We start from the raw sequence: 55273 nt of genomic DNA on the forward strand, positions 1-55273 counted from the left end.
CCCCCGACCTGCCGGCTCAGTATTCGCAGCCGCCCCGCACGTGTCAATGATCCGTTCTTACCCGTGCGGGCGCGTCTCTCATACCTTCGGTGGCGTGGTCTCCCGCTCCGGATGGCGGTGTTTACCCAGTGCGGCGATGAACGCCTTTGGATCTTCTCCGCCCAGCAGCAGGCCGCCGTCGTTCGGATCCGGATCGATGCCCGCTGCGGCGTACACCTGCACGCCATCACCGATGCCCATCAGCGTCTTGCCGTGCCGGTAGGCATCGCGCAGGAACTCCAGCGCCCGCCCGTCGGCCGCCAGACTTGCCGCGGCGTCCGCGCCGCCTGCCACCACCACCCCGTCGAAGACGCCGGACGGATGATTGTCCAGCGACGCATCCGCATCGAACGCGCCGCCCTGGGCGGTCTGGACGGGACCGATGCGCTGACCCACAAGCCGTACGACCGCGCCCGCCTGAATCAGCGCGTCAGCCACGGCGGACAGGGCCTTGCCGTCCACCCCTTCGGCCGCCAGGATCGCGACCTTGCGCGTGACCACGCTGCCATCGCCCGGCCGCGCCGTCAGCGACAGCGACGGCGATACCTGCACCTCGGGCTTGGGCGGATTCTTCGTGGCGCGCGGCAGCGGGTCCGGCAGCGCCATGCCAAGCTGATCGGCGACCCCTTGCGCCAGCTCGTCCGACACGTTGCGCAGGGACGCCACCATGCGCTGGCGGATCTGCGGCACGGTCACCTTGCTGAGCTCGAAGGCGAAGGCGTCGACGATGTGCTTGCGCTCCCAGGCGGTCTGGCTGTCGTAGAACAGCGTGGCCTGGTTGTAGTGCTCGGCAAACTTCTCGGGATGCCCGCGCAGCTCGTCGCTCGTCACCGGCTCCGGGAACGACACGAAGCCGTCCATGCCCGCCTGGAACGGACAGCCGCCGGCCAGGGAATTGGGCTCATAGGCCACCCGGCCGCGATGGATGGTCTGCCGATGCATGCCGTCGCGCTGGTTGTTGTGCACCGGCGCCAGCGGCGAGTTGATGGGAATCTCGTGGAAGTTCGGGCCGCCCAGGCGAGAGATCTGCGTGTCGACGTAGGAATGGATGCGGCCCGCCAGCAAAGGGTCATTGGTGAAGTCCACGCCGGGCACCACGTGCGCGGCGCAGAACGCCACCTGCTCGGTCTCGGCAAAGAAGTTGTCGGGGTTGCGGTCCAGCACCATGCGGCCGATGGGCACGACCGGCACCAATTCCTCGGGCACGATTTTCGTGGCGTCCAGCACGTCGAAGCTGAAGCCGTCCGCCTGATCGTCGGTGAAGACCTGCACGCCCAGTTCCCATTCGGGACCATGACCCGCGTCGATCGCTTCCCACAGGTCGCGGCGGTGATAGTCCGGATCCGCGCCCGAGACCTTGACCGCCTCGTTCCACACCTGCGAATGCGTGCCCAGGATCGGATTCCAGTGGAATTTCACTAGCCGCGATTCGCCCTGCGCGTTGACGAAGCGGAACGTATGCACGCCAAAGCCCTGCATCATGCGGTAACTGCGCGGAATGCCCCGGTCCGACATCGCCCACATCAGCATGTGCGTGGACTCGGGCATGAGCGACACGAAGTCCCAGAAGGTGTCGTGCGCGGACGCCGCCTGCGGCATGCCATGGTGCGGTTCGGGCTTGACGGCGTGGACCAGGTCGGGGAACTTCATCGCGTCCTGGATGAAGAACACCGGCATGTTGTTGCCCACCAGGTCCCAGTTGCCCTCGTCTGTATAGAACTTCACGGCAAAGCCGCGCACGTCGCGCGCCGTGTCCTTGGACCCGCGCTCACCGGCCACCGTCGAAAACCGCACGAAGACCGGGGTGCGTTTGCCGGCCTCGGCGAACAACGATGCGGCGGTCAGGTCGGTCAGGGGCTTGTAGCACTCGAAATAGCCGTGGGCCGCCGAGCCGCGCGCGTGCACGATACGCTCGGGGATGCGCTCGTGGTCGAAGTGCGTGATCTTCTCGCGAAGGATGAAATCCTTCAGCAGCGCCGGCCCGCGCAGCCCTGCCTTCAGCGAATGCTGGTTGTCGCTGACGCGCACGCCCTGGTTGGTGGTGAGTTCCTGGCCGCCGCCATCCGCGCGCACGCGCGGCAGCGTGCCGTCGACCTGGTTCACGCCCGGCGTGGCGGCGTCGCCCGTCTTGTCCGACACTTCCTTCTCGGACAGCGAGCTCGCGCCGACGGCGGGATCCACCGTGCCCACGTGCGCGCCCGCGAAGGGACAGCGTGCTGCCTGCTCGCCATACTCCGCTTCCTTGTTGGCGTTATGGGGGAAGGCGCCCGTCGTGGCGCCGACCGCGGCCGCGCGTTGCAGCGCGGGATGCGTGGGCTTGCCGGCCGGTCCGTTGGCCGGACCGCTGTCCGTATTCATGTACGCGGTGTCGAGCGCACCGCCCGAGCCGGCCTTTGCTGGCTTCTTGCTTGCCATGGTTCTTTCTCCTTAATGGGTCAGCATCGTGTCGCGCGCCTGCTCGGCGCGGGACGCACCGATGGCGGTTTCCACTTTCTTTACCTCTTCGGGCGGCGGCAGCACGGCCGGGAAGCCCAGCGATTCGATCCACAGCTCCCGCGACCAGCCCTGCGTGTGATACAGGTGATGGTCTTCGTCTGTTGCCACGGCGTCGTAGGCCTGCTTCAGAATCCTGGCTTCTTCGCCCGACTGCTGCTCGGCAACCAGCCCGATCAACGACCAGTTCGCGTGGTCTTTGGTCTCGGCCAGCACCACGCATTCGGTCGCCACCAGCTGGGCCGCGTCCGGGTCGCCGGCATTGATGGCCATCTTCATTGCGCGCACCAGCGATTCGCCCAGGTGCCGCACCACCTCACGACCCGGAGACTTGGCCTGCGGATCGAGCTTCAGCTGTTCGAACACCGTCAGCAGCACGCGGCGATGGGTGCGGGTTTCTTCCAGATAGCCCAGCCATTCCTTCTTCAGATCTTCGTTGATGGCGCAGCTGACCGCGGTCTCGTAAATGGCAAGGCCGCCGATCTCGGTTTCCAGCGCCTGGTAAAGCAGCTCCTTGATCTGGCGGGCGTTTCCGGTTTTGCGTTTCATGGTTGGGCTCCTTGTCGTAGGTCATCAACGATGCGCACGGCTGCAATCGTTTCCGATGGACGGGCGTTCACAGCAAATCGCGTTCCTGATGCCCAGGCTGCCGTTCTGGGGCTGGCGCCTGCCGCACTCTCCGGGCGGGCGGCGGAGGCGCCGTGCAGAAAATACAAAGCCCCGCGCGCCGGACGCCTTGCCTATTCCCGTAGAATCGGGGGCATTACCCACAACAGCGCAAGGGCGTCGCGCCCCCCGGCAGGCACAGCGACCCGCGCAAGAAGCGCAGCCGTATGACGATGAACGACCTCTGCGCCATCGCGATGGCCCTGCTGCTGACCTATGCCGGCATGGCCTGCCTGGCCCTCGCCACCCCTCGCCACTATCACCAGGTCTGGACTCGCGACCCGCACGCCGGCCACACGCGCGTCCTGCGCGGCGCCGGTGTCCTGCTGATGGGCCTGGCGATCCTTCCCTGCGTCGGCCTGTGGGGCGACGTGCTGGGCATGGCGGTCTGGCTGGGCTGGCTGTCCGCCGGTGCGCTGCTGTGGTTCGGCATGCTGTCCTGGGCCCCGCGCCCCGCCGTGGGCACGGCGGCGGTGGCGGTGGCGATTTCCCTATTGGGCGTGGGCATCGGCTTCTGATCCAGCCGGGCCGGCCGCGGGCGCCAGGTGCGACCGATCGCCGCATTGCGCAATTTCACGCCGGTTTTCGGCCATTTGATGCGGGTCAACCGGTATCCATATCCGGCAAGACCGGCGCGGTTTCAGCACCATATGTGGTGATAGAGTCTTCGCACTCCACTACATATGGTGCCAACATGGACATCCAACACATCCTCAAGCGCGACGGCCGCGTCGTTCCATTCGATAGCGAGAAGATCGCGCAAGCCATGGCGGCGGCGGGTCAAAGCACCGGGGAGTTGGACCTGCAAGGCGCTCGCGCGCTGACCGGCACGGTCATCGCAAAGCTGGAGGGCAACGTGTGCCCCGGCGTCGAAACCATCCAGAACCGCGTCGAAGATGCCCTGGTCCAGGCAGGCCACTGGCGCACGGCGCGCGCCTACATCGTTCATCGCGAGCAGCACGCCCGCCTGCGTTCGCTGCGCCACACGCTGGTCGACGTCGAAAGCGCCATGGAAGAGTACCTGGAACAGCGCGATTGGCGCGTCAACGCCAACGCCAACCAGGGCTACAGCCTGGGCGGCCTCATCCTGAACGTCGCCGGCAAGGTCACCGCCAATTACTGGCTGTCCAACGTTTTCACGCCAGAAGCTGGCCAGGCCCACCGCGAAGGCGACATCCACATCCACGATCTGGACATGCTCAGCGGCTACTGCGCCGGCTGGTCGCTACGCCAGTTGCTGACCGAAGGCTTCAACGGCATCCCCGGCAAGGTCGAATCCACGCCTCCAAAGCACATGTCGGCCGCCATCGGCCAGATCGTCAACTTCCTGGGCACGCTGCAGAACGAATGGGCCGGCGCGCAGGCGTTCAGTTCATTCGACACCTACATGGCGCCCTTCATCCGCCGCGACGCAATGACCTACGCGGACGTCAAGCAATCCATCCAGGAACTCATCTTCAACCTGAACGTGCCCAGCCGCTGGGGCACACAGACGCCCTTCACCAACCTCACGTTCGACTGGACCTGCCCGGCCGACCTGAGGGACCAGATCCCGTACGTGGGCGGCGAGGAAATGCCGTTTTCCTACGGCGACCTGCAAGCCGAGATGGACATGATCAATCGCGCGTACATCGAGGTCATGATGGCCGGCGACGCGAAGGGCCGCGTATTCACCTTCCCCATTCCCACCTACAACATCACGCCCGATTTCGACTGGGACCATCCCAACACCGAGCGCCTCTTTGAAATGACGGCACGCTACGGGTTGCCGTACTTCCAGAACTTCCTGAACTCGGACCTGGAGCCGCACATGGTGCGCTCCATGTGCTGCCGCCTGCAGCTCGACCTGCGCGAACTCCTGAAGCGCGGCAACGGCCTATTCGGTTCTGCCGAGCAGACCGGATCGGTCGGCGTGGTGACCGTGAACTGCGCCCGTCTGGGCCATACCTGCCGCGGCGACGAGGAGCGGCTGATGGCGCGCCTGGACCACCTGCTGGCGCTGGGCCGCGACGTGCTGGAAACCAAGCGCAAGGTGGTGCAACGCTACATAGACCAGGGCCTTTACCCCTACACCCGCCGATACCTGGGCACGCTGCGCAATCACTTCAGCACGCTGGGCGTGAACGGCATCAACGAGATGATCCGCAACTTCACGGACGACGCCGACGACGTGACCACGCCCGCCGGCCATGCCTTTGCCGTCCGGCTGCTGGACCGCGTGCGCCAGCGCATGACCGAATTCCAGGAAGAAACCGGCCACCTCTACAACCTGGAGGCCACGCCGGCCGAAGGCACCACGTACCGGTTCGCCCGCGAAGACCGCAAGCGCTATCCCGGCATCCTGCAAGCGGGCACGGACGCCCAGCCCTACTACACGAACTCCAGCCAGTTGCCGGTGGGCTACACGGATGATCCCTTCCACGCGTTGCAACTGCAGGAAACGCTGCAAAGCAAGTACACGGGCGGCACGGTGCTGCACCTGTACATGAACGAAGCCGTCTCCACGGCCGAGGCCTGCAAGCAGCTCGTGCGCCGCGCGCTCAGCAACTTCCGCCTGCCTTACATCACGGTCACGCCCACGTTCTCCATCTGCCCGAATCACGGCTACCTGGCCGGGCACCACGAGTTCTGCCCCAAGTGCGACGCGGAACTGCTGGCCAAGCAATCGGCATGCTGCACCCCGGCGTAGCGTTGCCGGAACCCGGGGCGGCGCGCGACCTTCCGGCGCGCACCGTCCTTCACCCGCCGGGCGAGCGTCCGGCATCACTTTCCGAGGAAAACCTATGCAAACCTTGACCGCCCCCGTCGCCACGTCCGCTCCCGCCGTCCAACTGGACGACAGCCAGCGCGTGCGCTGCGAAGTCTGGACCCGGGTGATGGGCTACCACCGCCCGGTTTCTTCCTTCAACACCGGCAAACAGGGCGAATTCAATGAGCGCCGCTTCTTCGTCGAACGCAGTGCCTGAAGGCGGTTCGGCCCAAGGCAACTCGCAGGCGGGCGGCGCGCTGGTGCCCTTTTCCACCGTCGACTGGCCCGGCCAGTTGGCGGCGGTGGTCTTCATTTCGGGCTGCCCGTGGCGCTGCCACTATTGCCACAACACCGAACTGCAAACGCGCGCCGCCCGCTATGACTGGCGCGAAGTCCGTGGCTTCCTCGAAACCCGCAAGGGCCTGCTGGATGCCGTCGTATTTTCCGGCGGCGAACCGCTGAGCGAGCCGCGCCTGCCCGCCATGATCCGCGACGTCAGGCGTATGGGGTACCGCGTGGGCCTGCACACCGCGGGCATCTACCCGCTACGGCTCGCAGACGTGCTGCGCCATCTGGACTGGGTGGGCATGGACATCAAGGCGGACGCCAAGGGTTACGACGACATCACGGGCCGGCGCGATTCCCAGCGTCCTGCGCTCGCGTGCCTGACGCAGTTGCTGTCCGCCGGCCTGGACTTCGAATGCCGCATCACCTGGCATCCCGACTGGCTGGACGAAGCACGCCTGATGGCACTGGCGCGGGAACTGGCCCGCCGCGGCGTGCGCCGCTTCGCGGTGCAGGCCGCGCGCGCCGCCCCCGGCGCGCCGGTCGCGCGGGCCCTCAGCAACCAGGCGCAGGCCGAGCTGCGCCAGGCCTTTCAGGAATTCGCCTATCGCTGATCCAGATGCGCAGCCAGGGTGGCGTGGAACCGCGGCGACACCACGGCCCCCACATTGCAGCGGGACCACGGCGACACCGCCGTGGGATCCACGCTGAACACGCGACCCGGCGCCATGATGACCTTCTCGGGCATCAGCGCCGCGGCCAGCGTCAGCGAATCAGCCACGCCAGGAAACGCGGACCACAGGTACAGCGAACTGGTCGGACGCGTGAACACCTGCGCGCCCAACGAATCCAGCACCTGCAACGCCTGTCCGGTGGCGGCCTCCAGCCGCTGGCGCAAGCGCACCAGATGCCGCTCGTAGTGGCCTTCCCGCAGCATCACGTCCACCATGCGCTCGCAATATTCAGAGCTGCTGACATGCACCAGGGCCTTTAAGTCGGCCAGGTCGCTCGCCAGCGCGGCGTTGCACGCGATGAAGCCCACGCGCAACGCCGCCGAGAAAGACTTCGAGAAGCTTCCGATATAGATGGTGCGCTCAAGCTGATCCAGTGCCGACAGCCTGACCGCCGACGTGGGCTTGAAGTCCGCCAGCGGATCGTTCTCGACCACCATCAGGTTGTAGCGCTCTGACAGTTGCAGGATCTTGTAGGCCTTGGCCGGCGACATGTCCGAGCCGGTGGGATTGTGCGCGATCGACTGCGTAAAGAAGAGCCGCGGCTTTTCGCGCTGCAGCAACGATTCCAGCGCAACGACGTCCGGCCCGTCAGGCAGGCGCGGCACGCCCAGCATCCGCACCCCGGCCAGCTTCAGCTTGCCAAAGAGCGGGTAATACCCCGGGTTGTCCACCAGCACTGTCGACCCCGGTGGCAGGAAGTAGCGGATCACCAGGTCCATCGCCTCGTTGGCGCCATGCGTCAGCACCAACTGCGATGGCACGGCGCTGATGCCCACGTCGCCCAGCTTGCGGACCAGGCTTTCGCGCAGCGGCGCATAGCCAAAGCGGCTGCCGTATCGGAACAACGCGCCCAGTCCCGTGCGCACCACCTTCTGGTGATAGCGGTCCATGCGCATGTCCGCCAGCCACTCCACCGGCGGAAAGCCGTCGCCCACGGCGACCGCATCCGGTTGGGTCTTGAGTTGCTCTCGCATCAACCACACGATATCCATCGCCCGGCTCAACTGCCCCGGTTCTTCGTCCGCGGCCGGGCGCGTGTGATCGACGTCCAGTACATAGAAACCCGAGCCGCGCCGTGGCTCGACCAGTCCGCGCGCCACCAGCATTTCAAACGCCACCACCACCGTGTTCTTCGCATAGCGGTGCAGTTGCGCCAGCTCGCGCAGAGACGGCAGCTTGTCGCCCGCACGGTAGACGCCGTCGGCGATCTGCTGGCCGATCAGACTGGCCAGGCTCTCGGCAATGGGCGCCGCGCGCTGCGGCCTGCCCGGCGGATTGGCGTCTTCCACGTTGGGATCCCCGTCTTGTCGTTGCCAAAATTGGTGCAGTGCAATGGTACTGTTTGCCCAAACTGTACCTCTGAATAGCGGTACAGTTTACCTAGAATCAGGCCACTCGATTCTTATACGGAGACACGCCATCGTGGCCGATTCACGCCTGCCCAACTTCCGGGCCCTCACCCCCGCCCAACGCCTGGCCGCCATTGCCGACGCTGCCTCGCTCACCGCCGAAGAACGCCAGTTGCTGGCCGAGCCCGGCGCGCTGAGTCTTGCCCGCGCCGACGGCATGATCGAAAACGTCCTGGGGACGTTCGAGCTGCCCCTGGGCGTGGCGGGCAACTTCCAGGTCAACGGCCGCGACGTGCTCGTGCCGATGGCAGTGGAAGAACCGTCCGTGGTGGCCGCCGCCTCGTTCATGGCCAAGCTGGCGCGCGAAGGCGGCGGCTTCGAGACGTCCAGCACCCGCCCCCTCATGCGCGCGCAGGTTCAGGTCCTGGGCTTGACCGACCCGCATGGCGCGCGCCTTGCCCTGCTGCGCGAGCGTGACCGCATCCTGACGCAGGCCAACAGCCGCGACAAGGTGCTGATCGAACTGGGCGGCGGCTGCCAGGACATCGAGGTCCACGTGTTCCCGGACACGCCGCGCGGCCCGATGATCGTGATGCACCTGATCGTCGACGTGCGCGATGCCATGGGCGCCAACACCGTCAACACCATGGCCGAAGCCGTGGCCCCGCTGGTCGAGGAAATCGTCGGCGGCTCGGTCCGCCTGCGCATCCTGTCCAATCTGGCCGACCTGCGGCTGGCCCGCGCCCGCGTGCGCCTGACGCCGCAGACGCTGGACACCAAGGAGCGCAGCGGCGCCGAGATCATCGAAGGCGTGCTGGACGCGTACACGTTTGCCGCCATCGACCCGTACCGCGCCGCGACGCACAACAAGGGCATCATGAACGGCATCGATCCGGTCATCGTGGCCACCGGCAATGATTGGCGCGCGGTCGAGGCCGGCGCGCACGCCTACGCCGCCCGCTCGGGCCGCTACACGTCGCTGACTCACTGGGAAAAGGACACGTCGGGCGCGCTGGTCGGCAGCATCGAGATGCCCATGCCCGTGGGCCTGGTCGGCGGCGCCACCAAGACCCATCCGCTGGCGCGGCTGGCCTTGAAGATCATGGACGTGCGTTCGGCACAGGAACTGGGTGAAGTCGCCGTGGCCGTCGGCCTGGCGCAGAATCTGGGCGCGCTGCGAGCGCTGGCCACCGAAGGCATCCAGCGCGGCCACATGGCGCTGCACGCCCGCAACATCGCGCTGGTGGCCGGCGCCACGGGCGCGGAGATCGACGAGGTCGCCAAGCGCATGGCCGCGGAGAAGGACGTCCGCACCGACCGCGCGCTGGCCTTGCTGGAGGAACTGCGCGCGTCCCGATAACCCGCACGGCGAATACACGAGGCTGCGCCGGTCCACCCGCGCGCCGTCCGATAAACACAGGAGAGAGACATGAAACAAAGCCCTCAGGCGCCGTCCGCGCACCTGGCTGAAGTCTGGAGCGACACCGTGGATCTCAGGCATCTGGCCTGGGCCATCGGCATCGGCATCACGGTCAGCGTGGCCGGCTTCTTTGCCGCCAGCCGCTGGCTGCGCGGCGTGGTGGCCTCGCCGGAACTTGCGCACGCCTACGCCATGCTGGCCGGGCTGGCCGGTTGCGTGCTGGCAGGCGTGATCTGCGCCCGCCTATTCCCACCCAAACGCGAGGTCGTCGAGCACAGCGCCACGCATGACCCCGCCTGGCGCGCCGAAGTGCTGGCCGAGCTGGCCGAACAGCCCGGCGGCCTGGGCACGCTGGCGGACCTGCCCGACGCTGTGGTGCGCGAGCTGAAGGAACTGGACCTGTACGACCTGTTCGCGCAGCCGGCGGCCCCCGCGTCTGCCGTTGCCGCCGAACCCCGGCGCGGCGCCGCCAAGGAGGCGCTGGCATGAGCCCCGAACTGCTTGAACAAATCATGGTGGCCGCCGGCATGGGCCTGTTGGGCGCAGTCGTGTTTGCCGCCATCGGTCTCGTGTCCGGCACCGACGAAACCACGACGCTCGCGCCGCTGACCCTGCTGGTGGTGCTGCTGGGCGTGCCGCCCGCCGGTGTCTTCACGTTCTTTCTCGCAGGCGCCGTCGCCAAGCACATGACGCACGCCGTGCCGACCGCGCTGCTGGGCATCCCGGGCGACACGCTGGCCACGCCGCTGCTGCAGGACGCGAACATGCTGCGCAAGCTGGGCGTGCCGCACATCGCGCTGCGCAAGATGGTGTCCGGCGCCATCGTCGCCGCGTTTGTCGCGGTGCCGCTGGCGGTGTTGTTCGCCGTGCTGCTCGCCCCGTTCGGCGCCGCCATCACCAAATCCGCACCCTGGATCTTCCTGGCGGCCGCATTGCTGATCGCGTATTTTTCGGCGGGACGCTGGGCAGCCGTGGCGCTGCTGGTGCCGTTCGTCATGGTCATCATTGCGCTGCAAAGCCTGACGGCCAAATACGGCGTGAAGCTCAGCATCAGCTACTTTCTGGGCATCGCGATCGGCCCGCTGATCGCCGACCTGTTCACCGTGCTGTCGCCCCAAGGCCGCGGCAAGATGATGCGCGACAAGGTCCGCACGTTCTCGCTGGCGCCTGATGTCAAGGGCTGGTCGGGGTACTTTCCGAACCCGCTGAAAGTCATGGACCGCGTGCAGACGCGCTGGACGCTTGCCACGGCGGCCGTGTCCAGCGCCACCTTCGTGTTCAGCCCGGTTGCCATGACTGTCGTGCTGGGAGAACTGGTGGGCTCGCGCGTCAAGCATGCCTATCACCGGCTGACTACGGTGCTCAGCGCGCGCAACGGCGTGACCGAGGCCACCTACATTGCCGAGGCGCTGATTCCGCTGATCGCCTTCGGCCTGCCCCTGAGCCCCGTGGCGGCGGGACCGGCGGCGCCGCTCTTTAACGCGCCGCCGCGCTTCACGGTGGATGCGGCGACGGGCCAGACGCACAACCTGCACAACCTGCTGAACCACTGGGAATTTCTGGGCTACGGCATGCTGGCGGTGCTGCTGGCGGCGGTGGTGTCCTATCCCTTCGCCATGAACTTCGCGCGCCGCGCGGCGCTCTTCGTGTCGCGCCGCGTCAGCCACGAAGCCATCATTGCCACGTTTGTCGGCCTGATCATCGTGATCAGCGTCTGGGAAGGCCAATTCCTGGGCCTGCTCGTCATCCTGACCATGGGCCTCATCGGCGGCCTGCTGTCGCGCCTGTTCGGCTTCAATACCGGCGTGCAGTTCATGGGCTACTACACCGCCGTGCTGTCCGTGCCGGCGATCATCAAGCTGGCTACATAAAGCGTGACGGATGGGCGGGGGGAATAGCCCCCGCCCATTGCCGCGCCACTTGATTCTTCGCAAGGCGGCGCTCCCCACCTTGCTCTAGCCTCTGCTCTCTTGACCAGAGGAAAGACTCATATCATGACGTGGTTCAAATCACTCACCCTCGCCGGACGCGAGTTGCTGCCCATCGTGCAGGGCGGCATGGGCGTTGGCGTATCCGCCCATCGCCTGGCCGGCGCGGTTGCCAGCCAGAACGCCGTGGGCACCATTGCCAGCGTCGATTTGCGCCATCACCACGCCGATCTCGTGGAAAGAACTGAAAAATGCAATGACCGCGACACGATCGACACCGCCAACCGCGAAGCCCTGCATCGCGAAGTCCGCGCCGCGCTCGACACCGCGCAGGGCCGCGGCCTGGTGGCGGTCAACGTCATGAAAGCCGTGCGCGACCATCCCGCGCTGGTGCGCCAAGCCTGCGAAAGCGGCGCCGAAGCCATCGTCATGGGTGCTGGCCTGCCGCTCGACCTGCCCGAAATGACGGCGGACTTTCCCAAAGTGGCGCTCGTGCCCATTCTTTCCGAAGCCCGCGGCGTCGCCGCCGTGCTGAAAAAATGGATGAAAAAAGGACGACTGGCCGACGCCGTCGTCATCGAACACCCGGGTTACGCGGGCGGCCACCTGGGCGCGGCGCGGATTGACGACCTGCACAGCGAACGCTTCGACTTCAAAAAGGTGCTGGCCGATTGCCACGCCCTTTTCACTGAACTGCAACTGGGCCGCGATGCGCCTCGCCTGATTGTCGCCGGCGGCGTCGGCAGCCACGAACAGGTCCGCCACTGGCTCACCAACGGCGCCGATGGCGTGCAGGTCGGCACCGCGTTCGCCGTCACCCACGAAGGCGACGCCCACGAAAACTTCAAGCGCGTCCTGATCGACGCCGACCCCGCCGAACTGGCGGAATTCACCAGCGTGGCCGGTCTGCCCGCACGTGCAGTCGCCACGCCGTGGCTGACGCGGTACCTGCGCCAGGAAGGCACGCTGCAAGCCAACACCCGCGCCGATCCGCGCCGCTGCAGCCAGCGCATGGACTGCCTGACGCAATGCGGCCTGCGCGACGGCATCGCCAAGTTCGGCCAGTTCTGCATCGATTTGAAGCTGGCGGCCGCCATGCGCGGCGAAGTCAGCCGCGGTCTGTTCTTCCGCGGCGCCTCCAAACTGCCGTTTGGCAATGCCATGCGTTCCGTGCGCGAACTGATGGATTACCTGCTGCACGGCGAAATGCCCGCAGCGGCATAAGCCGGACGTTCCCTCAGATGATCTCCGGCAGGCGCCGCAGATCATCGATCACTTCAAAGGCGCCCTCATCCAGCAACCGCTGCCGCTGCTGCGGTCCGTTGTGCGAGGCGCCCACAAACCCCACCGCCCGCATGCGCGCCGCTCGGGCAGCGCGCACACCTGGCACGCTGTCCTCCACTACGACGCAATCCAGCACCGCGGCCCGCATCTGCCGCGCCGCGTACAGAAAAACGTCCGGCGCGGGCTTGCCCTTGGCCACCTGCGCCGTGCTGAACACATGGGGCGCGAACGTCTCCCACAAACCCACCATCTTGAGCGCGGCCTCCAGCTTGGCCGGCATGCTGCTGGACGCGACGCACAGGTCCAACCCACGTTCCTTCAATACCTCAAGCGTCTCGTGCACGTGCGGCAAGGGGCGCAGTTCGGTGCGGAACGTGCGTTCCAGCCGGTCGGCATATTGGCGCGCGAAGCCCTCGGGCAACGAGCAGGCGTGCTCCGCCTGCAACGTGCGCCACATGTCCGCATCCGGGATGCCGGCAAACCGCAGTGCGGCCTCTTCGGGCGTGATGGCGATGCCGTGTTCGGCCAGGGCGCTGGATTGAGCGCGCGCGGCGATGATTTCGCTGTCGATCAGAACGCCATCGCAATCAAAGATGACCAGGCGCGGGACGGACGTGTGCATGTAACCTCCAACGTGTTTGTCCGCTCCATGATAGGCCAGCCGCGTTACTGCACCGCTGCCCCGACCCGCCGCAGCCGCCAGGCGACGGCCACGCCCGCCAGGCCCGCCGCCGCCACGATGAACGACGCTGAGGTCCAGCCAAAGCGGTCGATGGCGCCACCCACCGCCACCGGCCCGATGACTTGCCCCAGATTGCTGCCCTGCATGACCAGCCCCACCGACGCCGCGGTCAGGGCCGGACGCGGGGCCACCAGCGGCGCGGTGCCAAGCAGCGTCGCCGGGATCAACCCGCCCACGGCCGAGAACAGCACGCACAGCAGAAAGGTGGTCATGGCGGGCAGCGCCGAGCCGAAGATCAGCAGCGACACGACCGCCATCACCGCGCTGGCGCAGGCGATCAAGGTGGACCGCTGCCACCCGCGCGCAAGCAGCACGCCCGCGCCCAGATTGCCCACCACGTTGGCGGCGCTGGCGATGGCGCTGTACAGGCCGGCCGCCGCCAGCGTCAGCCCCAGTTGTTCCATGAGCAGCACCGGCAGGAATGTGAATAGCGCGAAGAACATCACGCTGTAGAGGGTGAACGACAGCGCCAGCAGCATCGGTCCGGCGGCGCCCATGGTGTCAACCGTGTCCTGGCGCAGTCCATGCCACGACAGGGCAGCTCCGCGAGGCGTGGGCGGCGCCAGCACCACGATGCCGGCAAGCGCCACGCCCGCGGCAATGCCCGCGCACCACCAATAGGCGTGCCAGTCGTCGAACGCCTGCGAGGCGAGCATCGCGATTGCCATCCCGGCCGGCATATAGCAGCTCCAAAGCGCAAAGGCGAAATCGCGCCTGCCGCCCGACACGAGGCGTTGCAGCGCGGCGGGACCGGCCACGGTGATCATCAGGAAGCCCAACCCTTCGATGACGCGCGAGCCGAGCAGCACGCCATATCCCGGGGCCAACGCGCCCACCGCCGTGCCCGCCGCCGTCGCCGCCAGCCCCAGGATCAGCATGAGCCGGGCGCCAAAGCGCGCGATCACCCCGCCCGCCGCGATGCCGCCCACCATGCCCAGCACCGAAAACACCGCCGTCAGCGTGCCGATGGACGCGAGGTCCAGCCCCATGTCCTTGCGCAGCAACGGCGCGGCGATGATGACCTTGCCCACTTGCAGCGCCGCCACGACGCCCGCGCCCACGATGGCCAGCACCGCGCCCCAATGCTGGTGCCCGACGGCGCCTTGCGCCCCTTCAACCTTGTCCATCCCGCCCTCGCTCTCGCCTGGATTCCGGCATCATGCCGCGCAAAACCGATCCTGCGAAGTGATAACCTTTTGACGTTCTTGATCGAACTAATAGATCAATCGCCCATGATCGATGCGCTCACCCTCGACCAACTGCGCGTATTCGCCGCCGTTGCGGATACCGGCAGCTTCCGCGCCGCCGCCCGCCGGCTGTCGCGCGTGCAGTCCGCAGTCAGCCACGCCATCGCCAACATGGAGGCGCAACTGGGCGTGCCGCTTTTCGACCGCACCGGCCATCGTCCCGTCATGACGCCGCAGGGCCAGGCCCTGCTTGCCAACGCTCGCGACATCCTGCTGCGGGTCGATGCGATGCGCGCCCGTGCGCAGGGTCTGGGCGAAGGCGTGGAGCTGGAACTCTCGCTGGTGGTGGATACGCTCTTTCCGATCGAACGCGCCGGCGCGGCGCTGAACCACATGCGCGCGGCGTATCCCTCGGTGGCGATGCGCGTGTCGGTGCTGCCGCTGGGCGGGCCGGTCGAAGCGTTGCTGGCCGGCACGCACACGCTGGGCATTCTTGCGGGCGAGCATTTCCGGCATCCGCGCATCGTGGTGCAGGCGCTTGGCGCCATTCAGATGGTGGCCGTCGTCGGCGTTTCGCATCCCCTGGCGCAGACCGCGCGCGCTGGCCGGGCGCTTAATGCGGCGGACCTGGCGGATCACCTGCAGATCGTGCAATCCGATCCCTCGCCGCTGTCGGAAGGCCGCGACTTTGCCGTACTGTCGCCGCAGACCTGCCGCGTCAGCGGCCAGGACACCAAGCACGCGCTGATCCTGGCCGGCTTGGGCTGGGGCCGGCTGCCGCTCTGGCAGGTGGAGCGCGACCTGGCCGAGGGCCGCCTGCTGCGCGTGCCCGCCACCAGCCTGGGCCGCGACAGCCAGATCACCACCGAAACCTATCTGGCGCACCGCATCGACCGGCCGCTGGGGCCGGCCGCGCGCACGCTGGCCGCGGCGCTGCACGGCGGCGTTCACCCCTGAGCCTTGGGCGGTTGCGCGTAGCTCACACCCATGCCCGCGCGCACGTCGTTCTGGATGCCATAGGGCGCGATGGGATAGCGCAGGCCATTGGCCGCCAGCGCCTTCATGCCCTCGATGGCAATCGGCAGATAACGCGGTGGCAGCGCCATGAGCATTTCATCGTCGGGCACGCCGCCATAGCGGCGTTCGGCGAAACAGGGCAAGGACAGGCTTGGCTCGCCGGTGGCAAGCGCCCTGCCCCAGGAATCCGCGCAGGCCGTTTCGCCCACGACGCTCCAGTCAAAGCGCCGGTAGTTTTTCCATTGCAGGCCGTTGATCAGGATGATCATCTGGCCGGGGGTCGCATACACCAGGCAGATGTCCGGCGGGTCCAGGCGCCCGTTCGCCAGCGGCGACACGACCATGGCGCGGAACCTGCCCGCCGGAACACAGCTCAGCGCCTCCTGGCGGGCCCGGGCATCGGCTTCGGTGGCGTGCCAGACGCCCACATATTCCTTGCCGCGTTTCCATTCTTCGTCCTGCGGCCCCAGGCCGATGACGGCGCGGCATTGCGCACCGACCAGATCATCGCCCGTAATACCGACCGTCCAGCCAAGCCGCGCCGCCATGCCCACGATCTGGTCCGTGGTGTGCGTGGCCTTGGGCCGGCGCAGGCCCTTCACGCCCGCCATGTCGGCTTCGCGCTCGTAGAGCTTCATGCCGATGACGGTGGTCTTTAGCCTAAGCAGCCGGTTCAGATCGTCAACCAGCGATGCCCAGTCGAGCGGGGTTTCCTGCCTTGTCTCTACCATGTTCGTCCTTTGGACTGTTGTAGGCGGACAAGACTACAACGCGTCAGGCGAACCCGTCGATGCCTCGCATCAGCGCCGCGGCCATGCGCGGCTGGCGCAATTGGTCCAGCCACCAGCGCAACGCCCGTCCGTCGTGATTGCCGCGCCACGCGAGGTACAGCAGGTTGGGCTCGCGCGGCGTCTCGGTGGCGATTTCCACCAATTCACCCCGCGCCAGCAGCGACGCCGCGCGATGCCGCGGCACCCAGCCCACGCCCAGGCCTTCGCGTTGCGCCAGGATCTTGGCGCGCATGCTGGGCACGGCCAGCGTGGCCTGCCCGCCAACCTTGCCGTAACCGCGTGCCGACGAGCCGCGCGCCGTGTCGGCAACGACAACGGCGCGATGCTGCTGAATCTGGTCCTGGCGCAGCGGCGCCTTGGCCTTGGCCAGCGGATGCCCGGGAGACACGGCAAAGAGCCATTCCATCTCGCCCAACGCCGCCCATTGCAGGTTGGGCATGGTCTGCGGCTCGTTGGTCGCGCCCACGATCAGGTCTGCCCGCCCCTCGCGCAGCGCTTCCCACGTTCCGCCCAGCACCTCGTGCGTGAAGCGCAGTCTGACGCCCGAATCCAGCTCGTCGAAGGCCTGAATCAGCGGCGCCATCAGTTCGAATTCCAGGATCTCGTCGCTGACGATATGCAGACGGTCTTCCCAGCCGCTGGCCACCTGCCGCACGCGCTGCGTCAGCCGGCTGACATCCTGCGCCAGCCGCGCGGCTTCGTCCGCCAGCAGTTGGCCGGCGGGCGTGAGCTGCAGCCGGTAGCCGCGGCGGTCGAACAACAGGGCATCGAAGCGTTCCTCCAACTGCCGCGCGGCGTGGGACACGGAAGACGGGGCCTTGCCCAGCCGGGCAGCCGCCCGGGACAGGCTGCCGCTGTCGCGGATGGCTTCCAGCAGCGCCAGTTCATTGGGAGTCAGCATGGCGGAGTCCACCGATCGGGTTAAACATTCCAGACCAAACATGTTCGATCTTGTCGAACGTGTTCGTGCGTCAGATCGTACGACAAACGACCCCGCAAGGCGCAACATGGCTACACCTCACCTCCACACCAAAGGAATCTGTCATGAACCGTTTTGAACAAAAGACCGTCCTGGTCACCGGTGGCACCAGCGGCATCGGCCTCGCCGCCGCCCAAGCTTTCGCCGCCGAAGGCGCCCGCGTCATCGTCACCGGACGCGACACCGCGGCGCTGGAAAAGACCCGCGCCAGCCTGGGCGGCAACGCGCTGGCCATCCAGAACACCGCCGGCGCACCTGGTGCGGCCGCCGCGCTGGCCGACGCCCTGACATCGGCGGGCGTGCGCCTGGACGCCGTTTTCGTCAATGCGGGCATCGCCAAGTTCGCCACGCTGGCCGACGCCACCGAAGACCTGTGGGACCAGACGTTCGACACCAACGTCAAGGGCGTGTTTTTTCAGCTGCAAGCGCTGGACTCCTTGCTCAACGCGGGCGCGTCCATCGTGCTCAACGGGTCCATCAACGCCCATATCGGCATGCCGGCATCGTCGATCTACGCGGCCAGCAAGGCGGCGCTGATTTCGCTGGCAAAAACGCTGTCGGCCGAATGGCTGCCGCGCGGCATCCGGGTCAATGTCGTCAGCCCCGGGCCCGTCGCCACGCCGATCTACGGCAAGCTTGGTCTGGACGCCGACACGCTGGAAAAGACCGCCGCCAGCATCCAGGCGCAAATTCCGCTGGGCCGCTTCGGCACGCCGCAAGAGATCGCCGCGACCGTCCTGCACCTGGCCGCGCGCGAATCGGCCTTCATCGTGGGCACGGAGATCATTGCCGACGGCGGCATGAGCCAGCTTTGAGGCGGGATCCGGCCGATGCCGGGCAGTGCTAGGATGCGCACATGACTTCCATCCTGCATGCCCACCCCATCGACCCCGCCGTCCGCGAACGCGTCATGGCGACGCTGCAAGACATCGAGCGGCGCCACGACGTGCGCGTACTGCTCGCCTGCGAATCCGGCAGCCGTGGCTGGGGCTTTGCCTCGCCCGACAGCGACTACGACGTGCGCTTTCTTTACGTGCACAAGCTGGACTGGTATCTGCGCGTGGCGCCGCAACGCGATGTGATCGAGCTGCCCATCGACGACGAACTGGACGTCTCGGGCTGGGAGCTGCGCAAGTCCCTGCAACTCTTGCGCGGCTCGAACCCCACGCTTTTCGAGTGGCTGGATTCGCCCATCATCTATCGCCAGGACGACACGGTCAGCGCGTGGCTGCGGCATTTCCGCAGCGCGTACTTTTCCAACACCAAGGGCCGCTGGCATTACGTGTCGATGGCGGGCCGCAACTTCCGTGAATTCCTGCAGGGCGAGACAGTGCGCTTGAAGAAGTACCTGTACGTGCTGCGCCCCGTGCTGGCCGCCCAATGGATCGACAGCGGCCGTGGCGTGCCCCCGATGCGCTTCGCCGATCTGGCCGACGTCATCATCACCGACGCCGCCCTGCGCGCCGAAGTCAACGAACTGCTGGCCATCAAGATGGCGGCCGGCGAGGGCGAGCACGGCCCGCGCTTCCCGCTGATCCACGCGTATCTGGAATCGACCCTGGCCGAACTGGAAAATGCGCCCTTTTTCGATCGGCCCGACGGCCAGACCGAGACGCTGGACCGGTTTTTGTATGAGGTCGTCACGGGTGCGCCGCTGACGTATTGAGGTGCTGCGACGGGGGGCTGACACCCGGACGGGAAGATCGTCAATTTGGCGAAGGTGTCTGACACCCGGACGGGAAGGTCGTCAAATTGGCGAAGGTGTCTGACACCCGGACGGGAAGGTCGTCAATTTGGCGAAGGTGTCTGACACCCGTGGAATTGACCACCAGCTTGAGACGGCGTCTCAGGGGTGTCAGACACCTTTTCAAGTTTGAGACGGCGCTTCATCGGTGTCTGACACCGTTTCGCATGATTGGGCCGTTGATCCTCCAATCACTGGTGTCCTTCGCGTTGGCGCGCCTGCCATCCTTGCCGTGCGCGGACGCGATTGACGTATCATCGTCGGCCCCTTCTCTTTGATGGAACGATCCCGCATGTCCGACACCACCACGCCCTTCGACGTCCAGACTTATATCGCCCAAAGCTTGGAAGGCATGCAGGCCGCCACGGCGGCGCATTGCGCGACCTGGCATCTGGACGAGGCCGAGCAATGGTCGGTGGACATGGATAGCGGCCTGATCGTGTTCCAGCTTCCGGGTGGCATCGTCGCCACCGCGCCGGTGCAGATCATCGGCACGTCCAACAGCGAAGACGGCAGTTTCCTGTGGGGCTGGGATCATCCGTCCGTGCCCCCGGAGCTCGCCGAGCACGCGCAACTGGCGCTGGCCTTCGGGCGCGCGCATGGGCTGCAGGCCTACACCACGCGCAAGGTCGATTGCGACGATGCCCAGGCCTGGGCGTTCACGGCCGTCGCAATGCGTCTGGGTGAAGCCTCCGGCACGTATCGCGCGCAGGCGTCTGAAACGGCGCATGTGTGGATGACGTTCGGGAAAGTGTCGCTGTCGAAGGCAGAAAGCGAATGACGGTGGCATTCGGGGCCATCGGCCTGTTGCTGGCCGTTGCTCTGTGCGCACTGGTGCATGTGACGGTGATGGCTTTCGCGGGACGCGCGTTGGGCGTGGCTCTGGACGAGCTGTCGTTCGGGCTGGGGCCGCGCCTGTTGCGGCTGGGCAGGGTCAGTATTCGGCTGCTGCCTGTCGGCGGCGCGGTCCGCTTCCAGACGGCGGGCGCTACGATGCTGGCGGATGGCACGATGCCGGCAGACGTCGCAACGCCGACGGCCGCCACGATGCCGGCGGACGAAGCGGACGTTGACCCGCGACACCTGGAAGCGCAGCCGCTCTGGGCGCAACTGTTCATCGGCGCGTCCGGCTGCTTCGCGCTGATCGCGCTGGCGTGCGCGCTGCTGGGCGGCATGGCGGGCGTGCATGCGCTGGCGGATGGATTTGCGAACATCGTCAGCGGCGCGCTGTCGCCACTGCACACGGCGCAGGCGCTGCTGGCCCGTGTCGATGCCGCCGCGCACGGTCTGCCCTTCCCCATGTTGCTGGGCCTGACCGCCGCCACGACGGCCGCGCTTAACCTGCTGCCGTTGCCGGGCGCGAACGGCGGCTATCTGCTGGGCGCGCTGGGGAAAAGCGCCGGCTTGGGCAAGCACTGGCCGGCTTCCCTCACGCAGATCCTGCTGCTGGCTTATGTTGCGCTCGCGGCGTCCTGGCTCGTCGCGGCGGTGGTTTATCTCAGCAACGGAGTCTGACACCCCGGCGAGATGAAGCAGGTGTCTGACACCCCGGCAAGATGGCCGTCAACTTGAGACGGCATCTCATGGGTGTCAGACACCTTCTCCAACTTGCGACGACATCTCATGGGTGTCAGACACCTTCTCCAACTTGCGACGACATCCCACGGGTGTCAGCCCCCTTCGCGCCTTACCGGTACAGCACCGTCGGCAGCCACATGCCGATCGCCGGGAACATGTACAGCAGGAAGATCGCGACCACCTGGATTCCCATGAACGGCATCATGCCCATGAAGATCTGGTTCAGCGTCACGTGCGGCGGTGATACGCCCTTCAGGTAGAAGGCCGACATGGCCACCGGTGGGGAAAGGAACGCGGTCTGCAGGTTCAGCGCCACCAAGAGGCCGAAGAACAGCGGGTCGATGCCGAACGTGTTGAGCAGCGGCACGAAGATCGGCATGAAGATCACGATGATCTCGGTCCACTCCAGCGGCCAGCCGAGCAGGAAGATGATGATCTGCGCCAGCAGCAGGAACTGGATCGGCGTCAGGCCCAGCGACAGCACCCATTCCTCGATGATGCGCTGGCCGCCCAGCAGCGCGAACGCCGCTGAAAAAATCGACGACCCCACGAATAGCCAGCACACCATGGCGGTGGTCTTGGCCGTCAGGAACACCGATTCGCGCAGCACCGGCAAGTTCAGCCTGCGATACGCCAGCGCCAGCAGCGCGCCGCCCATCGCGCCCATGGCGGCGGCCTCGCTGGGCGTGGCCAGGCCGAAGCCGATCGATCCCAGCACGGCCGCAATCATCACCGCTAGCGGGAAGAACGACGCCATCAGCATCTTGAAGATTTCCAGCCGCGCCCACGTCAGCGCTGCATAGAAGACCGCCAGTATCGCCGCGCACACGCCTGCGAAGATCCAGAAGCCGGTGGGCGTGGGCTTGCGGGCGTCGGCCTCCGGTGCGGCCTGCTGCGCAGGCGCGGCCGCGCCAGCCGGCGGCTGGGCAGCAGGCGTGCCCGGCGGTTCGCTCAAGCCCGACGCGGCGGGCGCGCTCCCCGGCGGTTCGGCGAGTTCGTTGGACGGCGGTTCGGGCAGATCGTTTGACGGCGGCTCGGCCAAACCGTCTACGGGTGGTTCGCTCAATCCGGATCCGGAATCGAAACCGCCAGAACCCAATTGCAGTTCGGCCGGAATCTCGTATTGCACGGCGGGCTTGGTCAGCGCGTGATGCACCACCGCCAGCATCAGCACCGTCACCAGGAGCGGCGCCAACGCCATCGCCATGTTGCGCGTCAGATAGCCAAAAGACACCGCGCTGTTGCGCCGGCCCTTGAACATGGCGGCCAGCATGCCCGATACGGCGCGTGTGTAGGGACCCGCGGCAAGCGCCGCCGTGCCGGGCGACAGCGGCACGCCACGCTCGCTCTCGGGCAGCGGCGGCGCCATGTCGGGACGCAGCTTCGCCACGAGGATGACGTACAGCATGTACAGAATCGCCAGCATGATGCCGGGAAACAGCGCGCCGGCATATAGCTGCACCACCGACACGCCCGTGGTGGCGCCATACACGATCAGCATCACCGATGGCGGCAGCAGGATGCCCAGGCACCCGCCCGCCGTAATGGAACCCGCCGTCAGGCGCACGCTGTAGCCCGCCTTAAGCATGGCCGGCATCGCCAGCAGGCCCATCAATGTGACCACCGCCCCGACGATGCCCGTCGCGGTCGCGAAGATCGCGCAAGTCGCCAGTGTGGCCACCGCCAGCGCGCCTGGCAGCCGCGCCAACGCCAGATGCATCGACCGGAAGAGCTTTTCGATCAGGTTGGCGCGTTCGACCAGATAGCCCATGAACACGAAAAGCGGAATCGAGATCAGCGAATCGTTGGTCATGGTGGCGTACGTGCGCTGCACCATCAGATCCAGCGTTTGGCCCAGGGACCGCCCCGGGTCCGAACTCTGCATGTAATACGCCAGGAACGTGAACAGCACGCCCATGCCCATCAACGTGAACGCCGTGGGAAAGCCCAGCATGATCGCCACCACGATCAAGGCCAGCATCAGCAGCCCGATGTGACCGGTGGTGAGGTTGTCCCACGGCGTGAGGAACGCGATCATCAGGAGCACCAGCGCGATGCACGACAGGCCGAACCACAATGCCTTGTGGATTTTCATCGCAGGGACTCCCCGGATTTGACGTAGCGATCAAGCTTGGCGATGTCTTCGTCCTTCACGTGCACCATCTCCTTGAGCTTGTCGACGTCCACTTCCTCGACGTCCTCTTCACGCGACGGCCAGGTGCCGTGCTTCAGGCACAGAATGCAGCGCATGACCTCGGCCACGCCCTGCAGCAAGAGGACCGCGCCCGCGGCAGGAATGAAGGCCTTGAATGGATAGATCGGGGGCCCGTTGGCCATCAGCGACGAATGCTCTCGGATGGCGATGGAATAACCGGCGTAGTACCAGCCGGCCCACACCAGCGCGATGACGCCCGGAAAGAAAAAGACGATGAAGAGCAGCAAGTCCAGTCCGCCCTGCACGCGCGGCGGCAGAAAGCCGTACAGGATGTCCCCGCGCACGTGCCCGTTCTTGGCCAGCGTATACGCCCCGGCCATCATGAACAGAATGCCGTAGTACATCATCTGCAGGTCGAACGCCCAGGCGCTGGGCTGGTTCAGGATGTAGCGCGCCGCGACTTCCCAGCACACATGCAGCGTCAGCACGACGATCAACCAGGCAAAGGTCTTGCCCACGAAGGTGGAGATGCGATCTATGAAACGTATGATTCGGATCATCGAAGGTCCTGGAGTCGGACCCGTTCATGCCGCCGCAAACCTGCCGGCAACGCGCACGGGCCCTGGACGCATGGCGAAACGCCGCGCGCCGGCAGGGGCGCGCGGGTGCGGCGCAAGTCGGCGTCAGGCCTGCTTGGAGCTGCGCGAGAAGTAGTGGTTGTAGGCCATGCGATGATTGACCGTCGTGTCGCCGTGCCAGCGGCCCACGCGCTCGGCGAACGTGCGCTGCGAGTCCAGCACCTTCTTGAAGAGCGGATTCTCGGCGGACCGCTTGGCGATCATGTCGTCCCAGATCTTGAGCTGCTGTTGCAGGATCGCGTCCGGCGTCTTGTAGAACTTGACGTTGTGCTCCTTCTGCAGCTTGATGTAGTCCTGCGAATAGCGGTTCGCCGCCTTCCAGGACATGTCCGCGCTGGACGCCTGGGCCGCGTAGCTCAGGATGTGCTTCAAGTTGTCCGGCAAGGCGTCGTACTTTGCCTTGTTGAACATCACCTCGAATTGTTCCGCGCTCTGGTGAAAGCTCTGCAGCATGCAGATCTTGGAGACGTCCTGGAATCCCAGCGCCAGATCGGAAGACGCGTTGTTGAATTCCGCGCCGTCCAGCAGCCCCCGGTCCAGCGCCGGCACGATTTCACCGCCCGGCAGCGCGTTCACGGCCGCGCCCATTGCGGTGTACATGTCGATCGCCAGGCCCACCGTGCGGAACTTTACGCCCTTGACGTCCTCGACCTTGGTAACGGGCCGCTTGAACCAGCCAAACGGCTGGGTCGGCATCGGCCCGTACATCAGGGACTGTACGTTCACACCCATGGCCTTCTGGATCTCGACCAGCAGCTCCTTGCCGCCGCCGTATTCGTGCCAGGCCAGCAGCATATTGGCGTCCATCCCGAAGGACGGACCCGAGCCCCACAGCGCCACGGCCGTGTTCTTGCCGTACCAGTAGGCCACCACGCCGTGGCCGCCATCCAGCGTCCCGGCCGACACCGCATCCAGCAGGTCGAACGCCTTGACTACGGCGCCCGCGGGCAGCACTTCGATCTTCAACTGGCCGCCGGCCATCTCGTTGACCTTGTTGGCGTAGTCGCGAGCGAATTCGTGAAAGATGTCGGTCGCGGGCCAGGTGCTTTGAAAGCGGAAGGAGATGGGCGCGTTCTGCGCCTTGGCGATGGCGGGAAATCCTAGCGCCGCGACCCCCGCGGCGGCTGCGCCAGAGATGAATTTGCGGCGGCGGGGCTTTGTAACGTGTTGCATGGCTTGTTGTCTCCTGGGGTGGACTACATGGACCAGCGTGTTGTTACTACGGCTGCAAGGGTGTGGCACAGATTGGCTGCGGCGAGCCATCCGATGCCGATTGATGCGTCTGATGCGCAACTTTGGAGTGATTAAACCTGCCTGACAAACGGCTGACAATCAGCTTTTAGTCAGGAATTACCCTAGAAAACGGACTAGCCTGAAATAGCAAAAGGCCAGCGCGCCGCTTGGCGCGGCGTGCTGGCCCGATGCGGTGAAAGACGGTCGCTATACCGCCGACACGGAACCTGCTTCTCCCCCGCCCTGCAACTGTGGTGGCGAAGTCACGATCGACGTCAGCGCCGGTTCGGCGGGACGCAATGCCGCCAGATCCGGCCTTGGGCGCCGCAACACGTCCGAGCCCGCAAACGCCTGTTCCATCGCCTGCGCCGCGGCCAGCACTTCACGGTCGCCGCGAAAGCGCCCCACGATCTGCAGTCCGAACGGCATGCCATGCGCATCGCGTCCGCACGGCAACGTCAGCGCCGGGTGCGTGGTCAGCGTGACCACGTACGTCAGTGCCAGCCAGCGGTAGTAGTTCTCCTGCGCGACGCCGTTGATCTTGTCCGCGTACAGCTGCGTCCATGGAAACGGCGAGACCGGCGTGGTGGGCGAAAGGATGAGGTCGTAATCGTCATAGGCGCGCTGGAACCGCTTGATCAGACGCGTCTGCTCGGCCTGCGCCCACGCGCAGTCCTTCAGGCTCATCGCCGCGCCCATCTCGAAGTTGGCGCGGGTGTTGGGACCGAGGCTGGACGGGTCTTTCTCGTAGGCGTCGCGCATGCCCGCCACGAAGGCTTCCGCGCGCAGCACGTCAAAGCACCGATGGGCCTCGCCCACATCCAGGTCGATCGGATCGCAGGCGGCAAACAGATGCCGCATCGCGGCGATCTTTTCGCGGAAGGTGGCACGAATGCCATCGTCCACGTCGCACGCGCCGAAGTCTTCGGTGTAGGCCACGCGCAGCGAACCCAGGTCCGCGACGCCGGGAATCAGGAATTGCAGCGGGTCCAGCGGATAGCTGAGCGGATCGCCGGCGTGCATGCCCGCGGAAGCGGCCATCTGCAGGCAGGCGTCCGCCACCGTGCGGCCCATGGGCCCGACCACCGAGATCGGCGTCCAGCCCAGCGGTTTGCGCACGCTGGGCACGATGCCCGGGGACGGCCGGAATCCGACCACGCCGCACTTGGACGCGGGAATACGCAGCGAGCCTCCCGTGTCCGAGCCCGTGCATACCGGCAGCATGTCGGCAGCCAGCGCCGCGGCGGAACCGCCCGACGAGCCGCCGGCGTTCAGGTTCGGATTGAACGGGTTGCCGGTCGCACCCCACACCGTGTTGCGCGAGTTGGCGCCCGCGCCCATTTCGGGCACGTTGGTCTTGGCGGCGACGATGGCGCCGGCGCGGCGCAGGCGCGCCACCAGCTCGATGTCCTCGTCGGGCACGTGGCCGCGATACAAGGGCGAACCGTACGTGGTCAACACACCAGCCGTGGGTTCCAGATCCTTCACCCCCATCGGCAGACCGTGCAACAGGCCCAGCGGTTCGCCCGCCATCACGGCGCGCTCGGCGGCGCGCGCCTCCGAGCGCGCCCGCTCGTAGGCGGTGGCGGTGACGGCGTTGATATACGGGTTCACGGCCTGGATCCGCGCGATGCAGGCCTCCAGCAGTTCCACCGGCGAAAGCTGGCGGGCGCCGATCATGCGCCGCAGCTCGACCGCCGTCAGGGATACCAGGGTGTCGTCCAATGCCATCGTCGTCTTCCTTCAGTCGATCTTGATGTTGGCCCGCTGCGCGACTTCACGCATGACGGGCAGTTCCTGCTGGATCAGCGCTTCGCCCTCGGCAGCGCTGGCGAAAGCGGCTTCGAAACCTTGCGCCTCCAGGCTCTTGACCACTTCGGGCGATTCAACGGTGGCTTTCAGCGCCTTCTCCAGCCGCGTCTTCACGTCGGCCGGCAAGCCGCGCGGCGCGGCGACCATCAGCCACGTATCCATGGCGACCGAGGGGTAGCCCTGTTCCGCGAACGTCGGCACGTCGAGCAAGAACGCGGAGCGCTTGGGAGCGGACACCGCCAGCACGCGCACCTTGCCCTGCTTGCTTTGCGGCAGCGCCGCGGCCACGGTGTCGACCGAAAACGGAATCTGTCCGCCGATCAGGTCCGTCATTGCGGGCGAGCTGCCCTTGTACGGCACGTGCGTCATCTTCAACTTGGCCGCCGACGTGAACGCCTCGCCCACGAAATGCGCCGTGGTGCCGGTGCCGAACGAGCCGTACGGCGGCTGGTCGTGGGCCGGATCCTTCACATAGGCCACGAATTCCTTCAGGTCCTTGACCGGCACTTTGGGGTTGGCGAGCAGCGCGAGCCCCGTGCGGCCGACGATGCCGATGGGTTCAAAGCTCTTGACCGGGTCGTACGGCAGGTTGTTCTGGATGGCCGGGTTGACCGTGAACGTCGTGCCGGAGCTGACCAGCAGCGTGTAGCCGTCGGGCGCGGCCTTGGCGACGAAGCTGGCGCCAATCACCGTACCCGCGCCAGCGCGGTTTTCCACCACGACCGTGCGGCCCAATTCCTGTCCCAGTTTCTGCGCCACCACGCGGCCCAGCACATCGGTGGCGCCACCCGGCGGGAAGGGCACGACCAGCGTGAGCGGCCGGCTGGGATAGGCATCCTGGGCCACCGCAGGCGCGACGGCGCCGACGGTGCTGGCAAAAGCGAGACTGACTGCAAGAAACGAGGTTTTCATGGCGGTGCTCGAAGGGAAGTGGTGGAAAAGCGGCGCGTCTGTCGGCGCCTAGTTGCCGGCCGCGAGCGATCGCCCGCGGCTCAGGAATCGGTCATATTCTTCGTCGGGCACGAACAGCCCGCCGGTGGTCCAGGCCAGGTGCGTGGCGCGCGGCAGATGCGCGTCAAGGCCCTGCGCGCGCAGCCATGCCCGGCCGGCTTCGGTGCCGCACAGGTGGCGCGGCCCGCTGAACCCGGCCGCGGCGGACGGTTCGATGCGCAGGCCCTCGCTGTCCTTCAGGCGGGCCAGGTCCGCGTACAGCGTGTCGTCTTCCACGGTGTAGACGCCGCCCAGATGCGCGCCCACGGCCGCATAGGCCAGTTCCGATGCCGTCGGGACGGCCAGGCCGTCGGCCTCGGTCACGTTGGTCAAGCCCACGTCGTACACCGACGCGGACGCCGGCGCGCCCGGCAGTTCGCCCCGGCCGGCCATCATGCGCACCAGGAAACACGGCGACTGCACCGGCTCGGCAAAGAAGCAATGCACGTGCGGGCCGAAGAGTTGCTTCAGGCCGAAGGCGATTCCGCCCGGCGCCCCGCCCACGCCACAAGGCAGGTAGACGAACAAGGGATGCTCGGCATCGACACGCACGCCCGCATCGGCCAGTTGCGTGCGCAGGTGCAGCGCGGCGGCGGCGTAGCCCAGGAACAGCGACGCCGAACGCTCGTCGTCGACGAAATAGCCAAAGGGATCGGCTTCGACCTGCGCGCGGCCCGCGGCCACCGCCTTTTCGTAGTCGCCCGCGTGCTCGACGACCTCGACTCCGCGTGCACGCAGTCGTGCCTTCTTCCATTCCTTGGCATCGGCGGACATATGCACGGCCGACCGGAACCCCAGCGCCGATGCAATCACGCCGATGGACAGGCCCAGGTTGCCGGTGGAGCCCACGGCAACTTGATAGCGGCCGAAAACGGCCCGGGCTTCGGGGCCGGCCAGTTTCCGGTAGTCGTCGCCCGGGCACAGCAGGCCTTCCCGCAGCGCCAACGATTCGGAAAATTCCAGCACTTCGTGGATGCCGCCCCGCGCCTTGATCGAACCGGCCACCGGCAGCGCATGGTCTGCCTTGATCCACAAGCGTCCGTCATGGTGCGGCAGGCCGATGGCCGCCTGCATGGCGGCGGCGGGCAAAAGCGGCGACTCGATCACGCCGCGCGTCTCGGCCAATTCCGGAAACAGTTCGGCCAGCAGCGGGGCGAATCGCGCAAAGCGCTCCTGCGCGGACAGCACTTGATCCATCAGGAAGTGCGCGCCCGGCCCGCCAGCGGTGGCGGTCGTGACAGTCCCGGTCCACAGCACCGGCTTTGCCTGCCGCAGGGAATCCAGAACGGGAGAATGGGAGGAAGCGTCGGGTTGAAACATGGCTGTGGCAGCAAATGGAAAGCGCAAATAATGCCCACATCCTAGAGGTGGCCAGCGCTTTGCAGCAATATCAATGGTTAGAATTCTTCTTTGCGTTTTCCGCAAACCTTGGAACTGACCATGAACCCTCGCGTCCTGCAGGAGATTTCCCTGCGATATTTCCTGGAAGTCGTGCGCACCGGCTCGGTCAGCGAGGCCGCGGGCAGGCTGGACGTCGCCCCCTCGGCCGTCAGCCGGCAGATCGCCCGTATCGAACGTGAATTGGGCACCTTGCTGTTCGAGCGCCGCGCGCGCGGCATGGTCCCGAACGCCGCGGGCGAACTGCTGGCCGCGCACGCCAAACGCATGCAGCAGGACGTGGAGCGCGTGGCCGGCGACATCCTGGCGCTGCGCGGGCTGCGCCAGGGCCATGTGCGCATCGTCAGCACCGAGGGTTATGCGTCAGAGTTCGTGCCGGCGGCCATCGCGGCCTTCCGGCAGCACTATGCGGGGATCCGGTTCTCGCTGGACGTTTGCTCGCAACAAGAGATCCCCCAGCGCATCCGTGATGGGTCGGCGGATATTGGCGTTACCCTCAGCCTCACGTCGCAGCGCGACATCCGGGTGGAAGCGCGCGTGCCGGCGCCGGTGCGCGCGATCCTCGCGGCCGACCATCCGCTGGCCGACCGGCGCGAGATGGCGCTGGCGCAATTGATGGCGTATCCGCTGGCCCTGCCCAGCCCCGATTCCACCCTGCGCCAGCTGATCGACATCAGTTGCAGCCGCCAGCAACTACATTGCGAGCCGGCATTCACCAGCCGCAGCATCGACGCCCTGGTCGGCTTTGCCAGCGCGGGCGGCGGCGTCGCCTTCTGCGGGGAACTCGCCATCCGCAACCGCCTGCAATGGGGAAGAATCGTCGCCGTGCCGCTCCGCGACCGCGAAATGAACGAACGCCACTTCGAGGTGCAGACGCTGGCCGGCCGCATCATGCCCGAGGCCGCCAAGGCCTTCATCGCCAGCATCGCGGAGACCGCGCGGGCGGCCTCCGGACCGGTCGGGCCCGCGTAATGCCGGGCCACGTAATGCCCGCGATCAATACTGGTAGCGCATCGTCAGCATCGCGCTGCGTCCCGCGGCCCACGCGCCTTGGCTGTAAAAGCCGATCTGGCTGTAGTACTTGCGGTCGAACACGTTGTTCACGTTCACCTGCGCCGACAGGCTGCGGTTGAAGCGGTAACGCGCCATCAGGTTGGTGATGGCGTAGCTGCCCTGGCCCACGCGCTCGTCGCCGTTGGGGCCGCTGGCGATGGTGTAGACGTGGCTCTGCCAGTTCACGCCGCCGCCCACCGTCAGGCGGTTCCAGTCGCCCGGCAACTGATACGTGGTGAAGACGCGCACCAGGCTGCGCGGCTGGTCGGTCTGGATCGCGTTGCCCTCGCCGTCGCTGGCGGTCCAGTGGGACCATCCCGCAGCCACGTTCCAGCCCGGCGTCACTTCACCCGACACTTCCAGGTCGAAGCCGCGGCTGCGCGTGCCTTGTGCGGCCGTGTAGGCCTGATTGGTCGTGCCCGGCACCATCTGGCCCGGGTCGGCCTGCGCCACGTTGTCCTGGTCGATCTGGAAAACGGCGGCGCTGGCGTTCAGGCGGCCCTCCAGCCATTCGCCTTTGATGCCGGCCTCGTACGACTTGCCTTCCAGCGGATCGAGCCAATTGCCGTTGCGGTCCTGGTAGGTCTGCGGATTGAAGATGCTTGTGTAGCTGACGTAGGCCGTGTAGGTGTCGTTGATGTCGTACAGCAGGCCGGCGTAGGGCGTGAAGGCGTTCTTGTCGAACTCCGTGCGGCCTTCCCCGCCAAAGCCGATCGAGTTGGTCTTCCAGGTGCTGTAGCGCCCGCCGACGATGAGTTTCAGCGGATCGGCAAGGTTCAGGCGCAGCGCGCCGTACCAGCCCGTCTGCGTGGTGGTGTAGCGGTTGGCAATGGTGGAATCGTTCCAGTCGGGTTCGGGATACGAGCCGTTCCACTCAAGGAAGTTGCCCACGCCTGCCGCATTGATGGCCGAGCGGTAGTTGAAGTCGCCCTTCTGCCGGTTGAAGCTGGCGCCCACCACGGCTTCGTGGCGGCGGCCAAACAGCGTGAACGGTCCATTCGCCTTCAGATCCAGCGCATTCTGCTTGCGGTCGCCCAGGTACCAGGCGGGCGACGCGCCCATGCCGAGGCCGGTCTCGCGATCCGGCCAGCCGTACAGGTACAGCAGCTTGCCGTCCATTTCATTCTTGGAATACGAGCCCACCGCCTGCACGCGCCAGTCGTTGTCGAAACGATGTTCCAGGCTGGCGAAGGCGCCCTGCGTGGTGCTGCCCCACGAGCTCCACCGCGCGCCGGTGTTCAGCGACCGCCGCCAATCGGTGCGGCCGCCGTCGGCGTACCAAAGCGGAAAGCCGCCCCAACTGCTGCCCTGCGGCTCGTTGTCCTGGTAGTTGTAGCCCACGCTGAGCGTGGTGCGCGAGGTCAGGTCGGCGTCCACCACGCCGTAGAAGACCTTTTTCTTGTTCTGGTAGTAGTCCAGGAACGACCGGTTGTCCTGGTACGCCGAGACGATGCGGCCGCGCACGGTGCCTTCGGCATTGAGCGGCGTCGACAGGTCGGCCGTCACGCGATAGGTGTCCCAGTTGCCCACGCCCGCGCTCAGGTCCGCCTTGAACTCACGGCTGTCGGCGTGCTTGCGCACCAGGTTGATTGAGGCGGACGGATTGCCTGCGCCCGTCATCAGGCCCGTCGCGCCGCGCACGACTTCCACGCGGTCATAGATGATGGGATCGACGGAAGACTCGCCCGCCGCATAGCCCACATCGAAGGACGTGGGCACGCCGTCGTACATGTAATTGCTGATGCTGAAGCCGCGCGAGTTGAACGTGTAGCGCTCACTGTCGAAGTTCTGCACCGAAATGCCGGGCGTGCTGCCCATGACGTCGGCCAGCGACCGCATGTCCTCGTCGTCCATGCGCTGACGCGTCATCACGGTCACCGACTGCGGCGTCTCGCGCAGCGACAGCGACAGCCCCGTGCTGGCTGCGGTGGAACGCGGCGTATAGGACCCCGTCCCCTCGGTGGTGTTCGGATTAGCGTTGTCGCCCACCACCTGCACCGAGGGCAGCGTCGACACGCTGGCGTCCTGCGCGGCAACTGCCCCGGAGGCCAACGCCAGGAAAACCGCCGCAGACGTGCGGCGCAGCACGAAACGTGGGTGAACGATTGAGCCGCGTCCGGCGCGTCTTTCTGCTTGCATTGGAGCTTCCTACCGAGTGAGTCTAAGGGGGACAAATCGGCACGAAGTTTAAATGCAAATCCTTCTCATCTCCATCTACTGTTGTTTTTTTCCACTGTTCGCGTCAACCCGAGGCCTTGCCCGGCCGCTGCACCGCGCGCACCTTGCCGCTCTCGCCGCCGCCGCAATAGAACCGGGCGCCGCCGTCGGACTCCAGGCCCGACACGCCCACGCCCGCCGGCATCTCGACCGCTTCCAGCACTTCGCCCGTGCGCGGTTCAAGACGCCGCAATTCGCTTTCTTCGGCTTCCCACGTGCCGTGCCATAGCTCACCGTCCACCCACGTAACGCCCGTCACGTAGCGATTGGAATCGATGGTGCGCAGCACGTTGCCGGTCTCGGGATCGACCTGGTGGATCTTGCGGTCGCGGTAGGCGCCGACCCACAGGCTGCCTTCCGCCCAGGCAAGGCCAGACACGCCCTCGCCGCCCGGCGCCGGAATGGTGGACAGCACGTTCCCGCTTTGCGGATCGACCTTCTGGATCCGGCCATCGGCGATCTGATAGAGGTGCGTGCCGTCAAAGGCCGTGCCGGCATTGGCCGTGATGTCGAGAGAGCGCGACGTCTGTCCGGTGACCGGGTCCAGGGCAACGAGGCTGTCGCCCGTGGCGAACCACACCTGCTTGCCGTCGTACGTCAGCCCATGGACGGCCTCGACGCCCGGGAATGGGCCATATTCGCGGAGGATTTCGGCTTGTGATCGTTTCATGATGGCTTCCTGTTGTAGGCATGCATCCATGCTACTGGCCGGGCAAAATCGCCGGGAGTAACAAGCTTGTCGCGAATCCGGGCACCGGCGGCAGCATCCAGCGCCGCGCGCGTCCCTGGCCGAAGGCCTGCACCTTGCCGGCCTCGGCCAGCGCCTCCAGTGCGCGCTGCACGGTGCGCTGGCTGGAGCCCAGCACCAGCGCCAGCGCCGAACTCGACCAGCCTTCGCCATCGGCCAGAAAGGCCAGCAGCGCGCCCTGCTCCGGATCCGCTTCTTCGCCAGCAGGCGCCAGCACCGTGACGCCGCCCGTGCCGGCCGGCGTGAGCGTATAGCCGTGCGGAGTGGACTGGATGCCGGCCAGCGGGCGGATCGCGGTGCGTAGACGGCCCATTTCGACGCGCAGGCGCGCGCGGTGCGTCTCGTCGAAATAGCGCGTGCGAAACGCCTGGGCGATAAGCGCATCGCGCGTGACGTCCTGCGGCCAGGCCTGCGCCAGCGCCCGCACCAACGCAAACAGCACGGGACGGCCAGCCAGCGAGACCGTCGTTTGCGCACCGCGCACGGCGTACCGGCAGGCGTCCACCACCAGCGTTCCCGACGCCAGCAAGGCCTCAACTTCGTCCAGCGACACCGTGCATTCGCCAGCCTGTCCCATGCGCCGGGCGGCCGGCGCGTCCAGCGCCCGCACCGCGTGGTCCACTTCCGCCATCAGCGCCGGAATCCCGGCTTGCTCGGCGCAGCGTCCCGCACGCGTCAGCGCGGCCCGGGCCTTTGCTGCCTGCTGGCGGCGTAGTGCGATGCCCGCGACGATCAACTCTTGAATGGCCTGCGAAGCCCAAGGCAGTGCGGCCGGATCCACCTCGGCCAGCGTGCGCTCGGCGTCTTCCAGCCGTCCCAGCAGCAATTGGCGGCGCGCCATCAAATGGCGGGCATGCGCCGCGTTGACCACGTCGCCCTGCGCCTGCAGCGTGGCGCGCGCGGCGTCCAGCGCCTTGTCCGGGTTGCCGAGATCGCGCGAAGCCAGCGCGACTTCCGCCTCGGCGACCACGCAGCGCGCCCGCGCCACCGCCTGCCGGGGACCGAAGGTTCGCGCGGCGCTTCGCAGCAGCGCCCTGGCGCGTGGCAGATCGCCCAATTGCGCGAAGGCGATGCCGCGCAGGGCCAGCGCGGGCGCGTCGCTGCGCAGCGCGACGTGGTTCAACGCGCCCAGCGGGTCTCCCGCCGCCAGCGCACGGGCCGCCGTTTCAATCAGAAAGTCCATGGAAGATGCGCCACCGCCTGCCCCGCTTTTCTTGACCAGGGAACAAATCTACACCGCGCGGCAGGCTGATTGCAGGGCTATTGCGCGGCCGACACCGGCAGAGAGGATCCGCCGGCCGCGCTGGGCGCCATCAAAAGCGGATACGGATTGAGCGCCCCGCCCCCCGCATAGATGCCGTAGTGCAGATGCGGCGGCGTGCCTTTGGCGTTGCCGGTATTGCCCACGAAACCCAGCACGTCGCCCGGCGCGACGAGCTGGCCGCGGCGGATATCCGCGTAGCCGTCCAGGTGCGCGTAATAGTGCATCTGCCGGCCCGGCCCCATCACCCACACCACCTGGCCGCCCAGCGTGTTCTCGCCGATGCGCGTGACCACGCCTTCGGTGGCAGACAACACCGGCGTACCGCGCTTGGCGAAGATGTCGATGCCCTGGTGCGTCCGTCCTCCCGACCGCGCCGCGCCCCAGGTGTCCGCCAGCCGCCGCGGCGCGATGCCCTGCACCGGCACGGGCAGGGACAGCGGCGCGTCCTGCCAGGACAGCCGCGCCATGTGCCAGGGCGCGCGCGCCGCCTCGGGCAGACGCGGCCAGGCCCAGACAGCCATGGCGGCAAGCGCGGCAAGGATGAAAAGTCGTCGGGCAAATCGCCAGGGGGTGCGGGCATCCATGCAACGTTCGACGGCCAGGCAGGGTCAGGGTTCCACGCCACCTGGCGGCGACACAGTATTGCAGCGCCTGTGATGCAGCACCTATGATGCGACCCCATTTTGTGGCGGCAGCTACCGCCCGGGCCGTCCCGACAGGCCCTCTCAGGCCGTCGCAGCGTGTAAACTCCCCCCTTTTTGACTCTGGTGGTATGTTGCAAGCCCCCCAGCGCACAGGTTTAAGCGGCCCGACGCTCATTCGCTTGCTGACTCGCCTGACGGACGCGGAAGTCCAGCAGTCCAGGCAGTCGCTATCCGACCATCTGAGCCAATGGCTTGGCTGGACGGACGCGATCGCCCTGTCGGCGGCGTTGAATACTAGTCCGCCGGTCATTGCGCCCGGCGCCCGCCTGTTCAGCAGCGCCGAAGAACGCGAATGCGTGCGCGTGCGCACCACCCTGGCCGACGCGATCGCCAGCGACACGGCGGCCACGGCCGCCAAGCGCGTCGCCCCGGCGCGGGCGCCCGCCAAGAAACTGGCTGCCGCCCTGGCCGAGGACGAGTTCGATTATTCGAGTTTTCGCCAGCGGTATCTGTCGTTGCAGCACACGATGGAGACCAGCATCGGCAATCTGCGCAGCCGGCTGCGCGGAATGGTCGCGGCGCGCAATGGCGAATGGACGCGCCTGGCAGTCGTGGACGCGATCATGGACCGCGCGTTGCTGCCCAAGGAGCGGGCCCTGCTAGGCGCGATTCCGAAGTTGCTGCAGACGCACTTCGACCGGCTGCGCAAGGCCGAGGAAGCAGTGCAGGCGGCGGCCCAAGCCCAGGAGGCAGACGAGGCGCCGGCCGAAGCCGGGTCTGCCGCGCCGCAAGGCGCCGACGCAGACGCGGCGGGCGATGCGGCCAAGCCCGCCCTTGAGGCCGCGCCGGCCCGCGAGACGCCGCCGGCGGCCGCGGTTACCCCCGGCGCCTGGCTGGACACGTTCCGCGCCGACATGCGCGCCGTGCTGCTGGCCGAATTGGATGTTCGTTTACAACCGGTCGAAGGGCTGCTCGCCGCCCTTCGCACCAGCTAATTAGGACACTATGTCCAAGAATCTGATCAATATCGTGGTTTTTCTGGCCGGACTGGCCGTTGTGGGCTGGATCGGTGCGGGTTACGCGGGCACGAACCCGCTGGCGCTGGCCGTGACGCTGCTGATCGGTGTCTGTTATCTGGCCGGCGCGCTTGAGCTGCTGCGCTACCAGCAGGCAACATCCGCGCTCACGCGCGCCGTGTCGGACCTGAAGGAAGCGCCGGGCAGCCTGGGCGCCTGGCTGGACAAGCTGCCGGCTGGTCTGCGCAACGCGGCGCGCCTGCGCATCGAAGGCGAGCGCGTGGGCCTGCCCGGTCCGTCGCTGGCGCCCTACCTCGTCGGCCTGCTGGTCCTGTTGGGCATGCTGGGCACGTTCCTGGGCATGGTCGTGACGCTGCGCGGCACCGGCCTCGCCCTTGAAAGCTCCACCGATCTGGCCGCGATCCGCGCGTCGCTGGCCGCGCCCGTCAAGGGGCTGGGCTTTGCATTCGGCACCTCGATTGCCGGCGTGGCCGCGTCCGCCATGCTGGGCCTTTTGGCCGCGCTGTGCCGCCGCGACCGCGTCCACGCGGCGCAACTGCTGGACACCAAGGCGGCCACCACGCTGCGCGTGTACTCGCAAAGCTACCAGCGCGAAGAATCGTTCAAGCTGCTCCAGCGCCAGGCCGAGGTCATGCAACGCCAGGCCGAAGCCATGCCCGCCATTGTCGGGCAGCTTGAATCCATGATGAAGAGCATGGAGCAGCAGAATCAGGCGTTAAATGAACGCCAGATCGCCAGCCAGACCGCCTTCCAGGGCAAGGCCGAAGCCGCCTACGCTCGCCTCGCGTCCGTGATGGAACAGTCCATGAAGGACAGCGTCGCGCAAAGCGCCCGCTCCGCCGGCGAGGCCCTGCAGCCCGTTGTGCAAGCCACCATGGACAGCTTGTCCCGCGAGACCGCCACGCTGCAGGACACCGTCTCGCAGGCCGTCCGCCAGCAGCTGGAAGGCCTGACCGCCGGCCTGCAAGCCGCGACGACCGACGTTGCCGGCATCTGGAGCCAGGCGGTGGCCGGCCAGCAGCGCGCCAGCGAGGCCATGGCCGAAGACCTGCGCGCCTCGCTCGACCGCTTCGCCCACACCTTCGAAGAGCGCTCCGCCAATCTGCTGGACAGCGTGTCGGCGCGCCTGGAGGCGTCGTCCGGCAATATGTCGCAAGCCTGGACCGACGCGCTGTCGCGCCAGCAGCAAGCCGGCGAAAAGCTGGCCGGCGACAACCTGCAGGCGCTCACCGCCGCGGCAGCCAGCTTCGAACAGCATTCCGCGTCGCTGCTGCGCACCCTGAACGCCTCGCACGCCGCGCTGCAAACCGATCTTGCCTCGCGCGATCAGCAACGTCTGGCCGCCTGGACCGAAACGCTGGGCGCGATGGGCGCCACGCTGCGCCAGGAATGGGAACAGTCCGGCGCGCAGGCTGCCGCCCGCCAGCAAGACATCAACGACACCTTGGCGCAGACCGTGCGCGACGTTTCCGAACAAGCTGCGGCGCAAGCGGCGCTGCTGGAAGGCGTGTCGGCCCGCATGGAGGCTGCCGCCAACGGCGTGGCGGACCAATGGACCCGCGCCCTCGCCCGCCAGGAAGAATCCAGCGGCAAGCTGGCCGCCGGCAATCAGGCCGCACTCGAAGCCGCCACCGCGGCTTTCGAGCAGCACGCTACATCGCTGCTGCGCACGCTGGACCAGTCGCACACCGAACTGCAGGCCGCGCTGGCCGCGCGCGACGAAGACCGCCTTGCCGCCTGGAGCAACACGCTGGGCGCCATGACCGCCAAGCTGGGCCAGGAATGGGAACAGGCCGGCGCGAACACCGTGGCCCGCCAGCAGGAAATCAACGACGCGCTCGCCGAGACCGCGCGCGGCATCGCCGGCCAGACCGACGCGCAGGCCCGCTTGCTGCAGGACGTGTCCTCGCGTCTGGAAACGGCGGCCGGCAGCGTCACGCAAGCCTGGCTGCACGCGCAGACCCAACAGGAGGACCTGGGCAAGCAACTGGCCGCCGACAACCAGCGCGCGCTGGAAACCGCCGCGGCCACCTTCGGCCAGCATGCCGACGCGTTGCTGCGCACCCTGGACCAGTCGCACGCCGACCTGCAAACCGCGCTGGCTTCGCGCGATGAGGAACGTCTGGCTGCCTGGACCGGCTCGCTGATGGCGATGTCCGCCAAGCTGGGCGAGGAATGGGAACAGGCCGGCACGCAAGCCGCTCTGCGCCAGCTCGAAATCAGCGACGCGCTCACCCAGACCGCCCGCGACATCTCGGCCCAGACGCAGCAACAGGCCGCCCTGCTGGAAAGCGTGTCCACGCGTCTGGAAACGGCCGCGGGCGGCGTCACGCAGGCCTGGATCGACGCCCAGGCGCGTCAAGAAGCAACCGGCCAGCAACTTGCCAGCGACAATCGCCAGGCGCTGGAAGCCGCGTCCGCCGCCTTCGGCACGCAAGCCGCCGAACTGCTGCAGACGCTGGAACAATCGCACACCGCCCTGCAAACGGCGCTTGCGGCCAACGACGAGGAACGCCTTGCCGCCTGGACCGCCAAGCTGGCGGCCATGGCCGATGCGCTGCGAACCGAATGGCAGCAGGCAGGCGCGCACACCGCCGGCCTGCAGCAGGAAATCTGCGACACCCTAAGCCTCACCGCGCAGGACATCACCGCGCAGACGCAGGCCCATGCCAGCGAGACCATCGCCGAGATCGGCCGTCTGGTTCAAGCGGCCTCCGAGGCGCCCCGCGCCGCCGCAGAGGTCATCGGCGAACTGCGCCAGAAGCTCTCGGACAGCATGGTCCGCGACAACGACATGCTGCAGGAACGCAACCGCCTGCTGGAAACGCTGAGCACGCTGCTCGACGCCGTCAACCACACCGCCGCCGAGCAGCGCACGGCCGTGGACGCGCTGGTCGCGTCGTCGGCCGACATGCTGGAGCGCGTGGGCGCGCAGTTCACCGCGCAGGTCGAGTCCGAAACCGGCAAGCTGTCCGACGTGGCGTCGCTGGTCACCAGCGGCGCCGTCGAAGTCGCCAGCCTGGGCGAATCCTTCGGCGCGGCGGTGCAGGCCTTCGGCGAATCGAACGACAAGCTCACCGCGCATCTGCAACGCATCGAGGCCGCGCTGGACAAATCCATCGCGCGCGGCGACGAGCAGCTTTCCTACTACGTGGCGCAGGCCCGTGAAGTCGTCGACCTGAGCCTGATGTCGCAGAAGCAGATCATCGAAAACCTGCAACAGCTGGCCACCCAGCGCGCCACCGCCGGAGCGGAAACGGCATGAGCGAGGATATCGACGGCGGCGTGGAAGCAACGGCGCCTGCCTGGGCCGTCTTCGGCGATCTGATGTCCGTGCTGCTGGGCGCCTTCGTCCTCATCCTGGTCAGCGTCGTCGCGGTGCAGTTGCAGCTGTCGACGCGGCTGGAAGAAGAGGTCAAGCAGCGCCAGGAAGAAACCCACCGCCGCGAGACGTTGGAGCAGGCGCTGGCGGGCCCCCTGGCCGCCGGCCGGGTAACGCTTATCAACGGCCGTATCGGCATCAGCGGCAGCGTGCTCTTCGCGCTGAACTCCGACCAGCTCCAGCCCGAGGGCCGCGAAATCCTGAAAAGCCTGATCGAGCCGCTGTCCGCCTACCTGAACACCCACAACGAAATCCTGATGGTCAGCGGGTTCACCGACGACCAGCAGGTGCGCGAAGGCAATCGCCGCTTCGCGGACAACTGGGACCTTTCCGCCCAGCGCGCGCTCACCGTGACCCGCGCCCTGATCGACGAAGGCGTGCCGTCCTCCACGGTGTTTGCCGCGGCGTTTGGCGCCGAGCAACCCGTGGCGTCGAACGCCGACGAGGAAGGCCGCGCCAAGAACCGCCGCGTGGAAATCACGCCCATCCCCAAGCCATCCAACGACGCGGGTAAGCCCGGTGAGCAGTGACGGCAGCCGCGCAGAGGTGATGAACGCGCGCGCGGTGCTGGACGCCTGGCGCGCCAGCGGCGCGGACCGCATGAACCCGCTGCACTTTCACCTGATCGACGCGCTGGACCGCCGCGCGGCCGCGTACGAGGGCGCGGCGCGTCAGCGGCTGGACGAGCGGGTCGCTGGTCTGATCGCGGCGTACGAGGGGGAGTTGAAGGGCGCGGAGAATGCGGCTGCAGTTGCGGGGGCTGAGGCTGATACAGATGCCACGCAAGACGCCGTGTCGGGCGGGTCGCTGGCCGAGCTGATCGCTTATCTGGGCAATCCCCGTGGCAATTCCCTGGCCGCCGGTAGCCCTGCCCAAGACGCCCTGCCGGGCGAAACCTCCCACGATTCCCGTGACCCGCTAGGCCTGCGCGCCGCCTACCCCGAACTGCCGTTGCTCGACGAATTCCGGGCGCTCTGGTCGCGCTTCAGCGCCGACCGCCAGGTGCGCCAGTCGCAGGAACAGGTCCACAAGAACGCCGGCCCGCTCAATTCCAATCAGCTTGTGCACCGCGCGCTGTCCCTGATGCGCGAAATGTCGCCCGGCTATCTGCAGCAGTTCCTGTCGTACACCGACGCGCTGATGTGGATGGAACAGATGACCGCCGCAGCCGCCCCCGCGCCCAAGGAAGCGCCGCGCGCTGGCGCCGCCAAGAAGTCCGCGCGCGCCAAGCCCAGGAAGGAGCCCAAAGAACCTAAGGAACCCAAGGAAGACAAAAAACCCGAGGAATCCGCCTGAGGGTGATTTGCACGCGGCGACGCCCCGCAGTACGATACGTTCCATATACAAAACATATACGGAACATCCACTATGGGTATCGTCAAGATTTCCGAGCAAATGCATGAGAACTTGCGCGTCGCCAGCGGCGCCCTCAGCCGCTCGATCAACTCCCAGGCCGAACACTGGATGCGCATCGGCATGCTCTCCGAGCTGTATCCCGAATTGCGCCACGCCGATATCTGCCAATTGCTGATTCGCATCGACCAGGCAGAAGGCTTCACCATCGCGTCCCTCTCGCAAGGGTTGCCGCAACCCGCGCAGCAGGAGGCCGCGTAAATGGCCAAGAAGGTTTCCATCAAATCGGCCGCCGACATCGAAATGGCCCGCAAGGCGGGCGCCATGGCGGCCGAAGTCCTGCACATGATCGGCGAACACGTCCGCCCGGGCGTCACGACGGATGAGCTTGACCGCGTCTGCCACGACTACATCGTCAACGTGCTCAAGGCCACGCCCGCCAACGTCGGCTACCACGGCTTTCCCAAGACCATCTGCGCGTCGGTCAACCACGTCATCTGCCACGGCATCCCGTCGGCCAAGGTGCTCAAGAACGGCGACATCCTGAACATCGACGTGGCCGTCATCAAGGACGGCTGGTTCGGAGACACCAGCCGCATGTACTACGTCGGCCAGCCCAGCCCGCTTGCGCGCCGCCTGGTCAACACTACGTACGAGGCCATGCGCGCCGGCATCATGGCCGTCAAGCCCGGCGCCACGCTGGGCGACATCGGCCACGCCATCCAGACCGTAGCGCACCGCGAGCACTTCAGCATCGTGCGCGAGTACTGCGGCCACGGCATCGGCCAGATCTATCACGACGACCCGCAGGTGCTGCACTACGGCCGCCCCGGCGAAGGCATGGTGCTGCAGCCAGGCATGATGTTCACGATCGAGCCCATGATCAACGCCGGCAAGCCCCAGACCAAGCAGCTTCCCGACGGCTGGACGGTCGTCACCAAGGACCGATCGCTGTCCGCGCAGTGGGAGCACATGGTCGTCGTCACCGAGACCGGCTACGACGTGCTGACCACCTGGCCCGACGGCTTCGGCGACTACCCACCCATTCCCTGACAGGGACGCGTCCTAGCAAGGACCGGAGTGCAGGGCCGCAGGGGTACGATCATGATCGTGCCCTTGGTGTTTTTGCGGCGCCCGCCGTCTCGTCCATGCCCGCCCTGCCCTCCGCTTTCCGCCGACTTGCGGCGTCGAACCTCGCCGCGCAGTTCTCCGAGCAGATCGCGCTCGCCGCCGCGCCGCTGTATGCCGTGCTGGCCCTGGGCGCCACCGCTGCGCAAACCGGCTATCTGCAGACCGCGCAGACGTTGCCGTTCCTTTTGTTGTCCCTGCCCGCCGGCGTGCTGGCGGACCGGACGTCGCGCCGGTCACTGATGACCGCCGCCGAAACCGTGCGCGCGGCAAGCCTGATCGGCCTGCTGGCGCTGCTGTGGATGGGCGGTCTCAGCTTGCAATGGCTGGCCGCGCTGGGCTTCATCGGCGCGGTGGGCACCGTCGCCTACAACGTTGCGGCGCCTGCCCTCGTGCCCAAGCTGGTCCCGGTCACGGAACTGGCCAACGCCAACCGTTGGCTTGAGCTGGCGCGCAGCGCAGCCTTCTCGGCCGGCCCCGCCGCAGGCGGCGCGTTGGTCGGCTGGATGGGGGCTTCGACCGCCTATGTGCTCGCGACCACGCTGTCGCTCCTGGCTGCCGTGCTCCTGGCCGGCCTGCCGCAGGACGCGCCCAAGCCTGCTCCGCGCCGCCATCCCATCTCGGAACTGCGCGAAGGCGCCGCCTTCGTCGCCACGCATCCCCTGCTGCGGCCGGTCCTATTGACCGCGCTCTTCTTCAACACCGCCTGGTTCGTCCTGCTGGCCGTCTACGTCGCCTACGCCGTCGACCGCCTGGGCTTGTCTGCAGCGGGCGTCGGCGTCACGCTGGGCGTTTACGGCGCGGGGATGCTGGCCGGCGCCCTCGCCGCCCCGTGGCTCGCCCGCCGCCTGCCGTTCGGCGCCGTGATCGGCGCGGGACCGCTGTCTGCCTTGCTGGCCAGCTTCATCCTGCTGTCGACGCTGGTCTTTCCGTCAGGCGCGTGGGCAGCGGTGGGATTCTTTTTCTTCGGCGCCGGGCCGATCCTGTGGACCATCACCACCACCACGCTTCGCCAATCGGTTACGCCCAATGCCCTGCTGGGACGGGTCTCGTCCGTCATCGTGACCGCGAATTTCGGCGCGCGGCCCATCGGCGCGCTGATCGGCGCGACGTTGGCGGCGCGGTTTGGGGTGGAGGCGTGTCTGTGGATGTCGACCGTCGGGTTTTTCATCCAGTTCGCCGTGCTATTCACGTCGCCGGTGCTGCGGCTGCAACGGCAGCCGGAGGTGGTGATGTCTTGAGTGGGACTACGCCAATTCCCGCAGCGCCGCCGTCATCAACGGTTTCCACGATTCAATATGCCGGGTGATCAACGCCGCGATGGCTTCAGTTTTCCGAGTCGCCGCAAGCTCGATCATTTCATAATGCTCGGAAACGGACGCGCGCTGCCGCTCTAAACCTTCGGGCGAGCTGATGCCATACAGCCGCATGTCTGCCCGCAACCCCATGATCATTCGCGTCAGCAACGGGTTCTCGGCGCGCGCGACCAACGCCTCATGAAACCGGCGGTCCGTTTCGATGTAGTCCGTCACGCTGCCTGACTTCACCGCAGCGGCGACGTCGTCGGCCAGCCGGACGAGCGGCTCCGTATCGGTCAACCCTTTCCGCGCGAGGGTGACCAGTGCCCCCACCTCGAGCATGATCCGAACGTCAAACTGATTTTCCAGGTCTTTGGGCGTGGCCGCTTCCACGCGAAACCCCCGATTGCGCAACGGGGAGACCAATCCCGTGCGGCTCAGCTCCAGCAACGCCTCGCGCACGGGGGTCGTGGACATGCCCATCTCGGTCGCCACCGCCGGCACGGAATAAATGGTGCCCGGCGCCGCTTCGCCCGACACGATGCGCGAGCGCAATTGCGCCAGCACCGTCTCTCTTAAATTGGTGACGCTTTCCATCGTGACTGCCCTCCGACAAATCGAACCGTCACTATATCAAATCGCTTGCGGTAGCGCGTGACGCGTTATATAAATGCGTCACGCGCTACCTAGCGCTCGCCCGGGGCCGAGGCAAATTGGCCCATTGGAGACATCGATGGATGAACCTTTGAAGCGCCACGTCTGCCTTGGCTGTGGCTTTCTGTATGACGAAGCCCTGGGGCTGCCCGAACACGGCATTCCTCCCGGAACCCGATGGGCCGACATCCCCCACGATTGGGTCTGCCCCGATTGCGGCACCCCCAAGAGCCGTTTCGAAATGGTCGAACTCCCGTACGCCAGCGCCGACGTCGCCGCGCACGCCCTCGTCTGAACGCCTGCCGAGAACTCATCATGAACAATGACTTTGTGCTGCGCGCACACGACCGCGGCTTTGAAAAATTCCTGTCGACGGGCGAAGCGTCTAGCTATATCGCCGGCCACCCCGAAGGCATGGTGACCCGCCATTCCAGCTTCAACTTTGGCGCCTACCAAAGCGGCGTTCCCGGATTCGGGCGGATCCGCGTCTTTGGCGAAGAAGTATTCAGCGGCACCGGCAGCGGCTACAACATGCACCGCCATCATGACTTCATCATTTGCGCATTCGTCCTGGCGGGCACGCTGACGCACGTGAACACGGTGGGCAATATCGACCAGCTCGGACCGAACGACTTCTACGCGTTCTCTGCCGGCTCTGGCGGCAAGCATTCCGAATTGAATCTGGCCAGCACCGATATGCAAGTGCTGTACCTCTGGGTCCTGCCCGACCGTCTGCTGACGCCGCCTTCCTATACGCGCAGTCATTTCGATGCGAGCACGCGCCGCAATCAGCTTACGCAACTGGTGGGCAATGCCGATGGCGCACTACGGATCAGCCAGGACGTATCCGTTTCAAGGTTGGTGGCGGATCAGGCAATGCATCTGCAATACAAGCCCAAATCGAACCGTCATGGCGTGTATGTGTTCATGCTGGATGGAGAAGCCAGCGTCGACGACATCACCCTGGCACGCCGCGATAGCCGAGGCGTTTGGGGAGACCGCCCCGTCACGATTCAGACGGACGGTGAAGGCGCCGATCTCCTCATTATTGAAACCATCCAATAGCGCCGCCCCGGATCAACCAGCGTTGCAAGCGGCGCCGGTATTGCCCGCGCCGCTTGCCGCCGGGTGAAGGGAAAGGCAAGGAGAATGTCATGCCAGTGATTCAGTTGTATTACGCAAAGGGGATGCTCGACCCCGTCAGCAAGAAGGAAATGGGCAAGCGGCTGACGGAAGTGCTGTTGACGATGGAAGGCGGCGCCCGCACCCCGGGCGGTTTGGCTTTCGCGTCCGTGCTGTTCACCGAAGTTCCCGCCGAAGACTGGTGGGTCGGCGGTAAGATCGACGACACGCCCATCCGCACCCACGGCCGCCTGCTCGCCCGCGTCAGCATTCCTGAAGGCTACATGAGCCAGCAGCACAAGTCCGAGGTCCACGCGTCAGTGCACGCAGCCATGATGGAAAGCCTGGGCGCCACGCGCGAAGACGGCAGCGGCGCATTGGTCATCATCGAGGAAGTTTCGGAAGGCAACTGGGGCGCGGGCGGACACACCATCAGCCTCGCCGCCATCGCAAACACCGTCGGGCTCGCCAAGGACGGCGAGCGTTTCAAGTGGGTCGAAGCCTACTTCCAGGCCAAGGCCAGACAATATGCAGCGTCGCTTTATCCGCCGGGCACCGGCGGCCTGCTGCCGGCACTGTCCGCCGCGCCCGCGACGCAGGGAGAATGACGATGGCCTTCGAGTTCATTCGTTCCACCAAACAGGAATCGCCCATCCTGATCCCGCAGATCGGCCTGACGCTGCGTGTGCGCGTCCCGCCGGAATTCACCAACGGCGTACTCACCAGCATCGAAGCCGAAAACGCGCCGGGCTTTGGCCCGCCCGTGCACCGGCACCGGGAAACCGAGGTGTTTTACGTGCTGGAAGGCCGATATCTCTTTGAAGTCGACGGCGAACGGTTCACCGCTGATGCGGGCGACGTCGTCAGCGTGCCTGGCGGCGCGGCGCATGCATTCGTCAACATCACCGACCGGCCGGCGCGGCAGTTCGTCCAGATACTGCCGGGCATGGACGCGAAGGCTTTCTTTCTGGGGTTGGGCGAGGTCATGCGCGAGGGAAAACTCGATCACGACGCGTTGAACGCGTTCGGGCAGAAGTGGCATGTGGAGTTTCTTGGACCGCCGCTGCACACGGAGCAAGCGGGCGTTTGAGGACTGACGCCGCTTGGAGCCTTTGGGTCTCGTTCAAGCCAGTGCGGAACCCAGGCCCCATTTTTGCTGTCCCTGTTGTACAGCGCCGGCAGCGGGCCGGCGCCATAACAGGAGTCACTTGAATGACACGATCCCAACATCTCCGCCTGGGCGCGCTGTGCGCCGGCGTCGCACTCGCCGGCAGCGTCATGGCAGCGGATGCCCCCAAGGTGCCCGACTATGGTCCGAACCTGGAGCGGTTTGAGTATCCACACGAGGTCAAACGGTTCACGCTCGACACGCAAGGCCAGAAGCTCTCGATGGCCTACATGGACGTGGCCGCCGCCAAGCCCAACGGCAAGACTGTCGTGCTCATGCACGGCAAGAACTTCTGCGGCGCCACCTGGGACGCCAGCATCGCCGCCCTGAGTCAAGCCGGATACCGCGTCGTCGTGCCCGACCAGATCGGCTTCTGCAAATCCGACAAACCGCAGGCCTACCAGTTTTCGTTTCACCAACTGGCCGCCAACACGCACGCCCTGCTCGATCATTTGAAAGTCGACCGCGCCAGCATCGTGGGCCACTCCATGGGCGGCATGCTCGCCGCTCGGTACGCGCTGATGTACGGCCCGCAAACCGATGCCCTGGTGCTCGTCAACCCCATCGGCCTCGAAGACTGGAAACAGAAAGGCGTACCCTACCGCAGCATCGACGAGTGGTATCAGCGCGAGCTCAAGGCCAACTTCGAGGGCATGAAGAAGTACCAGCTCGGCACCTACTACGCCGGCCAATGGCGCGACGACTACGACAAGTGGGTCCTCATGGCCGCCGGCATGCTGCAAGGCGAAGGCCGCGAACGCGTTGCGTGGAATCAGGCGCTGACCTACGACATGCTCTACACGCAGCCCGTCGTGCACGAGTTTGGTCAGATCGCCGTGCCCACCACGCTGCTCATCGGCGAAAAGGACAATACCGCCCCCGGCAAGGACGCCGCGGCGCCCGAGGTGGCAAAACAGCTCGGCAATTATCCAGAGCTGGGCCCGAAGGCGACCAATGCCATCCCAAATGCAAAGCTTGTCACCTGGCCTGAGCTTGGCCACTCCCCGCAGGTGCAGGATCCGAAGCGTTTCAATGAAGCGTTACTGAGAGCGCTGCCGGTGGCGAAGGGTTAAGGCACGTGTTGCTGACGAACGCCGCCACCCGCGAGACCACATCGCCGCACCCACGGCCCATGGTGACCACGTGACGGCGATCTGTCAGCAACTGCAGCTGCACATTCGTATTGCGCGCCCCCTTCACAATCTTGAACGCGTTGGATACCGGCGCAACGTCATCATGCCGTGCATGAACGACAAGGCAGGGAGCCCGCAGCGTGTCCATGCGGCGCGATACCGAGGCCGCCAGTTTGCGCATCTCGGAAAGCGACCACCAGGGGATACCCGGCAAGCCCGCCACGCGCTCCGGCCGCTGAAGCACCCGATGCCGGCCTATGCCGAGCGACCTCGAGATTAGCAGCCGTAAGGCCACCCTCACCCGTTGCGGAACCGTCCGGCCGTCATGACGGAACACGGGAGACAGCGCCAGAACACCGGCCACGTGGAACGGTCGTTCCTGCGCCAGCGCGAGCGCCAGCACGGCCCCCGTGGAAACGCCGCCGATGACCACGCGATCAACCCGGCACGCCAGCACGTCCGCGCCACGCCGAGCGCTGGACAACCAATCCAGCCAGCCTGCGCCCGCCAGATCCTGCAGCGAGCCGCAGTGTCCCGCCAGCTTGACGGCGAGCACCGTGTAGCCGTGACGATTCAGGCCGCGCGCCAGCTCGTGCAGCTCGCTTGGCATGCCACCCAGGCGGTGAATCAGGAGGATACCCGTACGGCCGGGCTCGCCATTACCAACAAGAAAATGCTCGCCAGCCGCCACCTTGCACACCGCGTCGATCGTGTTCATGCCGGCGCCTCCCCGCGCTGGCGGCCTTCAGGCGGCAAGCTGACGCCCATGGCCCGGCGATACGCCTCGAGCGTGCGTAGCATCTTTTCTCCCAGACGCAGATGCGTATCCGCAAACGCCCGCGCGTTGGCGACGATGGTCTGGGTATGCCATGGCCGGCATCGGATTTGCATGATGCAGTCGGCATAGCCGGCAATGTCACCAGGCGCGGCAAGCCATCCCGTCCGGCCGGGCACGACGATCTCCGGCAAGCCGCCCACATTGCTGGCAACGACAGGCCGGGCCACTGCGAACGACTCGGGCACGATACGCGACCACGCTTCCGTCGCCGATGGCACCAGCACCACGTCTGCCGCACGGATCATGTCGCGTACATCGCTGCGGTGACCCGTAAACACCACATATTCCGCAATACCCAGATCCACTGCCAGGCGGTACAGCGCATAGGCGTAGGGTTGGGTGCGTGCGGTCGCCGTGCCCACGACTAGGGCCACCGCCGGCACCCCTCTGATGCGCAGGCGTTGCACCACGTGAAGCAGATCAGCCTGGCCTTTTTCTGGCCGCAGCATCCCGACGGTGGCGACGACGAAAGCGGCTCTGGGCGCAGGAACCCCCAGGGCGCGACGGATGTGCAGGCTTGCATCGGGTGCGTCATCGGGCCGGAAGAACTCATCCCCGGCCCACTCCCCGACTACGCTGATCCGGTCTTCCGGGGCCAGCCCGGCCGCCAGCAGCTCCTCTTTGCCGACGTCGCTCGTTGAAATGACGTGATCGCAGCCGATCGCCCATTCCAGCCGGCGGCGCAGCGATGAGCGCATGGGTTTGGCGAAATGACGCGTCCGTACGACGGCGCACAGGTCCCGGCAAAGCGCGGCCGTCTTTGCGTCGGCCCGGCTATGGCAATCGATGACCTCGATGCGCAAGGTCCGGATGGCTCGGCGCAGCGCCAGGACGGTCCGGGGCGAATACGCGGGATTGAAATCCATGTCCACGGTCGTCAGCTTGCGCTCGCGCGCGGCCTGGCTGACGGCGCTGTCCGAGGGCGAGGCGATGGCCACTTCGTAGCCACGGTCGTGCAGCCAGCTTGCCTGCTCCAGCGTGCGGAACTCCAGGCCGCCGAGGCTGCGCTCAGCCAGCGTATGCAGAATGCGCATGATGCTCCAGTACATCGAGACAGGCCGTCAGCACCTCGCCGGGCGTGATCGAATTGATGCCGTTTTGCGGGTGTCGCGGAACCACGAAAGCCGACCCGCGCCGGCGCCAGAACCACTCGGGATTCGCCTCGTTGAAAATTCCGACATAGGGCACGCAGGCGCCTTGCGCGATATGCGACGGGCCGCAGTCATTGGCAACCACGAGGCGCGCGCGCAGCATGACGGCGCTCAATTCCGAAATCGGCCGGCAATAAGCAATGGAAAAGTCGGGCCGCTGCATCGCCTGCAAGGCATCGCGCTCCACCGTTTCCTGCTGCCCCAGCACAAACAGAAAGCGGGTGCCGGCGCCCATCAGCGGCTTCAGCCTGTCGGCCAGCCTCACGTAGTTGGAAAGGTTCCACCGCTTGAAAGCGCCCGCGCCGCCCCCGGGAATCATCACCACATCGGCGCCCTGCGCCGTGCGCAGGTGCGGCCGCGCGACGGCATGGAAACACGCCCGAGCCGCGACTTCGAGGTCGAACGGCCGATACGCGGCCAACACACGCAGATTGGCCTGGCCGATGTACTCGGAAACGTCCTTGCGGTGGCAATGCGTCCAGGCCAGGTCGCTGATCCGGGCGTTGCGAAACCCCAGCCGGATCGACGGAGGGCGCAGCAGATTGACCACGCCGAAGCGTTCGCTGCTGTGATGCAGGCTCACTGACATGCGCGTCTCTTTCCGCAGGCTGCGCAGGTAATCGAAGAACGTAGCCGCGCGCACGAACTCATCGACCCAGGGCAACGCCCGGTAGAAGGCGCCCACATCGTCACGCGCAACCACCCTGACCCGGCGCGACGGCCACCATGTCTTGAGCTGATACAGCGTCGGCATCGCGACGATCTGGTCGCCAAGCTGCGGCTGGCTTCTGACATACACAACGATTTCCGACACCTGCGGCCTCCATGCTTATCGCGCGGCCGGTCGGCCGCTTGCGGGCAATGTATCGGCAGGCGGCCGGCAGAATTCCGGCGTCCTTTGAACAATTGTGAAGAAGCTTGCACTGACCTTCGAACAACTACACAGGTTGTCCGCGGCGCATTGCGATAGCCGCCCAGTGGCTACATGCCATGCCTGGCCTGGCGCATCAGGCGCATTGTCAGCGTCGCAACCGTGCCGACCAGCGCCTCGCCCGAATCCGCATTGCTCATGACCATGACGGCAAGTCTGTCCTGCAGGGAAAATACCCACCGCGAATGAAACGCTTCCGTCGCGCCGCTATGTTCACGCAGCGATGCCGAGCTCACCAACTCGTCGCCACAGGGCGCCGCCAGCCAAGACAAGGCAAGGCGGCAATCCAGATCCATGCCCCTGCCCGCCACGGTTTCCAGATCCTGTAACGTCTGCGCAGATCGTTGCGACAGCACCCGCTTTACGCCGGACCCGGTACCGCCGCGGCCCTGCCCGAGCAGCATGCTCGAAAAGCGCGCCATCTCGGAAGCGCTCATCCACAAACCATCTGCCGCCTCGTTCGGTTGCGGTGCTTCCGTCCATGGCCGGCCGCGCCGGTAGCCGGCCGCCTGCTGTCCCACCATGCGCTGGTGTGGCTGAAACCCCGCGCGGGGCATGTTCAAGGGCCGAAGAATCGTGCGGCGCACATAGGCGTCGAAGGGTTCCCGCGCCGCATGCGCCACCATGTCGCCCAGCAAGGAATACGCCATGTCGGCACGGGCTCGGCCCATCGTGTCTTCCAACGTCGCTGGATGCACGCCCAGAAGCGTGCGGGCGGTGAACGGCGCAGCATCCATCCACTGCGCGGCGCTACGGCGCGGTTCAACGCGCCAGTTTTCCGACGCGTCGCCGGCCGGCCGGTCCAGCGACAGCAACCCGTCGTCTGCGGCGCGAAGCACGGCCGCCGCCGTGACGACCTTGCTGATGGCGCCCACGCGATACAGCGTGTCGCCGCTCGCCCGTCGATGACGTGCTGCATCCGCGTACCCGAAGCCCGTGCTCCAGACGATGCGCTGATCGTCCACGACGGCGATCGAGAGACCCGGCACCTTGGACAGGCCCATTTCGTAAGGGATGCGCTCGGTCAGGTAGTTGACCACCGCCGCATAGTCCCCTTTCGCGATCGTTGCTGGCTCGGCGGGCGGCAGCCCTTGGCAACCGCCCACGGCAAGGAAAAGCGATCCGACGGCAACCAGACGGGCGAGCGAGGACATGGATGACGGCAACCCTGTGAAAGAGAAATGCCGTAATGCTATCGATGCGCCACCGCGCGATCTTTCGCGCTTTGTTGGGAGTTTGTGAAGATCTTTGCGCGTGCGTTGCATACGCGCCGGGTCATGTCACGCGGTGTGCCACTGGATTACGAAGCGGGCGCCGCCCAGCGGGCTGTCGGACACCAGCGCCTCGCCGTTGTGCCATCGCGCCACACGGCGCACGATGGCCAATCCCAGGCCGGTTCCCCCGGTGCCGCGCGCGCGGCTTTCATCGAGCCGGATGAAGGGGTCGAACACACGCTCGCGATCGGCGGGCGGCACGCCGGGTCCATCATCATCCACCGTCAGCACGTAACGCCGGGGCTCGGGACTGGCCAGTCCGACGTGAACCTTTCCACCCGCATGCCGAATGGCGTTCTGCAGCAGGTTGAGCAAGGCGCGCGTCATGTAACGCGGATACAGCCGAACTTCGCCCGCATCGCAGTGCGTCACCTCGCAATGCACGCCCGACAGCTCGGCCTCAAACGACGCATGCTGCACAACGGAATCGAGCCAGCCGCGGGCATCCTGGGGCTGTAGCGGCATATCGTCGCTCTTGTGCTCCAGGCGGGCGTACATCAGTAACTCCGACGCCATGCTGTCCAGCTCGGCGACATCGTTCTTCATTTCCTCGACAAGACGCCGGCGCGCGACGGGATCGTTCTCTTGATCGATCATGTCCAGTTCGAACGACAACCGAGCGATGGGCGTGCGCAGTTCGTGCGATACCGCGTTGGTCAGCTCGCGCTGATTGCTGACCAGCGCACTGATGCGATCGGCCATCTGGTTGAACGTGTCGCCCAGCCCTCGGATGCTGGAAAACCGCGACAGCTCGGCGCGCACACGCAAGTCGCCCTGGCCCATCCGCTGCGCGGCGGTCTTCAGCGCTTCCAGATCCCGCCAGACCGGCAGCGCCCACACCAGCATGAACGCGCACAACAGCACGCCCAATGCGGCGTAGATCGCAACGATCACCCACGTGCCGACCAGCGGCTCGGGCGGCAGCTTGACCATCAGCCACTGCGCGCCCGGGCCGGGTATGGCGGCCACGAAGCTCATCTGCTCGTCGCGCAGGAAGAATCCGCCGGCGTCGATGGTGCGGCGTTCCGCGTCGGTCAGCGCAAATTCCGCCGCGTTGTAGTCGGCCGGATTCAGGACTTTCAGCGCCAGGCCGTAATGGGGCGCCAGCGTGTTGCGCACGTAGTCGGGGCGGGCCTCGGGCGGCACGTGAGCCAGTTCCTGCTTCAGGCTGTGCAACTGGCCACGTACGGCTTCACGCGTGTAATTGGTCGTCTCGGACTCAAAAAGATAGTTTGCGGCCCGGTCGACCACTTCGTTCGACAGCACGAACCCGATGGCCAGCACCACAAAGATGCGCAGAACGAATTTAAGCATCGCGCAGCTCGTGGACCTTGGGTGAGAACAGGTAGCCCTTGCCCCAAATGGTCTTGATGCGGGCGGGGTCCCGCGGATCGTCGTCCAGCTTGCGGCGCAATTTGCTGATGCATACATCAACGGTGCGATCGAGCCCATTGAACTCGATGCCGCGCACCGCGTTGAGCAGATCATCGCGTGTCAGCACCTGGCCTGCCTGGCTAGCCAAGGCCCACAGCATTTCAAATTCCAGCGTCGTCAGGTCGACTTCGGCGCCGGCCAGCACGACCGCCCGGGTCTGGCGGTCAATCGACAGCGGACCGAAAACCAGGTGTTCCGGCTGCATTTCAGCCTGGTTGTGACGACGCATCAAGGCGCGGATTCGCGCCAGCAGAACACGCGGCTCCACGGGCTTGATGACGTAATCGTCCGCACCGGATTCCAGGCCCAGGATTTGATCCACGTCGTCTTCGCGGGCGGTCAGCATCAGGATCGGCGCGGACGAGAAAGCGCGCAAATCCCGGCAAACCTGCAGGCCGTCTCGACCCGGCAGCATCAGGTCAAGGATGGTGATCGCCGGCTCGTGACGGCGAAATGCATCCACCGCGTGATCACCACGATAGGCCTGAACAACGTTGAAACCGTGCTGTTCCAGAAACTGCGCGATCAAACGCGCCAGCTTCGCATCGTCTTCGACTAACAAGGCCTTGGTCATGGTGTGCAGACAGAGTTTCATGCACCGGCGCAGTGCATTTTCGCGGGAAGCATACACCGAAAGAAATCCGGTTCGTGCGGGTCTGGTCGATGGCGATTATCCGGAGGAGCATGTGTTGAATACACCGCAGACCTCAACTGGGGCCGACCATCGCGGCCATACAATCTGTCGGAATTGTTACCAAACTCCCGCTTACCTCTCTGTTACATTGGCGCCTCAAAAATCATTACAAGCGAGGCCAGCCTCACCGCCCGGCAGCCGCCGTGCATGACGCGAGCGCGCACAAAATCAATAAACAATGTGCCGCGTTCAAGCGCTTCAGTCTCAATGTCGAACTCCGGGGTAACAACCAAAATGAGAAAAATTGCACTGCTTGTGGTTTTGCCTGCGCTGTTGGCGGGTTGCACTTCCGCGCAGATGAGCATGATTACCGGCAAGCGGAATAAAACCTATAACGACGTCAATGCGGCCTGGGTCGGCAGCACGGAAGAGCAGCTGGTTTCCAAGTGGGGACCGCCGAAGAAAAGCTACACGCTTGAAAGCGGTGCACGAATCATCTCGTACGAAGACATCTGGGGTCCGATGTCCGCCTATCACGTATGCGTCGAGAAATTCATGATCGAAAAGGGCGTCGTGACGAAGTGGGGGCTGTCGGATTGCCCGGCGCGCATGTCGGGCACGATGCCGGCGGAAACGCCGATTCCGCAACCGACGATGTAAAGCCAGCGTCGCAACGTCAATACCGCCGCCTCGGCAAGTGCCCGGCAAACTGCAAACCGGGGGTTCGTCGAGCGGCATTCACGACAAGCCGACATCCATGACTTATTCGTTGAGCGACATCGGCCGCGCGCCGCCCGGCGGCAGGCCGAACAAGCGCCTGATCGCATTCAGAAACGCGCCATAAGGCCGGCCCAATACCAGCATCATCACGGCTGCGCCCAATACGCCTCGCACCAGACCGTCGCCCGATGCGCCGCTGATCGCGATGATCGCGGCGTAAATGGGCACCTGAAAACTCATCAGCGCCACGCTATCCCAAATCAGCCGGGACACGCGCGTGTCCTTCGCGCGCCGCATTATCCAATCACGCCATAGGCCATAAGGCCGGCCCACCGGAATCATCAACGCGCCTCCGATCAGCCGCGCGTGGAATACCTGTTCCCAAGTCATTCCCGCGATCCAGCGCTCATTGATGATGCCTGTGGTCGTAAAGAACAGGATCAGCGCAACGGTATCGGCAATATAGGAGCGCGTGGATAGCGGCAATCTGGCCTTGTCCGTCACGTGCTGTTCCCACGGCATCTGTTCTGCTTGCCGGCACCCGAATCTGTATATGGCGGCACGTTCCCGGGCCCGCTAGACTGCGACGACCTTCGATTCCGAAAGACGCCCTCCCCGCGGTAACCAACATGCTGAAAATATTGGGAAAAGCCTCGTCCATCAACGTGCGCAAAGTGTTGTGGACGTGCGCTGAACTGAACCTGCCGTTCGATCGCGAGGATTGGGGCAGCGGTTTCCGGCCCACGTCGGAACCGGAGTTCGTGGCGCGCAATCCAAACGCGATGGTGCCGGTCATTCAGGATGGCGACTTCGTGCTGTGGGAGTCCAACACCATCATTCGCTATCTGGCGGGTCAGTATCAGGGGCGCCACCTTTATC

General features: G+C 66.2%; 54 protein-coding genes (1 of these 54 cut by a window edge). 28 read left to right on the forward strand and 26 right to left on the reverse strand.

Going from position 1 to position 55273, the window contains the following annotated elements; all coding sequences use genetic code 11:
* Positions 1-78 precede the first annotated feature (78 nt).
* Positions 79-2454, reverse strand: coding sequence for a catalase (locus tag AC6LJW_RS15010; RefSeq protein ID WP_427987850.1), 2376 nt, complete (start codon positions 2452-2454; stop codon positions 79-81).
* Between the two features lie 12 nt (positions 2455-2466).
* Positions 2467-3081, reverse strand: a complete 615-nt coding sequence (locus AC6LJW_RS15015) for a hypothetical protein (RefSeq protein ID WP_056561782.1) — start codon at positions 3079-3081, stop codon at positions 2467-2469.
* A 284-nt stretch (positions 3082-3365) separates the two neighbouring features.
* Between AC6LJW_RS15015 and AC6LJW_RS15020 the strand changes: the two genes are divergently transcribed.
* The 4 genes from AC6LJW_RS15020 to AC6LJW_RS15035 all read left to right on the forward strand — a co-directional run bounded on the left by AC6LJW_RS15020 (position 3366) and on the right by AC6LJW_RS15035 (position 6846).
* Positions 3366-3716 carry a DUF3325 domain-containing protein gene (locus AC6LJW_RS15020; RefSeq protein ID WP_056561784.1) on the forward strand — a complete coding sequence of 117 codons (351 nt, stop codon included), beginning with the start codon at positions 3366-3368 and terminating at the stop codon, positions 3714-3716.
* Between the two features lie 176 nt (positions 3717-3892).
* A complete protein-coding gene (locus AC6LJW_RS15025) occupies positions 3893-5887 on the forward strand; it encodes a ribonucleoside triphosphate reductase (protein WP_498087674.1) in 1995 nt (664 codons plus the stop codon).
* 94 nt (positions 5888-5981) lie between these two features.
* A complete protein-coding gene (nrdD, locus tag AC6LJW_RS15030; RefSeq protein ID WP_056561790.1) occupies positions 5982-6164 on the forward strand; it encodes an anaerobic ribonucleoside-triphosphate reductase in 183 nt (60 codons plus the stop codon).
* Positions 6130-6846, forward strand: coding sequence for an anaerobic ribonucleoside-triphosphate reductase activating protein (locus tag AC6LJW_RS15035; RefSeq protein WP_498087675.1), 717 nt, complete (start codon positions 6130-6132; stop codon positions 6844-6846). The genes nrdD and AC6LJW_RS15035 overlap by 35 nt, the downstream gene beginning before the upstream one ends.
* On the opposite strand, the gene AC6LJW_RS15040 is transcribed toward AC6LJW_RS15035, so the two are convergent.
* Positions 6837-8255: an aminotransferase-like domain-containing protein gene (locus AC6LJW_RS15040; RefSeq protein WP_498087676.1), complete on the reverse strand. Its 1419-nt coding sequence runs from the start codon at positions 8253-8255 to the stop codon at positions 6837-6839. The genes AC6LJW_RS15035 and AC6LJW_RS15040 overlap by 10 nt on opposite strands.
* A 130-nt stretch (positions 8256-8385) precedes the next feature.
* On the opposite strand from AC6LJW_RS15040, the gene AC6LJW_RS15045 reads away from it, so the two are divergent.
* The 4 genes from AC6LJW_RS15045 (at position 8386) to AC6LJW_RS15060 (ending at position 12887) form a co-directional block, all read left to right on the forward strand.
* The gene (locus tag AC6LJW_RS15045) at positions 8386-9675 is read left to right on the forward strand and encodes a hydroxymethylglutaryl-CoA reductase, degradative (RefSeq protein WP_498087714.1); all 1290 of its coding nucleotides are present in this window, start codon (positions 8386-8388) and stop codon (positions 9673-9675) included.
* Positions 9676-9744: 69 nt separating this feature from the next.
* Positions 9745-10224, forward strand: a complete 480-nt coding sequence (locus AC6LJW_RS15050) for a hypothetical protein (RefSeq protein WP_056561796.1) — start codon at positions 9745-9747, stop codon at positions 10222-10224.
* Positions 10221-11606 (forward strand): tripartite tricarboxylate transporter permease, encoded by a 1386-nt coding sequence (locus AC6LJW_RS15055; protein ID WP_056561799.1) that lies wholly within the window; start codon positions 10221-10223, stop codon positions 11604-11606. The genes AC6LJW_RS15050 and AC6LJW_RS15055 overlap by 4 nt, the downstream gene beginning before the upstream one ends.
* A gap of 123 nt (positions 11607-11729) precedes the next feature.
* Positions 11730-12887, forward strand: coding sequence for an NAD(P)H-dependent flavin oxidoreductase (locus tag AC6LJW_RS15060; protein ID WP_056561801.1), 1158 nt, complete (start codon positions 11730-11732; stop codon positions 12885-12887).
* A gap of 13 nt (positions 12888-12900) precedes the next feature.
* Here the strand turns inward: AC6LJW_RS15060 and AC6LJW_RS15065 are convergent, their stop codons facing one another.
* Positions 12901-13569: an HAD family hydrolase gene (locus AC6LJW_RS15065; RefSeq protein ID WP_498087677.1), complete on the reverse strand. Its 669-nt coding sequence runs from the start codon at positions 13567-13569 to the stop codon at positions 12901-12903.
* 44 nt (positions 13570-13613) lie between these two features.
* On the reverse strand, positions 13614-14816 hold the full coding sequence (locus AC6LJW_RS15070; RefSeq protein ID WP_056561804.1) for an MFS transporter: 1203 nt from the start codon (positions 14814-14816) through the stop codon (positions 13614-13616).
* A gap of 105 nt (positions 14817-14921) precedes the next feature.
* Between AC6LJW_RS15070 and AC6LJW_RS15075 the strand changes: the two genes are divergently transcribed.
* A complete protein-coding gene (locus AC6LJW_RS15075) occupies positions 14922-15833 on the forward strand; it encodes a LysR family transcriptional regulator (RefSeq protein ID WP_056561807.1) in 912 nt (303 codons plus the stop codon).
* On the opposite strand, the gene AC6LJW_RS15080 is transcribed toward AC6LJW_RS15075, so the two are convergent.
* Positions 15824-16624, reverse strand: a complete 801-nt coding sequence (locus AC6LJW_RS15080) for a DUF169 domain-containing protein (protein ID WP_498087678.1) — start codon at positions 16622-16624, stop codon at positions 15824-15826. The two genes, AC6LJW_RS15075 and AC6LJW_RS15080, sit on opposite strands and share 10 nt — an antisense overlap.
* 43 nt (positions 16625-16667) lie before the next feature.
* Positions 16668-17585: a LysR substrate-binding domain-containing protein gene (locus AC6LJW_RS15085; RefSeq protein WP_056561812.1), complete on the reverse strand. Its 918-nt coding sequence runs from the start codon at positions 17583-17585 to the stop codon at positions 16668-16670.
* Between the two features lie 143 nt (positions 17586-17728).
* On the opposite strand from AC6LJW_RS15085, the gene AC6LJW_RS15090 reads away from it, so the two are divergent.
* From AC6LJW_RS15090 to AC6LJW_RS15105, 4 genes are all read left to right on the forward strand, one after another.
* Complete coding sequence (locus tag AC6LJW_RS15090) at positions 17729-18478, forward strand: SDR family oxidoreductase (protein ID WP_056561814.1); 750 nt, start codon at positions 17729-17731, stop codon at positions 18476-18478.
* 41 nt (positions 18479-18519) lie between these two features.
* Complete coding sequence (locus AC6LJW_RS15095) at positions 18520-19329, forward strand: nucleotidyltransferase domain-containing protein (protein ID WP_498087679.1); 810 nt, start codon at positions 18520-18522, stop codon at positions 19327-19329.
* A gap of 370 nt (positions 19330-19699) precedes the next feature.
* On the forward strand, positions 19700-20188 hold the full coding sequence (locus AC6LJW_RS15100; RefSeq protein ID WP_056561820.1) for a DUF6882 domain-containing protein: 489 nt from the start codon (positions 19700-19702) through the stop codon (positions 20186-20188).
* Complete coding sequence (locus tag AC6LJW_RS15105) at positions 20185-20922, forward strand: site-2 protease family protein (RefSeq protein ID WP_498087680.1); 738 nt, start codon at positions 20185-20187, stop codon at positions 20920-20922. Before AC6LJW_RS15100 ends, AC6LJW_RS15105 begins: the two co-directional genes overlap by 4 nt.
* A gap of 172 nt (positions 20923-21094) precedes the next feature.
* On the opposite strand, the gene AC6LJW_RS15110 is transcribed toward AC6LJW_RS15105, so the two are convergent.
* The 6 genes from AC6LJW_RS15110 to dsdA form a co-directional block, all read right to left on the reverse strand.
* A complete protein-coding gene (locus tag AC6LJW_RS15110; RefSeq protein ID WP_056561825.1) occupies positions 21095-23080 on the reverse strand; it encodes a TRAP transporter large permease in 1986 nt (661 codons plus the stop codon).
* Positions 23077-23700 carry a TRAP transporter small permease subunit gene (locus tag AC6LJW_RS15115; protein ID WP_498087681.1) on the reverse strand — a complete coding sequence of 208 codons (624 nt, stop codon included), beginning with the start codon at positions 23698-23700 and terminating at the stop codon, positions 23077-23079. The genes AC6LJW_RS15110 and AC6LJW_RS15115 overlap by 4 nt, the downstream gene beginning before the upstream one ends.
* A gap of 123 nt (positions 23701-23823) precedes the next feature.
* The gene (locus AC6LJW_RS15120; protein WP_056561828.1) at positions 23824-24951 is read right to left on the reverse strand and encodes a TRAP transporter substrate-binding protein; all 1128 of its coding nucleotides are present in this window, start codon (positions 24949-24951) and stop codon (positions 23824-23826) included.
* Between the two features lie 267 nt (positions 24952-25218).
* Positions 25219-26742 carry an amidase gene (locus AC6LJW_RS15125; RefSeq protein ID WP_427986770.1) on the reverse strand — a complete coding sequence of 508 codons (1524 nt, stop codon included), beginning with the start codon at positions 26740-26742 and terminating at the stop codon, positions 25219-25221.
* Positions 26743-26754: 12 nt separating this feature from the next.
* Positions 26755-27735, reverse strand: coding sequence for a Bug family tripartite tricarboxylate transporter substrate binding protein (locus AC6LJW_RS15130; RefSeq protein WP_498087682.1), 981 nt, complete (start codon positions 27733-27735; stop codon positions 26755-26757).
* A 48-nt stretch (positions 27736-27783) separates the two neighbouring features.
* Entirely contained in the window at positions 27784-29133 is a 1350-nt protein-coding gene (gene dsdA / locus AC6LJW_RS15135) for a D-serine ammonia-lyase (RefSeq protein WP_498087683.1), read from the reverse strand.
* A 120-nt stretch (positions 29134-29253) separates the two neighbouring features.
* Between dsdA and AC6LJW_RS15140 the strand changes: the two genes are divergently transcribed.
* Positions 29254-30183, forward strand: coding sequence for a LysR family transcriptional regulator (locus AC6LJW_RS15140; protein WP_056566593.1), 930 nt, complete (start codon positions 29254-29256; stop codon positions 30181-30183).
* Positions 30184-30207: 24 nt separating this feature from the next.
* Here the strand turns inward: AC6LJW_RS15140 and fhuE are convergent, their stop codons facing one another.
* The 4 genes from fhuE to AC6LJW_RS15160 all read right to left on the reverse strand — a co-directional run bounded on the left by fhuE (position 30208) and on the right by AC6LJW_RS15160 (position 35077).
* Positions 30208-32403 carry a ferric-rhodotorulic acid/ferric-coprogen receptor FhuE gene (gene fhuE, locus AC6LJW_RS15145; protein WP_427986772.1) on the reverse strand — a complete coding sequence of 732 codons (2196 nt, stop codon included), beginning with the start codon at positions 32401-32403 and terminating at the stop codon, positions 30208-30210.
* Positions 32404-32506: 103 nt separating this feature from the next.
* Positions 32507-33151: a Vgb family protein gene (locus AC6LJW_RS15150; RefSeq protein ID WP_056566594.1), complete on the reverse strand. Its 645-nt coding sequence runs from the start codon at positions 33149-33151 to the stop codon at positions 32507-32509.
* Between the two features lie 31 nt (positions 33152-33182).
* On the reverse strand, positions 33183-34412 hold the full coding sequence (locus tag AC6LJW_RS15155; RefSeq protein WP_498087684.1) for a helix-turn-helix domain-containing protein: 1230 nt from the start codon (positions 34410-34412) through the stop codon (positions 33183-33185).
* A gap of 77 nt (positions 34413-34489) precedes the next feature.
* A complete protein-coding gene (locus AC6LJW_RS15160) occupies positions 34490-35077 on the reverse strand; it encodes a M23 family metallopeptidase (protein ID WP_056561840.1) in 588 nt (195 codons plus the stop codon).
* Positions 35078-35265: 188 nt separating this feature from the next.
* Between AC6LJW_RS15160 and AC6LJW_RS15165 the strand changes: the two genes are divergently transcribed.
* The 7 genes from AC6LJW_RS15165 (at position 35266) to AC6LJW_RS15195 (ending at position 43278) form a co-directional block, all read left to right on the forward strand.
* Positions 35266-36132, forward strand: coding sequence for a DUF3348 domain-containing protein (locus AC6LJW_RS15165; protein ID WP_498087685.1), 867 nt, complete (start codon positions 35266-35268; stop codon positions 36130-36132).
* Positions 36133-36142: 10 nt separating this feature from the next.
* Positions 36143-39439: a DUF802 domain-containing protein gene (locus AC6LJW_RS15170; protein ID WP_498087686.1), complete on the forward strand. Its 3297-nt coding sequence runs from the start codon at positions 36143-36145 to the stop codon at positions 39437-39439.
* On the forward strand, positions 39436-40086 hold the full coding sequence (locus tag AC6LJW_RS15175) for an OmpA family protein (protein ID WP_498087687.1): 651 nt from the start codon (positions 39436-39438) through the stop codon (positions 40084-40086). Before AC6LJW_RS15170 ends, AC6LJW_RS15175 begins: the two co-directional genes overlap by 4 nt.
* A gap of 19 nt (positions 40087-40105) precedes the next feature.
* A complete protein-coding gene (locus tag AC6LJW_RS15180) occupies positions 40106-40852 on the forward strand; it encodes a DUF2894 domain-containing protein (protein ID WP_498087688.1) in 747 nt (248 codons plus the stop codon).
* A 72-nt stretch (positions 40853-40924) separates the two neighbouring features.
* Positions 40925-41170: a ParD-like family protein gene (locus AC6LJW_RS15185; RefSeq protein WP_056318213.1), complete on the forward strand. Its 246-nt coding sequence runs from the start codon at positions 40925-40927 to the stop codon at positions 41168-41170.
* Positions 41171-41962 (forward strand): type I methionyl aminopeptidase, encoded by a 792-nt coding sequence (gene map / locus AC6LJW_RS15190; protein ID WP_056561851.1) that lies wholly within the window; start codon positions 41171-41173, stop codon positions 41960-41962. It begins immediately after the preceding gene.
* A 95-nt stretch (positions 41963-42057) separates the two neighbouring features.
* Positions 42058-43278 (forward strand): MFS transporter, encoded by a 1221-nt coding sequence (locus tag AC6LJW_RS15195; protein WP_498087689.1) that lies wholly within the window; start codon positions 42058-42060, stop codon positions 43276-43278.
* 6 nt (positions 43279-43284) lie between these two features.
* Here the strand turns inward: AC6LJW_RS15195 and AC6LJW_RS15200 are convergent, their stop codons facing one another.
* Positions 43285-43932: a GntR family transcriptional regulator gene (locus AC6LJW_RS15200; RefSeq protein WP_056561858.1), complete on the reverse strand. Its 648-nt coding sequence runs from the start codon at positions 43930-43932 to the stop codon at positions 43285-43287.
* Positions 43933-44068: 136 nt separating this feature from the next.
* Here AC6LJW_RS15200 and AC6LJW_RS15205 point away from each other — a divergent pair, with 136 nt between their 5' ends.
* The 5 genes from AC6LJW_RS15205 (at position 44069) to AC6LJW_RS15225 (ending at position 47352) form a co-directional block, all read left to right on the forward strand.
* On the forward strand, positions 44069-44284 hold the full coding sequence (locus tag AC6LJW_RS15205; RefSeq protein WP_498087690.1) for a rubredoxin: 216 nt from the start codon (positions 44069-44071) through the stop codon (positions 44282-44284).
* A 20-nt stretch (positions 44285-44304) separates the two neighbouring features.
* Complete coding sequence (locus tag AC6LJW_RS15210) at positions 44305-45054, forward strand: pirin family protein (protein WP_056561863.1); 750 nt, start codon at positions 44305-44307, stop codon at positions 45052-45054.
* A gap of 89 nt (positions 45055-45143) precedes the next feature.
* Positions 45144-45719 (forward strand): tautomerase family protein, encoded by a 576-nt coding sequence (locus AC6LJW_RS15215; RefSeq protein ID WP_498087691.1) that lies wholly within the window; start codon positions 45144-45146, stop codon positions 45717-45719.
* Between the two features lie 2 nt (positions 45720-45721).
* Entirely contained in the window at positions 45722-46201 is a 480-nt protein-coding gene (locus AC6LJW_RS15220; protein WP_498087692.1) for a cupin domain-containing protein, read from the forward strand.
* Between the two features lie 122 nt (positions 46202-46323).
* Positions 46324-47352, forward strand: coding sequence for an alpha/beta fold hydrolase (locus AC6LJW_RS15225; protein WP_498087693.1), 1029 nt, complete (start codon positions 46324-46326; stop codon positions 47350-47352).
* Here AC6LJW_RS15225 and AC6LJW_RS15230 read toward each other — a convergent pair.
* The 7 genes from AC6LJW_RS15230 to AC6LJW_RS15260 form a co-directional block, all read right to left on the reverse strand.
* The gene (locus tag AC6LJW_RS15230; protein ID WP_498087694.1) at positions 47309-48130 is read right to left on the reverse strand and encodes an alpha/beta hydrolase; all 822 of its coding nucleotides are present in this window, start codon (positions 48128-48130) and stop codon (positions 47309-47311) included. The two genes, AC6LJW_RS15225 and AC6LJW_RS15230, sit on opposite strands and share 44 nt — an antisense overlap.
* Complete coding sequence (locus AC6LJW_RS15235) at positions 48127-49284, reverse strand: glycosyltransferase family 4 protein (RefSeq protein WP_427986780.1); 1158 nt, start codon at positions 49282-49284, stop codon at positions 48127-48129. The genes AC6LJW_RS15230 and AC6LJW_RS15235 overlap by 4 nt, the downstream gene beginning before the upstream one ends.
* Positions 49259-50215 (reverse strand): glycosyltransferase family 9 protein, encoded by a 957-nt coding sequence (locus AC6LJW_RS15240; protein ID WP_427986781.1) that lies wholly within the window; start codon positions 50213-50215, stop codon positions 49259-49261. Before AC6LJW_RS15240 ends, AC6LJW_RS15235 begins: the two co-directional genes overlap by 26 nt.
* Before the next feature lie 167 nt (positions 50216-50382).
* On the reverse strand, positions 50383-51486 hold the full coding sequence (locus AC6LJW_RS15245; RefSeq protein WP_498087695.1) for a serine hydrolase domain-containing protein: 1104 nt from the start codon (positions 51484-51486) through the stop codon (positions 50383-50385).
* A gap of 126 nt (positions 51487-51612) precedes the next feature.
* Positions 51613-52920 (reverse strand): ATP-binding protein, encoded by a 1308-nt coding sequence (locus AC6LJW_RS15250; RefSeq protein WP_056561874.1) that lies wholly within the window; start codon positions 52918-52920, stop codon positions 51613-51615.
* A complete protein-coding gene (locus AC6LJW_RS15255) occupies positions 52913-53614 on the reverse strand; it encodes a winged helix-turn-helix domain-containing protein (protein ID WP_056561876.1) in 702 nt (233 codons plus the stop codon). Before AC6LJW_RS15255 ends, AC6LJW_RS15250 begins: the two co-directional genes overlap by 8 nt.
* A 203-nt stretch (positions 53615-53817) precedes the next feature.
* Positions 53818-54039, reverse strand: a complete 222-nt coding sequence (locus AC6LJW_RS15260; protein WP_498087696.1) for a hypothetical protein — start codon at positions 54037-54039, stop codon at positions 53818-53820.
* Here AC6LJW_RS15260 and AC6LJW_RS15265 point away from each other — a divergent pair.
* Positions 54038-54334, forward strand: a complete 297-nt coding sequence (locus AC6LJW_RS15265) for a hypothetical protein (protein ID WP_427986785.1) — start codon at positions 54038-54040, stop codon at positions 54332-54334. The genes AC6LJW_RS15260 and AC6LJW_RS15265 overlap by 2 nt on opposite strands.
* Before the next feature lie 102 nt (positions 54335-54436).
* Here the strand turns inward: AC6LJW_RS15265 and alaE are convergent, their stop codons facing one another.
* The gene (gene alaE / locus AC6LJW_RS15270; RefSeq protein ID WP_498087697.1) at positions 54437-54916 is read right to left on the reverse strand and encodes an L-alanine exporter AlaE; all 480 of its coding nucleotides are present in this window, start codon (positions 54914-54916) and stop codon (positions 54437-54439) included.
* 107 nt (positions 54917-55023) lie between these two features.
* On the opposite strand from alaE, the gene AC6LJW_RS15275 reads away from it, so the two are divergent.
* Positions 55024-55273, forward strand: the 5' end (the start) of a protein-coding gene (locus AC6LJW_RS15275) for a glutathione S-transferase family protein (RefSeq protein WP_498087698.1). 374 nt of this gene lie beyond the right edge of the window; the window shows 250 of its 624 coding nt (coding positions 1-250); it begins with the start codon at positions 55024-55026; the stop codon falls past the right edge of the window.

It is taken from the genome of Achromobacter sp. 1012554356 (assembly GCF_059760815.1).

Bases quoted from the DNA above. Each gene is read 5' to 3' on its own strand.
- AC6LJW_RS15130 (WP_498087682.1), bottom strand. From the start codon at position 27,735: ATGAAAACCTCGTTTCTTGCAGTCAGTCTCGCTTTTGCCAGCACCGTC.
- AC6LJW_RS15170 (WP_498087686.1), top strand. From the start codon at position 36,143: ATGTCCAAGAATCTGATCAATATCGTGGTTTTTCTGGCCGGACTGGCC.
- dsdA (WP_498087683.1), bottom strand. From the start codon at position 29,133: ATGTTTCAACCCGACGCTTCCTCCCATTCTCCCGTTCTGGATTCCCTG.
- AC6LJW_RS15090 (WP_056561814.1), top strand. From the start codon at position 17,729: ATGAACCGTTTTGAACAAAAGACCGTCCTGGTCACCGGTGGCACCAGC.
- AC6LJW_RS15210 (WP_056561863.1), top strand. From the start codon at position 44,305: ATGAACAATGACTTTGTGCTGCGCGCACACGACCGCGGCTTTGAAAAA.
- AC6LJW_RS15165 (WP_498087685.1), top strand. From the start codon at position 35,266: ATGTTGCAAGCCCCCCAGCGCACAGGTTTAAGCGGCCCGACGCTCATT.
- AC6LJW_RS15065 (WP_498087677.1), bottom strand. From the start codon at position 13,569: ATGCACACGTCCGTCCCGCGCCTGGTCATCTTTGATTGCGATGGCGTT.
- AC6LJW_RS15100 (WP_056561820.1), top strand. From the start codon at position 19,700: ATGTCCGACACCACCACGCCCTTCGACGTCCAGACTTATATCGCCCAA.
- AC6LJW_RS15115 (WP_498087681.1), bottom strand. From the start codon at position 23,700: ATGATCCGAATCATACGTTTCATAGATCGCATCTCCACCTTCGTGGGC.
- AC6LJW_RS15120 (WP_056561828.1), bottom strand. From the start codon at position 24,951: ATGCAACACGTTACAAAGCCCCGCCGCCGCAAATTCATCTCTGGCGCA.
- AC6LJW_RS15125 (WP_427986770.1), bottom strand. From the start codon at position 26,742: ATGGCATTGGACGACACCCTGGTATCCCTGACGGCGGTCGAGCTGCGG.
- AC6LJW_RS15050 (WP_056561796.1), top strand. From the start codon at position 9,745: ATGAAACAAAGCCCTCAGGCGCCGTCCGCGCACCTGGCTGAAGTCTGG.
- AC6LJW_RS15010 (WP_427987850.1), bottom strand. From the start codon at position 2,454: ATGGCAAGCAAGAAGCCAGCAAAGGCCGGCTCGGGCGGTGCGCTCGAC.
- AC6LJW_RS15235 (WP_427986780.1), bottom strand. From the start codon at position 49,284: ATGCGCATTCTGCATACGCTGGCTGAGCGCAGCCTCGGCGGCCTGGAG.
- AC6LJW_RS15250 (WP_056561874.1), bottom strand. From the start codon at position 52,920: ATGCTTAAATTCGTTCTGCGCATCTTTGTGGTGCTGGCCATCGGGTTC.
- AC6LJW_RS15085 (WP_056561812.1), bottom strand. From the start codon at position 17,585: ATGCTGACTCCCAATGAACTGGCGCTGCTGGAAGCCATCCGCGACAGC.
- AC6LJW_RS15230 (WP_498087694.1), bottom strand. From the start codon at position 48,130: ATGAACACGATCGACGCGGTGTGCAAGGTGGCGGCTGGCGAGCATTTT.
- AC6LJW_RS15060 (WP_056561801.1), top strand. From the start codon at position 11,730: ATGACGTGGTTCAAATCACTCACCCTCGCCGGACGCGAGTTGCTGCCC.
- AC6LJW_RS15110 (WP_056561825.1), bottom strand. From the start codon at position 23,080: ATGAAAATCCACAAGGCATTGTGGTTCGGCCTGTCGTGCATCGCGCTG.
- AC6LJW_RS15255 (WP_056561876.1), bottom strand. From the start codon at position 53,614: ATGACCAAGGCCTTGTTAGTCGAAGACGATGCGAAGCTGGCGCGTTTG.
- AC6LJW_RS15180 (WP_498087688.1), top strand. From the start codon at position 40,106: ATGAACGCGCGCGCGGTGCTGGACGCCTGGCGCGCCAGCGGCGCGGAC.
- alaE (WP_498087697.1), bottom strand. From the start codon at position 54,916: ATGCCGTGGGAACAGCACGTGACGGACAAGGCCAGATTGCCGCTATCC.
- AC6LJW_RS15095 (WP_498087679.1), top strand. From the start codon at position 18,520: ATGACTTCCATCCTGCATGCCCACCCCATCGACCCCGCCGTCCGCGAA.
- AC6LJW_RS15200 (WP_056561858.1), bottom strand. From the start codon at position 43,932: ATGGAAAGCGTCACCAATTTAAGAGAGACGGTGCTGGCGCAATTGCGC.
- map (WP_056561851.1), top strand. From the start codon at position 41,171: ATGGCCAAGAAGGTTTCCATCAAATCGGCCGCCGACATCGAAATGGCC.
- AC6LJW_RS15015 (WP_056561782.1), bottom strand. From the start codon at position 3,081: ATGAAACGCAAAACCGGAAACGCCCGCCAGATCAAGGAGCTGCTTTAC.
- AC6LJW_RS15150 (WP_056566594.1), bottom strand. From the start codon at position 33,151: ATGAAACGATCACAAGCCGAAATCCTCCGCGAATATGGCCCATTCCCG.
- AC6LJW_RS15035 (WP_498087675.1), top strand. From the start codon at position 6,130: ATGAGCGCCGCTTCTTCGTCGAACGCAGTGCCTGAAGGCGGTTCGGCC.
- AC6LJW_RS15080 (WP_498087678.1), bottom strand. From the start codon at position 16,624: ATGGTAGAGACAAGGCAGGAAACCCCGCTCGACTGGGCATCGCTGGTT.
- AC6LJW_RS15225 (WP_498087693.1), top strand. From the start codon at position 46,324: ATGACACGATCCCAACATCTCCGCCTGGGCGCGCTGTGCGCCGGCGTC.
- AC6LJW_RS15075 (WP_056561807.1), top strand. From the start codon at position 14,922: ATGATCGATGCGCTCACCCTCGACCAACTGCGCGTATTCGCCGCCGTT.
- AC6LJW_RS15185 (WP_056318213.1), top strand. From the start codon at position 40,925: ATGGGTATCGTCAAGATTTCCGAGCAAATGCATGAGAACTTGCGCGTC.
- AC6LJW_RS15215 (WP_498087691.1), top strand. From the start codon at position 45,144: ATGCCAGTGATTCAGTTGTATTACGCAAAGGGGATGCTCGACCCCGTC.
- AC6LJW_RS15070 (WP_056561804.1), bottom strand. From the start codon at position 14,816: ATGGACAAGGTTGAAGGGGCGCAAGGCGCCGTCGGGCACCAGCATTGG.
- AC6LJW_RS15155 (WP_498087684.1), bottom strand. From the start codon at position 34,412: ATGGACTTTCTGATTGAAACGGCGGCCCGTGCGCTGGCGGCGGGAGAC.
- nrdD (WP_056561790.1), top strand. From the start codon at position 5,982: ATGCAAACCTTGACCGCCCCCGTCGCCACGTCCGCTCCCGCCGTCCAA.
- AC6LJW_RS15025 (WP_498087674.1), top strand. From the start codon at position 3,893: ATGGACATCCAACACATCCTCAAGCGCGACGGCCGCGTCGTTCCATTC.
- AC6LJW_RS15195 (WP_498087689.1), top strand. From the start codon at position 42,058: ATGCCCGCCCTGCCCTCCGCTTTCCGCCGACTTGCGGCGTCGAACCTC.
- AC6LJW_RS15260 (WP_498087696.1), bottom strand. From the start codon at position 54,039: ATGCTCATCTGCGCGGAAGTGCAACCCGCCAACAGCGCAGGCAAAACC.
- AC6LJW_RS15160 (WP_056561840.1), bottom strand. From the start codon at position 35,077: ATGGATGCCCGCACCCCCTGGCGATTTGCCCGACGACTTTTCATCCTT.
- AC6LJW_RS15265 (WP_427986785.1), top strand. From the start codon at position 54,038: ATGATTACCGGCAAGCGGAATAAAACCTATAACGACGTCAATGCGGCC.
- AC6LJW_RS15175 (WP_498087687.1), top strand. From the start codon at position 39,436: ATGAGCGAGGATATCGACGGCGGCGTGGAAGCAACGGCGCCTGCCTGG.
- AC6LJW_RS15245 (WP_498087695.1), bottom strand. From the start codon at position 51,486: ATGTCCTCGCTCGCCCGTCTGGTTGCCGTCGGATCGCTTTTCCTTGCC.
- AC6LJW_RS15055 (WP_056561799.1), top strand. From the start codon at position 10,221: ATGAGCCCCGAACTGCTTGAACAAATCATGGTGGCCGCCGGCATGGGC.
- AC6LJW_RS15020 (WP_056561784.1), top strand. From the start codon at position 3,366: ATGACGATGAACGACCTCTGCGCCATCGCGATGGCCCTGCTGCTGACC.
- AC6LJW_RS15105 (WP_498087680.1), top strand. From the start codon at position 20,185: ATGACGGTGGCATTCGGGGCCATCGGCCTGTTGCTGGCCGTTGCTCTG.
- AC6LJW_RS15220 (WP_498087692.1), top strand. From the start codon at position 45,722: ATGGCCTTCGAGTTCATTCGTTCCACCAAACAGGAATCGCCCATCCTG.
- AC6LJW_RS15140 (WP_056566593.1), top strand. From the start codon at position 29,254: ATGAACCCTCGCGTCCTGCAGGAGATTTCCCTGCGATATTTCCTGGAA.
- fhuE (WP_427986772.1), bottom strand. From the start codon at position 32,403: ATGCAAGCAGAAAGACGCGCCGGACGCGGCTCAATCGTTCACCCACGT.
- AC6LJW_RS15205 (WP_498087690.1), top strand. From the start codon at position 44,069: ATGGATGAACCTTTGAAGCGCCACGTCTGCCTTGGCTGTGGCTTTCTG.